At 73.2% G+C, this 55614-nt stretch carries 52 protein-coding genes and 1 riboswitch (2 of these 53 running past the window's edge); of the genes, 29 read left to right on the top strand and 23 right to left on the bottom strand.

The features are described 5' to 3' along the window. A protein-coding gene (locus tag ABZ840_RS15660) for a hypothetical protein (RefSeq protein ID WP_361559288.1) crosses the window boundary here: on the top strand, positions 1-22 show its final stretch. 236 nt of this gene lie to the left of the window's left edge; the window shows 22 of its 258 coding nt (coding positions 237-258); its start codon lies beyond the left edge, outside the window; it ends in the stop codon at positions 20-22. Between the two features lie 76 nt (positions 23-98). Here ABZ840_RS15660 and ABZ840_RS15655 read toward each other — a convergent pair whose 3' ends face one another. After that, positions 99-1499, bottom strand: a complete 1401-nt coding sequence (locus ABZ840_RS15655) for an MFS transporter (protein ID WP_361559285.1) — start codon at positions 1497-1499, stop codon at positions 99-101. 47 nt (positions 1500-1546) lie between these two features. Continuing rightward, positions 1547-1984, bottom strand: coding sequence for a MarR family transcriptional regulator (locus ABZ840_RS15650; RefSeq protein ID WP_361559282.1), 438 nt, complete (start codon positions 1982-1984; stop codon positions 1547-1549). 131 nt (positions 1985-2115) lie between these two features. On the opposite strand from ABZ840_RS15650, the gene ABZ840_RS15645 reads away from it, so the two are divergent. Continuing rightward, positions 2116-2304, top strand: a complete 189-nt coding sequence (locus ABZ840_RS15645) for a ribbon-helix-helix protein, CopG family (RefSeq protein ID WP_361559279.1) — start codon at positions 2116-2118, stop codon at positions 2302-2304. Between the two features lie 16 nt (positions 2305-2320). Here ABZ840_RS15645 and ABZ840_RS15640 read toward each other — a convergent pair whose 3' ends face one another. Next, positions 2321-3793: an NCS2 family permease gene (locus tag ABZ840_RS15640; RefSeq protein WP_361559276.1), complete on the bottom strand. Its 1473-nt coding sequence runs from the start codon at positions 3791-3793 to the stop codon at positions 2321-2323. Between the two features lie 256 nt (positions 3794-4049). On the opposite strand from ABZ840_RS15640, the gene ABZ840_RS15635 reads away from it, so the two are divergent. Further along, complete coding sequence (locus ABZ840_RS15635; protein ID WP_361559273.1) at positions 4050-4331, top strand: DUF2530 domain-containing protein; 282 nt, start codon at positions 4050-4052, stop codon at positions 4329-4331. A gap of 57 nt (positions 4332-4388) precedes the next feature. On the opposite strand, the gene ABZ840_RS15630 is transcribed toward ABZ840_RS15635, so the two are convergent. Together ABZ840_RS15630 and ABZ840_RS15625 are read right to left on the bottom strand one after the other, a co-directional pair. After that, positions 4389-7595 (bottom strand): molecular chaperone Hsp90, encoded by a 3207-nt coding sequence (locus ABZ840_RS15630; protein WP_361559903.1) that lies wholly within the window; start codon positions 7593-7595, stop codon positions 4389-4391. Positions 7596-7986: 391 nt separating this feature from the next. After that, positions 7987-9033, bottom strand: coding sequence for a DUF3027 domain-containing protein (locus ABZ840_RS15625; RefSeq protein WP_361559270.1), 1047 nt, complete (start codon positions 9031-9033; stop codon positions 7987-7989). A gap of 405 nt (positions 9034-9438) precedes the next feature. Here ABZ840_RS15625 and ABZ840_RS15620 point away from each other — a divergent pair, with 405 nt between their 5' ends. The 4 genes from ABZ840_RS15620 to ABZ840_RS15605 all read left to right on the top strand — a co-directional run bounded on the left by ABZ840_RS15620 (position 9439) and on the right by ABZ840_RS15605 (position 13057). After that, positions 9439-10824 carry an MFS transporter gene (locus ABZ840_RS15620; protein WP_361559900.1) on the top strand — a complete coding sequence of 462 codons (1386 nt, stop codon included), beginning with the start codon at positions 9439-9441 and terminating at the stop codon, positions 10822-10824. A 108-nt stretch (positions 10825-10932) separates the two neighbouring features. Beyond that, positions 10933-11448: a hypothetical protein gene (locus ABZ840_RS15615; RefSeq protein ID WP_361559267.1), complete on the top strand. Its 516-nt coding sequence runs from the start codon at positions 10933-10935 to the stop codon at positions 11446-11448. Between the two features lie 29 nt (positions 11449-11477). Next, the gene (locus ABZ840_RS15610; protein ID WP_361559264.1) at positions 11478-12209 is read left to right on the top strand and encodes a futalosine hydrolase; all 732 of its coding nucleotides are present in this window, start codon (positions 11478-11480) and stop codon (positions 12207-12209) included. Continuing rightward, positions 12206-13057, top strand: coding sequence for a 1,4-dihydroxy-6-naphthoate synthase (locus ABZ840_RS15605; RefSeq protein ID WP_361559261.1), 852 nt, complete (start codon positions 12206-12208; stop codon positions 13055-13057). The genes ABZ840_RS15610 and ABZ840_RS15605 overlap by 4 nt, the downstream gene beginning before the upstream one ends. Positions 13058-13115: 58 nt before the next feature. Here the strand turns inward: ABZ840_RS15605 and ABZ840_RS15600 are convergent, their stop codons facing one another. After that, the gene (locus ABZ840_RS15600; RefSeq protein ID WP_361559258.1) at positions 13116-13499 is read right to left on the bottom strand and encodes a cold-shock protein; all 384 of its coding nucleotides are present in this window, start codon (positions 13497-13499) and stop codon (positions 13116-13118) included. Positions 13500-13681: 182 nt separating this feature from the next. On the opposite strand from ABZ840_RS15600, the gene ABZ840_RS15595 reads away from it, so the two are divergent. Continuing rightward, entirely contained in the window at positions 13682-13960 is a 279-nt protein-coding gene (locus tag ABZ840_RS15595; RefSeq protein WP_361559255.1) for a hypothetical protein, read from the top strand. On the opposite strand, the gene ABZ840_RS15590 is transcribed toward ABZ840_RS15595, so the two are convergent. After that, positions 13933-14562 (bottom strand): HAD family hydrolase, encoded by a 630-nt coding sequence (locus tag ABZ840_RS15590; protein ID WP_361559252.1) that lies wholly within the window; start codon positions 14560-14562, stop codon positions 13933-13935. The genes ABZ840_RS15595 and ABZ840_RS15590 overlap by 28 nt on opposite strands. Before the next feature lie 141 nt (positions 14563-14703). Between ABZ840_RS15590 and ABZ840_RS15585 the strand changes: the two genes are divergently transcribed. The 4 genes from ABZ840_RS15585 (at position 14704) to ABZ840_RS15570 (ending at position 18790) form a co-directional block, all read left to right on the top strand. After that, on the top strand, positions 14704-15732 hold the full coding sequence (locus ABZ840_RS15585; RefSeq protein WP_361559897.1) for an iron ABC transporter permease: 1029 nt from the start codon (positions 14704-14706) through the stop codon (positions 15730-15732). After that, complete coding sequence (locus ABZ840_RS15580) at positions 15729-16823, top strand: iron chelate uptake ABC transporter family permease subunit (RefSeq protein ID WP_361559249.1); 1095 nt, start codon at positions 15729-15731, stop codon at positions 16821-16823. Before ABZ840_RS15585 ends, ABZ840_RS15580 begins: the two co-directional genes overlap by 4 nt. After that, positions 16820-17644: an ABC transporter ATP-binding protein gene (locus ABZ840_RS15575; protein WP_361559246.1), complete on the top strand. Its 825-nt coding sequence runs from the start codon at positions 16820-16822 to the stop codon at positions 17642-17644. The genes ABZ840_RS15580 and ABZ840_RS15575 overlap by 4 nt, the downstream gene beginning before the upstream one ends. A 111-nt stretch (positions 17645-17755) precedes the next feature. Further along, positions 17756-18790 (top strand): iron-siderophore ABC transporter substrate-binding protein, encoded by a 1035-nt coding sequence (locus ABZ840_RS15570; RefSeq protein ID WP_361559243.1) that lies wholly within the window; start codon positions 17756-17758, stop codon positions 18788-18790. Between the two features lie 128 nt (positions 18791-18918). On the opposite strand, the gene ABZ840_RS15565 is transcribed toward ABZ840_RS15570, so the two are convergent. Further along, entirely contained in the window at positions 18919-19995 is a 1077-nt protein-coding gene (locus ABZ840_RS15565; RefSeq protein WP_361559240.1) for a hypothetical protein, read from the bottom strand. Between the two features lie 231 nt (positions 19996-20226). Here ABZ840_RS15565 and ABZ840_RS15560 point away from each other — a divergent pair, with 231 nt between their 5' ends. Continuing rightward, entirely contained in the window at positions 20227-22776 is a 2550-nt protein-coding gene (locus ABZ840_RS15560; RefSeq protein WP_361559237.1) for a helicase C-terminal domain-containing protein, read from the top strand. Positions 22777-23036: 260 nt separating this feature from the next. Next, the gene (locus ABZ840_RS15555) at positions 23037-24686 is read left to right on the top strand and encodes a DNA repair helicase XPB (RefSeq protein WP_361559234.1); all 1650 of its coding nucleotides are present in this window, start codon (positions 23037-23039) and stop codon (positions 24684-24686) included. A gap of 137 nt (positions 24687-24823) precedes the next feature. On the opposite strand, the gene ABZ840_RS15550 is transcribed toward ABZ840_RS15555, so the two are convergent. Both ABZ840_RS15550 and ABZ840_RS15545 read right to left on the bottom strand, forming a co-directional pair. Further along, entirely contained in the window at positions 24824-26035 is a 1212-nt protein-coding gene (locus tag ABZ840_RS15550) for a glycosyltransferase 87 family protein (RefSeq protein WP_361559894.1), read from the bottom strand. 316 nt (positions 26036-26351) lie between these two features. Beyond that, positions 26352-26588: a hypothetical protein gene (locus ABZ840_RS15545; RefSeq protein WP_361559231.1), complete on the bottom strand. Its 237-nt coding sequence runs from the start codon at positions 26586-26588 to the stop codon at positions 26352-26354. A 262-nt stretch (positions 26589-26850) separates the two neighbouring features. Here ABZ840_RS15545 and ABZ840_RS15540 point away from each other — a divergent pair, with 262 nt between their 5' ends. Next, positions 26851-28938, top strand: coding sequence for an AAA family ATPase (locus ABZ840_RS15540; protein WP_361559228.1), 2088 nt, complete (start codon positions 26851-26853; stop codon positions 28936-28938). Between the two features lie 125 nt (positions 28939-29063). Here ABZ840_RS15540 and ABZ840_RS15535 read toward each other — a convergent pair whose 3' ends face one another. Then, positions 29064-29765, bottom strand: a complete 702-nt coding sequence (locus tag ABZ840_RS15535) for a copper homeostasis protein CutC (RefSeq protein ID WP_361559225.1) — start codon at positions 29763-29765, stop codon at positions 29064-29066. 150 nt (positions 29766-29915) lie between these two features. On the opposite strand from ABZ840_RS15535, the gene ABZ840_RS15530 reads away from it, so the two are divergent. Further along, positions 29916-30617 carry a hypothetical protein gene (locus ABZ840_RS15530; protein ID WP_361559222.1) on the top strand — a complete coding sequence of 234 codons (702 nt, stop codon included), beginning with the start codon at positions 29916-29918 and terminating at the stop codon, positions 30615-30617. An 80-nt stretch (positions 30618-30697) separates the two neighbouring features. Here the strand turns inward: ABZ840_RS15530 and ABZ840_RS15525 are convergent, their stop codons facing one another. Continuing rightward, on the bottom strand, positions 30698-30928 hold the full coding sequence (locus tag ABZ840_RS15525; protein WP_361559219.1) for a hypothetical protein: 231 nt from the start codon (positions 30926-30928) through the stop codon (positions 30698-30700). 158 nt (positions 30929-31086) lie between these two features. Between ABZ840_RS15525 and ABZ840_RS15520 the strand changes: the two genes are divergently transcribed. The 3 genes from ABZ840_RS15520 to ABZ840_RS15510 all read left to right on the top strand — a co-directional run bounded on the left by ABZ840_RS15520 (position 31087) and on the right by ABZ840_RS15510 (position 33660). Next, positions 31087-31923: a helix-turn-helix transcriptional regulator gene (locus ABZ840_RS15520; protein ID WP_361559216.1), complete on the top strand. Its 837-nt coding sequence runs from the start codon at positions 31087-31089 to the stop codon at positions 31921-31923. Beyond that, positions 31910-32227, top strand: coding sequence for a DUF397 domain-containing protein (locus tag ABZ840_RS15515; protein ID WP_361559213.1), 318 nt, complete (start codon positions 31910-31912; stop codon positions 32225-32227). The genes ABZ840_RS15520 and ABZ840_RS15515 overlap by 14 nt, the downstream gene beginning before the upstream one ends. Before the next feature lie 170 nt (positions 32228-32397). Continuing rightward, the gene (locus ABZ840_RS15510) at positions 32398-33660 is read left to right on the top strand and encodes a Cmx/CmrA family chloramphenicol efflux MFS transporter (RefSeq protein WP_361559891.1); all 1263 of its coding nucleotides are present in this window, start codon (positions 32398-32400) and stop codon (positions 33658-33660) included. Positions 33661-33790: 130 nt separating this feature from the next. Here the strand turns inward: ABZ840_RS15510 and ABZ840_RS15505 are convergent, their stop codons facing one another. Both ABZ840_RS15505 and ABZ840_RS15500 read right to left on the bottom strand, forming a co-directional pair. Next, complete coding sequence (locus tag ABZ840_RS15505; RefSeq protein ID WP_361559210.1) at positions 33791-34057, bottom strand: DUF4031 domain-containing protein; 267 nt, start codon at positions 34055-34057, stop codon at positions 33791-33793. A 10-nt stretch (positions 34058-34067) separates the two neighbouring features. After that, positions 34068-34427 (bottom strand): hypothetical protein, encoded by a 360-nt coding sequence (locus ABZ840_RS15500; protein WP_361559207.1) that lies wholly within the window; start codon positions 34425-34427, stop codon positions 34068-34070. A gap of 256 nt (positions 34428-34683) precedes the next feature. On the opposite strand from ABZ840_RS15500, the gene ABZ840_RS15495 reads away from it, so the two are divergent. The 5 genes from ABZ840_RS15495 to ABZ840_RS15475 all read left to right on the top strand — a co-directional run bounded on the left by ABZ840_RS15495 (position 34684) and on the right by ABZ840_RS15475 (position 40486). Further along, entirely contained in the window at positions 34684-35532 is an 849-nt protein-coding gene (locus tag ABZ840_RS15495) for a MurR/RpiR family transcriptional regulator (RefSeq protein ID WP_361559888.1), read from the top strand. Between the two features lie 42 nt (positions 35533-35574). Next, a complete protein-coding gene (murQ, locus tag ABZ840_RS15490; protein WP_361559204.1) occupies positions 35575-36516 on the top strand; it encodes an N-acetylmuramic acid 6-phosphate etherase in 942 nt (313 codons plus the stop codon). A 123-nt stretch (positions 36517-36639) separates the two neighbouring features. Further along, positions 36640-38295, top strand: coding sequence for a PTS transporter subunit EIIC (locus ABZ840_RS15485; protein ID WP_361559201.1), 1656 nt, complete (start codon positions 36640-36642; stop codon positions 38293-38295). A 143-nt stretch (positions 38296-38438) separates the two neighbouring features. Continuing rightward, positions 38439-39299 (top strand): hypothetical protein, encoded by an 861-nt coding sequence (locus tag ABZ840_RS15480; protein ID WP_361559198.1) that lies wholly within the window; start codon positions 38439-38441, stop codon positions 39297-39299. Further along, positions 39296-40486 (top strand): hypothetical protein, encoded by a 1191-nt coding sequence (locus ABZ840_RS15475; protein WP_361559196.1) that lies wholly within the window; start codon positions 39296-39298, stop codon positions 40484-40486. The genes ABZ840_RS15480 and ABZ840_RS15475 overlap by 4 nt, the downstream gene beginning before the upstream one ends. Before the next feature lie 87 nt (positions 40487-40573). Here ABZ840_RS15475 and groL read toward each other — a convergent pair whose 3' ends face one another. From groL to thrC, 4 genes are all read right to left on the bottom strand, one after another. Then, on the bottom strand, positions 40574-42199 hold the full coding sequence (groL, locus tag ABZ840_RS15470) for a chaperonin GroEL (protein WP_361559193.1): 1626 nt from the start codon (positions 42197-42199) through the stop codon (positions 40574-40576). Between the two features lie 302 nt (positions 42200-42501). Next, positions 42502-42705: a cold-shock protein gene (locus ABZ840_RS15465; protein ID WP_003986833.1), complete on the bottom strand. Its 204-nt coding sequence runs from the start codon at positions 42703-42705 to the stop codon at positions 42502-42504. A 457-nt stretch (positions 42706-43162) separates the two neighbouring features. Continuing rightward, a complete protein-coding gene (locus ABZ840_RS15460; protein WP_361559190.1) occupies positions 43163-43441 on the bottom strand; it encodes a MoaD/ThiS family protein in 279 nt (92 codons plus the stop codon). Positions 43442-43506: 65 nt separating this feature from the next. After that, positions 43507-44793, bottom strand: a complete 1287-nt coding sequence (thrC, locus tag ABZ840_RS15455) for a threonine synthase (protein WP_361559187.1) — start codon at positions 44791-44793, stop codon at positions 43507-43509. A 17-nt stretch (positions 44794-44810) separates the two neighbouring features. After that, a riboswitch (SAM riboswitch) is annotated at positions 44811-44969 on the bottom strand. 180 nt (positions 44970-45149) lie between these two features. Between thrC and ABZ840_RS15450 the strand changes: the two genes are divergently transcribed. Both ABZ840_RS15450 and ABZ840_RS15445 read left to right on the top strand, forming a co-directional pair. Next, a complete protein-coding gene (locus ABZ840_RS15450) occupies positions 45150-46115 on the top strand; it encodes a glucosyl-3-phosphoglycerate synthase (protein WP_361559185.1) in 966 nt (321 codons plus the stop codon). Positions 46116-46297: 182 nt separating this feature from the next. Continuing rightward, positions 46298-47779 carry a trehalose-6-phosphate synthase gene (locus ABZ840_RS15445; RefSeq protein WP_361559182.1) on the top strand — a complete coding sequence of 494 codons (1482 nt, stop codon included), beginning with the start codon at positions 46298-46300 and terminating at the stop codon, positions 47777-47779. A 110-nt stretch (positions 47780-47889) separates the two neighbouring features. Here ABZ840_RS15445 and otsB read toward each other — a convergent pair whose 3' ends face one another. The 3 genes from otsB to ABZ840_RS15430 form a co-directional block, all read right to left on the bottom strand. Further along, entirely contained in the window at positions 47890-48765 is an 876-nt protein-coding gene (otsB, locus tag ABZ840_RS15440; RefSeq protein ID WP_361559179.1) for a trehalose-phosphatase, read from the bottom strand. A gap of 125 nt (positions 48766-48890) precedes the next feature. Next, a complete protein-coding gene (locus tag ABZ840_RS15435; protein ID WP_361559177.1) occupies positions 48891-49136 on the bottom strand; it encodes a DUF3263 domain-containing protein in 246 nt (81 codons plus the stop codon). A 71-nt stretch (positions 49137-49207) separates the two neighbouring features. After that, positions 49208-50431: an extracellular solute-binding protein gene (locus ABZ840_RS15430; protein WP_361559174.1), complete on the bottom strand. Its 1224-nt coding sequence runs from the start codon at positions 50429-50431 to the stop codon at positions 49208-49210. A gap of 413 nt (positions 50432-50844) precedes the next feature. On the opposite strand from ABZ840_RS15430, the gene ABZ840_RS15425 reads away from it, so the two are divergent. The 3 genes from ABZ840_RS15425 to pfkB all read left to right on the top strand — a co-directional run bounded on the left by ABZ840_RS15425 (position 50845) and on the right by pfkB (position 54083). After that, positions 50845-51810 carry an ROK family protein gene (locus ABZ840_RS15425; RefSeq protein ID WP_361559171.1) on the top strand — a complete coding sequence of 322 codons (966 nt, stop codon included), beginning with the start codon at positions 50845-50847 and terminating at the stop codon, positions 51808-51810. Beyond that, positions 51810-52967, top strand: coding sequence for an N-acetylglucosamine-6-phosphate deacetylase (nagA, locus tag ABZ840_RS15420; protein WP_361559168.1), 1158 nt, complete (start codon positions 51810-51812; stop codon positions 52965-52967). The genes ABZ840_RS15425 and nagA overlap by 1 nt, the downstream gene beginning before the upstream one ends. 186 nt (positions 52968-53153) lie before the next feature. After that, on the top strand, positions 53154-54083 hold the full coding sequence (gene pfkB / locus ABZ840_RS15415) for a 1-phosphofructokinase (protein WP_361559165.1): 930 nt from the start codon (positions 53154-53156) through the stop codon (positions 54081-54083). A gap of 113 nt (positions 54084-54196) precedes the next feature. On the opposite strand, the gene ABZ840_RS15410 is transcribed toward pfkB, so the two are convergent. Together ABZ840_RS15410 and cdgB are read right to left on the bottom strand one after the other, a co-directional pair. Beyond that, positions 54197-55159, bottom strand: coding sequence for a carbohydrate-binding protein (locus tag ABZ840_RS15410; RefSeq protein WP_361559162.1), 963 nt, complete (start codon positions 55157-55159; stop codon positions 54197-54199). Positions 55160-55522: 363 nt separating this feature from the next. After that, positions 55523-55614, bottom strand: the end of a protein-coding gene (gene cdgB, locus ABZ840_RS15405) for a diguanylate cyclase CdgB (RefSeq protein WP_361559159.1). Its footprint extends 1573 nt past the window's final position; the window shows 92 of its 1665 coding nt (coding positions 1574-1665); the start codon falls outside the window, past its right edge; its stop codon occupies positions 55523-55525.

The raw sequence follows: 55614 nt of genomic DNA, 5'->3' as shown, positions 1-55614 counted from the left end.
GGTCACCTATCTCGGCTTCTGATCGACAGTTCCCCGCACCCCATCAGGGGCGCGGGGAACCGCGCGAGCAACCGCGGCGGGCCCGCAGGCGGTGGTCGTCACGCCGCCGCTGCCACCCGGTCCCGGGCGGTGGATTCGCGGGGGACGAGGGCGACGTGGCGGTGGCCTCGGCGGAGGTCCAGGCGGAGGCGGAGGCCGCCGATGCGGGCCAGGACCAGGCCGACGCCCACCGCGGCCAGTGCGGAGATCACGCCGCCGGTGAGGAAGCCGATCCGGGCGCCGTACGCGTCGGTGACCCAGCCGACGAGCGGCGCGCCCAGCGGCGTACCGCCCATGAAGACCATCATGAACAGGCTCATCACGCGGCCGCGCATGGCGGGGTCGGTGGCCAGCTGGACGCTGGAGTTGGCGGTGACGTTGATCGTCAGGCCGCACATGCCGATCGGGACGAGCAGGAGCGCGTACAGCCAGAAGTACGGGGAGAGGGACGCCGCGATCTCCAGGACGCCGAAGAGGAGCGCGGCGCCCACCAGGAGGCGGAGGCGGGAGGTGCCGCGCCGCGCCGCGAGCAGCGCGCCGGCCAGCGAACCGGCCGCCATGAGGGTGTTGAGCAGGCCGTACGTGCCGGCGCCCGAGTGGTAGACCTTGTCGACGAAGGCGGTCAGCCAGATCGGGAAGTTGAAGCCGAAGGTCCCGATGAAGCCGACCAGGACTATGGGCCAGATGAGGTCCGGGCGGCCGGCGACATAGCGCAGGCCTTCGCGGAGCTGGCCCTTGCCGCGGGGCACCTGCTTGCCCGGGTACAGCTCGGCGGGCCGCATCATCAGCAGGCCGACGATCGGCGCGATGAAGGACAGGCCGTTGAGCATGAAGGCCCAGCCGCTGCCGACGGCGGTGATCAGTACGCCGGCGACGGCCGGGCCGACCAGCCGCGCCGACTGGAAGTTCGCGGAGTTCAGGCTGACGGCGTTGCGCAGGTCGTCGGGGCCGACCATCTCGGAGACGAACGACTGCCGGGCGGGGTTGTCGACGACGGTCACCAGGCCGAGCAGGAAGGCGACGAGGTAGACGTGCCAGACCTGGACCTGGCCGGTCAGCGTCAGTACCGCGAGGGCGAGTCCCGTGCAGCCCATCGCGGCCTGGGTGAGCAGCAGCAGCTTGCGCTTGGGCAGCCGGTCGGCGATGACGCCGCCGTACAGGCCGAAGAGCAGCATGGGCAGGAACTGCAGGGCCGTGGTGATGCCGACGGCGGCCGAGGAGCCGGTGAGGCTCAGCACCAGCCAGTCCTGGGCGATGCGCTGCATCCAGGTGCCGGTGTTGGAGACGACCTGGCCGGTGGCGAAGAGACGGTAGTTACGGTTGCGCAGTGAGCTGAAGGTGCCCTTGCGCGGCTTGACGGCAGCCGCAGCGGGTTCCGCGGGGGCGTGGGCAGTGCCGGTCCCGCGGTCGTCGTCGGGGTTCGGTGCGGGGGCGGAATCTGTTCCGGATCCCGTACTCAAGTGGGTTCGCCTCCTCGGCGGTCGGTGGCATGACGGTCATCGGCGGCTTACATGTGCGCGAGCTTCTCCAGTACGGGGGCGGCGACGCGCAGCGCCTCCCACTCGTCCTCGTCCAGGCCCGAGGCCAGCTCGGCCAGCCAGACGTTGCGCTTGCGGCGGCTCTCTTCGAGCATCTCCTCCGCCTGCTCCGTCTGCATGACCACCTTCTGGCGCCGGTCGTCGGGGTGCGGCTCCAGCCGGACCAGCCCCTTGGCTTCGAGCATCGCCACGATGCGGGTCATCGACGGCGGCTGGACGTGCTCCTTGCGGGCCAGCTCACCGGGGGTGGCGGTACCGCAGCGCGCGAGGGTGCCCAGCACCGACATCTCGGTGGGGCTCAGCGATTCGTCGACCCGCTGGTGCTTGATCCGGCGGGACAGGCGCATGACGGCGGACCGCAGCGCGTTCACGGCGGCATCGTCGTCACCGAGGGACAGTTCCGGCATGTTTGTTAGCGTAACTCATTACTCTCGCTAAAGAAAGTCGAGGGACGCAGGACTACATGCATCACCCAAACGAGTGAGAGGGTGGCGGAAAGTGACGCGCCAGAACGGGCCGGACGTGGAACGTTGACCGCATGGGATCGAGAGTGCTCAGCCTTCGCGTCGAGAGTGAGCTGCTGGAGCGCATCGGACAGCACGCGGCCAAACGCGGCATGAGCGTCCAGGATTACGTGATCCGGACGCTCATGCGCGAGGACTTCGACGAACGCTTCAAGACGTCGGTCGAGGAAACGGAGCGGTTCTACGCCGCTCCGCCGATATAGCCGAGGGAGCCAGTGACTACTTCAGGCCGAGCGCCTGCTCGATCGGGTTGAGCAGGAAGTAGACCAGGAAGCAGAGGCCGACGACGTTCAGCAGCCACGGGACCTGCCGGAAGCGGCCGGTCGCGGCGCGCAGCAGGATGTAGGCCACGACACCGATACCGATACCGGTGGTGATGCTGTACGTGAACGGCATCGAGACGATCGTCAGGAACGCCGGGATGCCGACCGTGAAGTCGCTCCAGTCGATCTCGCGGACGTTGGACGCCATGATCAGGAATCCGACGACGAGCAGGGCGGGCGTGGCGGCCTGCGACGGCACGACCGTGGCGAGCGGGTTGAAGATCAGCGTGAGCAGGAAGAGTCCGCCGGTCACGACGTTCGCGAGGCCCGTACGGGCCCCCTCGCCGACGCCCGCGGTGGATTCAACAAAGCAGGTGTTGGCCGAGCAGGAGCCGAGGCCGCCGCCCGCGACGCCGATGCCGTCCAGCATCAGAATCCGGCCCATGCGCGGCAGCTGCCCGTTCTCGTCGGTCAGGCCGGACTCCTCGCCGACGCCGATGATCGTGCCCATCGCGTCGAAGAAGCCGGAGAGCAGCACGGTGAAGACGAAGAGGCAGCCGGTGAGGATGCCGACCTTCTGGAAGCCGCCGAAGAGGCTGATCTGACCGACCAGGCCGAAGTCGGGGGTGCCGACCAGCGCGTCCGGGATCTTCGGCACGGCCAGGCCCCAGGCGCTGTCCGGCAGCCCCGCGATGGTGTTGATGATGATCGCGACGACCGTCATGACGACGATCCCGATGAGGATCGCGCCCTTGGTCTTCCGCACGGTCAGCACGAACATCAGCGCCAGGCCGAGGACGAAGACCAGTACCGGCCAGCCCTGGAGCTGGCCGCCGGTGCCCAGGCCGAGCGGCACGGTGGTGTGCGCGGAGTCCGGATTGCGGGTGACGAAGCCGGAGTCGACCAGGCCGATCAGGCTGATGAAGAGGCCGATGCCGATGGCGATGGCGCGGCGCAGCCCGTTGGGGATCGCGTCCATGACGCGCTGCCGCAGGCCCGAGGCGACCAGGATCATCAGCACGATGCCGGCCCAGACGACCATGCCCATCGCGTCCGGCCAGGTCATCTGGGGCGCGAGCTGGAGCGAGACCAGCGCGTTGATGCCCAGCCCGGCGGCGAGCGCGATCGGGACGTTGCCGATGACGCCCATCAGGACGGTGGTCAGGCCCGCCATCAGCGCGGTGGCGGTGACCAGCTGGGCGTTGTCCAGGTGGTGCCCGTTCATGTCCTGCCCGCCGGCCAGGATGATCGGGTTCAGGATCACGATGTAGGCCATCGCGAAGAAGGTGGCCAGACCGCCGCGCACCTCACGGGCGACCGTGGAGCGGCGTTCGGAGATCTGGAAGAACCGGTCGAAACCGTTCTTGGGCTCGGGCGTGGCGCCGGACGGGGAATCGGCGTCGGCCTCGGTGGTGGCCGGGGTGGGCATCGGTGGGGACCTCAGTGGTACGGGCCTGGGGAGGCGCGGGCGGCCCGGTTCCCGGACCACACAGACGATCGGATCAGTTTTGTTCTATCAGACGAGAGAAACCGGTCAGATCCGGAAAGGTTCAGTATGAATAAACAAATCGATGATCGCTATCTCCGCGCGTAGACCCTTGGGCCGACCGGGTCGGGGCGGGTTCCGGCACGGTTCGCGAGTGCCGGGGACAACCGGCGGACCGGCCCGCCGTAAGCTTGGTGGTATGTGGAAGAAGTCCGAACTGCGCGAGGCCCCCGCCCCCCTGGAAGGGCCCGTGGTCGCCACCGTCACCGGCGGCACCGTCATCTGGTTCGTGCTCTTCCTCGCCCAGCTGCCCTTCTACGGCTGGTTCGACGACCGGGGCACCACCTGGTGGGTCTGGACCTGCCTGGCCGGCGGCGGCCTCGGACTGCTCGGCATCTGGTACGTCCGCAAGCGCGACGCCGCCATAAAGCGCGACGCGGCCGCGAAAAGCGACGGGGGCCAGGCCGTCTCCGACGCCTGACCCCCGGGTGAGCCGGGCCCCCGCGTCCTCGCGGAGGCCCCTCGAAGCACCTCTCCGTCAGTCGAACCAGCGCGCCCGCGCCAGCTCCTCCGTGCGCGTCGGGTCCTCCAGCAGCGCCGCCACCTCGAAGCGGCGCGGCCACTGCCCCGTCGCCCAGGCCAGCCCGGCCGCCACGCCCTCGAACGTGGCCGCGTGCACCGTGCCGTCGGCGGCGCGCAGCCAGTCCAGCTCGGTGTCCCCGCCGTCCGCGGCCACCAGCAGTTCGTCGTGCTCGACGTACGTACCGGGCGTGTCGGGGCCCAGCAGCACGCGTACCGCCTCCGGCACCTCGCGCACCGTGCCCTCGCTCCGCACCTCGGCGGCGCACTCCTCGCTCAGCCGCCGTACCTGGAGCAGCTCGGCCAGCGCGGCGGCGCGGCCCGGGCTGACCGGCAGCAGCGGCCGGTCACCGGCCAGCGGCAGCAGGTCGGGCGCGTCCGCGATGACCGCGTCGGCCGCGTCCACCACCCGCACCGCGTCCCCCACCACGGCCCGCAGCTCGTCCGGCAGCGTCACCTGCTCGGGGTCCATCCCCGCCAGCGCGCCGTACAGGGCGTGCAGCTGAGCGGCCGTCACCCGGGCGTCCTCGTCGGCCAGCCGCCCGAGCAGTTCGGCGGCGCCGCCCGGCTCGTCCAGCAGCGCCTCCACCGAGGTCCGTACGCCCAGGGCGCGCAGCACCTGCGGGTCGACCTCGCCGGCGTCCGCCGCCTCGTACAGGCCCGCCAGCAGCGGGTCGCCGCCCGCGGAGCGCAGGCCTGCCGGGCGCCGCCCGTCGAGCACGGGGTGGCCGCGCAGCCACCACGCCGTGTACGGGCGCACCGTCTCCGTCGTGCCGTCCGGGAGCAGGACCCGTACCGGTGCGGTCAGCGCGTCCCGCAGCGGCGGCTGCGACAGCATGGCCAGCACCTGCGGCCAGGCGTCGTCGTCGACCAGGTCCAGGTCCCGTACGGCGACGATCTCGGTGGCGACCGGCGGTACGGGCGTCTCGGGCAGTCCGTCGAGGACGTCCTCGCACCACACGTCCACCGCGTCCAGCAGCCCAATGTCGTCCGGCTCGGCGAAGTCGCCGTCCCGGGGCTCCAGCTCGTCCGGGTCCAGGACCACGTCCTGGGCGCGGACCAGCGCGAAGTCCGCCAGCACGCCCACCGCGGTCAGCGGCTGCTCGCCCCAGCGGGCCGCCAGCTCCTCGTCGACACAGGCCAGTTCGCCGTCCCGGATGACCCGCTCGAACGCGCTGCCCGGATAGACCAGCTCCCCGGCCGGGGCCGGCTCGCCGTCCTCGTCGGGAAGCGCCAGCGCGCCCAGCCACGGCTCGTCGCCCGGGGCCAGCCCCGCGTCGCGGACCAGCCCGAGCACGGCCTCGGCCAGCTCCTCGCCCGCCAGCGCGCCGCCGGGCCCGTCCGCCGTCTCCTCGGCGAAGACGTCGTACTCGTCCTCCGCGTCCTCCAGGGAGTGCGCGACGGCCGCGCGTACCTGGGGAGTCGTCAGGACGGCGCGCGGCGTGGCGGGCACCGCGCCCAGCTTCTCCAGCAGCGGGTGGACCGCGTCCGGGTGCGCGACCTTCAGCCCCAGCCGGGCCAGGGTCCGGTGCCGGGACGCCGTTTCCGTGCCCTCCTCCCGGAGCGGCAGCAGCACCTGGCGGGGGCCGATCGTCGTCCGGACTCCCCCGGTCTCCTCGGCCGGCCCGCCCGCGAGCGGTACGGGAAGCCCGCTCAGCCGGTCCGGGTCGGTGCCGGCGAGCGAGGCGTACAGCCGCCGCCACCAGGACGGCGCGCGCTCCACCCCGGCCAGCCGGTCGACGACCTCGCCCAGCGGCACCCGGGCCACGCCCAGCGCGCGCAGCTCGGGCCGCCGCTCCAGGCCTGCGGGGAGCAGGCTGGGGAACAGCTCGGCCAGGACGGCGACGGTCTCGGCGCCCGCGCCCTCGACCAGTTCGGCCTCGACGGGGCGCAGCACGTACGGCCCGTCGGCCTCGGTGCCGGCCGGTTCGTCGGCCTCCGGCCAGGTGCCGAGCGCGCGGTCGGCCTCGCGGCGCACCGCGGTGCCGGTGCCGGCGCCGGGCAGGAACGGCACCCTCGGCAGCCGCTCCAGCACCAGCCGCCGCAGCTCGCCGTCCAGGCCGCCCTTGCCCAGCGGCCCCGGCACCAGGTCGATGGTGCCGACGGAGGCCGGCTCCCAGTCCCGGAGCAGCGTGGCGTAGGCGTCGGCGGCGCGCTCGGTCACGAAGTCGGCGAGCGGGCCGGGCGCGACGTGCCGGCGGGTCGGCTCCAGCGGCAGCGACGCGATGAGCAGCGCGGGCAGGCCCAGCGGCTCGTCGGTGGGGGTCGGCGCGTGCACGACGGGCGCGGTGGCCGGGCGCACCGGCTCGCCCTCGGCGTTCACCGGCACCGCCCAGGTCACCGACCAGGCGGGCCGCAGCCGTTCCTCGACGGGGCGGTCACCCAGCAGTGCGGGCTCCAGGGCGCCGCCGTCGGAGGCGACGCGCCAGCGGACCGTGCCGCGCGCGCTGTCCTCGATCACGACGTACGGGCCGTCCGCGCCGCGCCGCAGCGTACGGGCGCCCTCGGCCGTCTCGATGACGATCTCGGCCAGGCCCGGCAGGGTCAGCAGCAGCGCGTCGTCGACGGCGGCCAGCAGACGGTGCGTCAGGTCCTCGGCGGCGCCGTCCCGCAGCGGCAGCACCACGGCGGTGTCGTACCCCTCGGGGGCCGTGCCCTCGGCGGGCAGCGGCAGCCGGAGCAGCGGTACGTGGCCGTCCCGGCGGCGCAGTTCGTTGCCCAGGCCCGGGCTGTGGGCCGCGACGTCCAGCGCCATGGAGCGCGCCTCGGCCAGCGACCAGCGCACGCCGCCGGTCCGCCCGACCACCGCCGGCTCGTCGGTCACGGCCAGCACGGCGGCGAAGCCGACGCCGAAGCGGCCGACCGCGCCCGCCGCCGCGTCGCTGTCCCGCTTGGCGGAGGCGCGCAGGGTGGACAGCGACTCGACGCCCGTGGCGTCCAGCGGCGCGCCGGTGTTGGAGGCCACCAGGACCGGGTGCGTGCCGTCCTCGCCCGGGTGCAGCGTCAGGCGGAGCCGGCCCGGCACCCCGGCGCGTGCGGCCGCGTCGGCGGCGTTCTGCGCCAGCTCGACCACGAGCCGGTCGCGGTACCCGCCGAGCGCGAGGTCCTCCTCGGCGTTGGCATCCTCGCGGAACCGGGCCGGGGAGCCGGCCCAGGCGTCCAGCACGCCCCGCCGCAACCGCGCGGCTCCGAAGGGGTCCGCACCATCGACGGGATTCCGGACGGTCGCCCTACGGCTCACGACTGCTCCCTCGCACACAGCTTCCCGCCCCGCGGCGGCTTCGCACGTCATTCTTCCGCCTCGGGTGCCCCGCGAACGGCCGGGGTACGACACGCCTCGCCAACGGGCTGAGAACGAGGGGGTCCGCGACCGGAGCGCGCGTCGAGCCGCACGTCGCACCGGCGTACGCCGCGTGCGGTGCCGGGCGGGCGTGCGCCGGGGTTCGGCCCTCGGCCGCGGCGGCCCGGCGTACGTCGGCCGACGCCGGCCTTCCGGGCACGCGGCGTCCCCGGCCCGGCGCCCGCGCGCGGCAGCGGCGGGCCGGCGTCCCGGTGGGTCAGCTGTGGCCGAGCTCCTCGGCGGGTTCGCCCTCCGAGACGGAGCCGCCGGTGCGGTCCGGGCGGAGCGGCATGGGCTCGACGACGGTCTCGTCGATGACCGGCGGGGCCGGGCGCGGCGGCTTGGGCATCACGGCGGCCTCGGAGTGGCCGCCGCAGCCGTACGCCAGCGAGACGACCCGGCCGTCCGCCGGGGAGAACTCGTTCGCGCAGACGCCGAAGGCCTGCCGGAGCGAACCGGCGAGCGGGACGAGGAAGCCGCAGCTCATGCATGCGGCGGGCGCGGCCTGCGCCATCGGGGTCTTGGCGCCGTACGCCTCCTCCCAGCGGTCGGCCGCCGTGTGCAGGCCGTACCGGGAGAGGACCCGGGCACGGCCCATGCCCAGCTCCTCGGCGACCGCGGCGATGCTGCCGCGGGCCGGCACGGTGGCCTGGTGCGCGGGGGTGCCGGCGACCACGTCGGCGTCCTCGGCCTCGGCCAGCTCGGCGAGCGGGCCGCGGCGCGCCTCGGCGTCCTCGTCGGCACTCGCGGCGGCCTCGGTACCGGCGCTCCGCGCGGCACGTGCCGCGTCGGCGCGGTCCGCCGCGGTCGGGCCGGCCGCGTCCGCGTCGGGCGAACCGGGGGCGACGGGCGGGACGCCCACGCCGCCGTTGTCGCCGAACGTCTCGTCGGCCGCGAAGCCGGGCTCCAGCCGCAGGTCCTCGGACTCGGTGGGCAGCAGGTCGCCCGGGCCCATGTCACCGGGGCGCAGCCGCTCGCTCCACGGCACCCACTCGGGTGCCAGCAGCGCGTCGGGGCCGGGCAGCAGCACCGACTCGTCGAGCGTGACGACCTTGGCGCGGGAGGCGCGGGCGACGGTGACGGCCCAGCGCCAGCCCCGGTACCCGGGCTCCTTGCATTCGAACAGATGGGTGACGACGCGGTCCCCGTCGGCCACTGCGTCGACGTGCTCACCGACCATGCCCGGCAGGGCGGCCTCCTCGGCCGCCCCGCGGGCGAGTTCGACGGCCTCGGCGCAGAGGCGGTCGGGCGTACGGCTTCGCATCGCAGCACTCACAAGAATCGATTCTCTCTTCCACGCCGTCTCACGAGCGCGCCGGCCGGAGCCGTCCTGAACCTGTCCGGACGACCGACGGGCCGGGGCGGGCGGAGCGGACCTGGGGACCGCGTCGACGTCCGCGCCCGATCAGCCCTCCAGAAGCAGCGCGCCTATACGAACCATTCTGCGGGATCGCGGCAAGGCGCGCGGCCAAGAGCGACCGCCGGTGGCGCGCTACACACGCTACCCCTTCAATCGTGTACGACCCCCCGGCGGGAGCGGCAAATGTCACCGGCAGCCGCCACGGGCCCCTCCGCCGCCCCCCGCACGCCCGGGAAGGAACCCGTGGAAACTCGTGGAAACTGGCATCACCTGGGCGAGTTGAGGGGCCGTTTCGGGCACTATGACGACGTGGCCGCCGCCAGGGCATCGACCGAGGGCAGCGGCCCGGTCCGTGGCGCGGGCCGGGCCGTCGGCCGCGCGAGCCGGGCCGCCGGGGCCGCGGTACGCCGTCCGTTCGCCGCTTCCGGGCGCGCCGTCCGCCGCGCGACACACGCGCACGGCGCGGGCGAGTCGGGCCTCGGAAAACTGATCGAACTGCACGCGGTGAACTCCGCGGGCGACATGCTGATCACCGTCGCGCTCGCCTCGACCGTCTTCTTCTCCGTCCCCACGGACCAGGCGCGCGGCCGGGTGGCCCTGTACCTGGCGGTCACCATGGCGCCGTTCGTGCTCCTCGCGCCCGTCGTCGGGCCACTGCTGGACCGGGTGCCGCACGGCCGGCGCGCCGCGATGGCCGGGGCGATGCTGGCCCGCGCGGTGCTGGCGCTCACGATGTCGGGCGCGGTGGCCACGGGCGGCCTGGAGCTGTATCCGGCCGCGCTCGGCGTGCTGGTGTCGTCCAAGGCGTACGGCGTGGTCCGTTCGGCCGTGGTGCCCCGGCTGCTGCCGCGCCGCTTCTCCCTGGTGAAGGCCAATTCGAGAGTCACCCTGGCCGGGCTGCTGGCCACCGGGCTGGCGGCGCCGCTGGGCGCCGGGCTGCATCTGCTCGGCCCGGCCTGGCCGCTGTACGGCGCGTGCGCGGTGTTCGTCGCAGGCACGTTTCTCTCCTTTTCGCTGCCGCACAAGGTCGACTCGGCGCGGGGCGAGGCACGGATTCCTCCGGCGCGGCGGACGCGCCGCCCGCGGCCCGGGCTGCGCACCGTCGGCGGGTCCGTCCTGCGCGGCCTCCGGGCGAACTCCGCGCTGCGCGCGCTCTCCGGCTTCCTCACCTTCTTCCTCGCGTTCCTGCTGCGCGAGCACCCGCTGGGCGGGCTGAGCCCGGCGGTGTCGCTGGGGGTGGTGGCGGTGGCGGCGGGGGCCGGGAACGCGCTGGGCACGGCGGTCGGGGCCTGGCTGCGGGCGCGCGGCCCGGAGGTGATCATCGCGGTGGTGCTGGCGCTGGCGCTCGGCGTGACGGTGGCCGCCGCAGCCCTGCACGCCGTACTGGCGAGCGTGATGATCACCGCCACCGCCGCCGCTGCCGGGCTCTGCCAGGCGCTGGGGAAGCTGTCGCTGGACGCGCTGATCCAGCGGGACGTCCCGGAGTCCTTCCGCAACTCGGCCTTCGCCCGCTCCGAGACGGTGCTCCAGCTGTCGTGGGTGGTGGGCGGCGGGCTGGGCATCGCGCTGCCGCTGCACGGAGTCCTGGGCCTCGCCGTGGCCGCCGGCGTACTGGCCCTGGCCGCCGCCACGACCGTACGGGGGCTCCTCGCCGCGGCCCACGGGCACGGCGCGGCGCGCCCCCGTGTGGCGTAATCCCCGGGGCGTGCGCGGCGCCCCCGCGTGGCGTAACCCGCTCCACACGGAGCAGCGCGCACCGTACCCCGGCGTCGTGCGGGCCCGGCGGCCAGATAGCCTGCCCGCATGACCGCGTTCTCCTCCTCGCTCCGGGGCAAGGGCCGCCGTGCCGCCGCCGCCGCGGGCGCCGTGTCCCTGGGACTGCTCGTCCTCTCCGCCTGTGACCAGCCCACGCCGCGGGCGACCGTGACCGCCGGCCAGGACTCCGTCACGGCCGAAGCCTCCTGCTACGAGGACGGCAAGACCATCGGCGACCTCACCTCCAAGAACAAGGCGGAGCAGGCCAAGTTCGAGAAGTGCATGACGGCGAAGCCGGACCAGACGATCACCATTCACCCCGGTGACAAGGTCCGCCTCGGCGTCGAGCCGGACATGGCCGAGCAGGGCTGGATCGCCATGGCGAACGGCATGCCGGTGACCAGCCTGAGCAAGCAGACCTACACGTCGGTCGAGGGCGACCGGGTCTTCTACAACCAGCAGACCCAGCAGATGGCCGACTCCGCGACGATCTCGATCATGACGTCCAAGGGTGGCAAGTACACCGGCGTCTGGAACATCAAGCTCGAGCGCGCCTCCTCCTGAGCGCCGCTCCTGAACCGCCCGGTCACCTGATGCGCATCCTGGTCGTCACCGCCGTCCCCGCCGAACGCGACGCGGTCACCGCCGCGACGGCGGGACGGCCCGAGCGCATCGCCGTGCCGGGCGGTTTCGCGTTGCACCGCACCGTGCGGTCCGACTCCCCCGGGGGCCCGTTCGCCCTCGACGCCCTCGCCGCCGGCGTGGGCCCGGCCGCGGCCGCCGCCGGCACCGCCACGGCCCTCACGGCCGCCGCGCTGTCCCCCTCGGCCTCGTACGACCTCGTCGTCTCGGCCGGCATCGGCGGCGGCTTCGCGCCCGGCGCGCCCGTCGGCTCGCTGGTCGTCGCGGAGGAGATCGCGGCAGCCGACCTCGGCGCCGAGACGCCCGACGGCTTCCTGCCGGTCACCGCGCTCGGCTTCGGCACCGACGCGCACCGCCCGCCCGAGGACCTGGTCGCGGCCGTTGCCGCGGCCACCGGCGCGCTGCCCGGCACCGTCCTGACCGGCTCCACCGTCACCGGCAGCACGGCCCGCGCCGAGGAGCTGCTGGCCCGCCACCCGCGCGCGCTCGCCGAGGCCATGGAGGGCTTCGGCGTCGCCGAGGCCGCCGCGGCGCACGGCCTGCCCGTGCTGGAACTCCGTACGATCTCCAACCCCGTCGGCCCGCGGGACCGCGCCGCCTGGCGGATCGGGGAGGCGCTCGCCGCCCTCACCGCCGCCTTCGCCGATCTGCCGCGAGCCCTGCACTCAAGGAGCACGCCATGAGCCAGGCGCTCAAGATCGCGTTTTCGCCCTGCCCGAACGACACCTTCGTCTTCCACGCCTGGGCGCACGGCAAGGTCCCCGGCGCCACCGCGCCCGAAGTCACCTTCGCGGACATCGACCTCACCAACGGCATGGCCGAGCGCGGCGAGCTGGACGTGCTGAAGGTGTCCTACGCCGAACTGCCCTGGGTCCTGGACGAGTACGCGCTGCTGCCCTGCGGCGGCGCGCTCGGCCGCGGCTGCGGGCCGCTGGTGCTCACCAAGGACGCGGCCACGCCGGCCGACCTCAAGGGCCGTACGGTCGCCGTGCCCAGCGAGCGCTCCACCGCGTACCTGCTGTTCCGGCTGTGGGCCGCCGACCAGGTGCCCGGCGGTGTGGGCGAGGTCCGGGTCATGCCGTTCGACGAGATCATGCCGGCGGTGCGGGACGGACTCGTCGACGCGGGGCTGGTCATCCACGAGGCCCGCTTCACGTACCAGAACTTCGGCCTGACCTGCCTGGCCGACATGGGCGAGCACTGGGAGACCACGACCGGGCTGCCGATCCCGCTCGGCGCGATCATCGCCAAGCGGTCGCTGGGCGAGGAGACGCTGCGCGAGCTGGCCCGGACGATCACGACGTCCGTACGGATGGCGTGGGAGGACCCCGAGGCCTCGCGCGCCTGGGTCCTGGAGCACGCGCAGGAGATGGACCCGGCCGTCGCGGACCAGCACATCGGGCTGTACGTGAACGAGTTCAGCGCGGACCTGGGCGAGGACGGCTACGCGGCGGTGCGCGGGCTGCTCACCCGTGCCGCGGCCGAAGGGCTCGTACCGCCCCTCGGCCCGGATGCGCTGAAGTTCGTATGACAGCCGGCCCCCGCGGGACCTCCCGCGGGGGTGCTTCGGGACGGCCGGTCCGCCGTCCTCAGACGTCCAGCTGGTCGGCGACGGCGCGCAGCATGCCGGCGATCTTGCCGCCGTGCGCCCTGTCGGGGTAGCGCCCGCGCTCCAGCTGCTGCGCGACGCCTTCCAGGAGCGTGGTGAGGTCCTGCACGATCGAGGCGAGCTCGTCGGGCTTGCGCCGCTGGGCCGCCGCGACGGAGGGGGCGGGGTCGAGGAGGGTCACCGAAAGCGCCTGGTCACCACGTTGGCCCGCCACTACGCCGAATTCGACGCGCTGGCCCGGCTTGAGTGCGTCCACGCCGGCGGGCAGCACCGAAGAGTGCACGAAGACGTCACCGCCGTCGTCGCGGGAGAGAAAGCCGAAGCCCTTCTCGCTGTTGAACCACTTGACCTTGCCGGTAGGCACGTCTGTCCTCGTCCTCGTACTCGTCGGGAAAAATGGGGGGTAGCTGCGCACACAACAGCTCTGGATAGCAATGCAGCGGGTCTGCGGACCCGCCGGCACCAAGGCTAATGGTCCGGGGCCTGGTGACAAGACGTCGCCGGGTGGTTCCTCAACGCTTCCGAGCGGGGACTTACCCTGGTCGTGTGTCTGACAATCCTCCCGTCCGGGGTGCGGCCCCGGCGGTCACCGAAGGTCCGCGCGCCGGGGACGCTCTCGTCCGGATCGGCGCGATCGTGTTCCTTATTGGCGCCTTCGCCACGCTCGCGACGATGACGCCCCTTTTCCTCGGCTCCGCCCCGTTGCCGCCCGTCTTCTACTGGGTCTGCATGCTCATGGGCGCGGGCTTCCTGATCGCCGCGGCCGGAGTGCTGCGCTCGATCGCGGCGCAGCGGCGTCAGGCCCGCGAAGCGTCCGCGAGGTAGCCCTCCAGCCAGGCCGGGAAGGCGGACAGGCCGGGCAGGACGACGTCCGCGCCGGCTTCCCGCAGCTCCTCCTCGGAGCACGGGCCGGTGGCCACCGCGACCGAGAGCGCGCCCGCCGCCCGGGCACCGCGCACGTCGCCGGTGTGGTCGCCGACGTAGACGCTCGCGCCGTACTCGCGCAGCGCCTCGGCCTTGCCCTCCGCCCACAGCGAGCCGACGACCGCGTCGGCGTTGATGTCCAGGTGCTTCAGGTGCAGCTTGGCGTTGGGCTCGTACTTGGCGGTGACGACGATGGCGCGCCCGCCCAGCCGCTGTACGCCCGCGATGGCCTCGCGCGCACCCTCCATGGCGAGCGTGCCGGTGATGGCGTGCTCGGGGTAGAGCGCGCGGTAGCGGTCGGCGATCTCCGCGACCTGCTCCTCGGGGTACCAGTTGCGGATCTCCTGCTCCAGCGGCGGCCCGAGCCGGCTGGTGACGAGGTCGGTGTCGATGTACGTCCCCGTGGCCGCGGAGAGCGCCGCGTAGGCGTCCTTGATGCCCGGCCGGGAGTCGATCAGGGTCATGTCGAGGTCGAAGCCGACCGTCAAGGTGTGCGTGGCCATGACACCCATTGTGCCTCTGGCACGCATGGCCACGGACCGTACACTTAGCGGAGCCTTACCTTCATCCTCCGTAGGCGTACGCCTCCCCCTCCGTACGCCTACGCGCTCCACCTGAACACTGCGCTCCGCGGAATGGAACCGATGTCAGTCGCCCTGGCCGGCAGCCCCAGAAGCTCTCTGGCGCGACGCCGCATCTGCTGGACTGCCGCAGCGTCGCTCGCACTGCTGCTCGCGGTGCTCCTCTCCCTCGCGGTGGGCAGCCGCGCGATCGCGCCCCGCGAGGTGCTCGACGCGCTCTTCTACGGGGGCGACAGCGAGGCGGCGCAGATCGTGCTGTTCCTGCGGCTGCCGCGCACCCTCGTCGGGGTACTGGTCGGCGCCGCGCTCGCGCTGGCCGGCACGGCGATGCAGGGCATCACCCGCAACCCGATCGCGGACCCCGGCGTCCTCGGCATCAGCCAGGGCGCCTCGGCCGCCGTGGTCCTGGCCATCGCCTTCGCGGGCGTGCACTCGCTCTCCGGGTACGTCGGCGTCGCCTTCGCCGGTGCCGCGCTCGCGGCCGTCTTCGTGTACGCCGTCGCCGCGCGCGGCCGCGGCGGTGCCACCCCCGTGAAGCTCGCGCTGGCCGGCGCCGCGATCAACGCGCTGCTGGTCGCGGTGACCATGGCGGTGCTGACGACCAGGTCGGCCGCGCTGGACGAGTTCCGGTTCTGGCAGGTCGGCTCGCTGACCGGCCGGGACGCCGCCGTGGCCGCCCAGATCTGGCCGTTCCTGCTGGTGGGCGCGGTGCTGGTGGTCGTCGTCGCGCGCGGCCTGGACGCCCTGGCGCTCGGCGAGGACGTCGCGAAGGGGCTGGGCCAGAAGGTCGCCACCGTACGGATCGTGGGCGGGCTCGGCGCCGCCGTGCTGACCGGCGCGGGCGTCGCGGCGGCCGGCCCGGTCGCCTTCGTCGGCCTCGCCGTGCCGCACCTGGCCCGCGCCCTCGTCGGCAGCGACCACCGCTGGGTGCTGCCGACCGCCGCGCTGATCGGCCCGGTGATGGTGCTGGTCGCCGACACCGTGGGCCGCGTCCTCTTCCCGCCCTCGGAGGTGCCGGCCGGGGTGATGACGGCCCTGATCGGCGTCCCGTTCCTGGTCACGCTGGTCCGCCGGAAGGCGGTGGCGGCATGACCTCCACCTCCGCCACTCAGGCCCCTCCGGCCCCGATACGCCCGGCCGGCTACGCACTGCTGCGCGCCGGCCGGACCGCCTTCCTTATCCACCGCAGGGCCGCGCTCGTCGCCGCCGTGCTCACCCTCGTACTGGCCGCCGGCTGCGTCGCGTACCTCTCCCTCGGCGAGCACGCCGTCGCGCCCGCCGAGGTGATCAAGGTCGTACTCGGCCACCCCTCGCCCGACGAGCTGGTGATCGGCACGCTGCGGCTGCCCCGGATGTGCGTCGGGCTGCTGGCCGGCGCCGCCTTCGGCGTGGCCGGCGCGCTCATCCAGACCGTCGCGCGCAACCCGCTCGCCAGCCCCGACATCATCGGCGTCACCCAGGGCGCGAGCGCGTTCACCGTCGGCGCGATGACCTTCGGCATCGGCTCGTACGCCGTCCTGCCGTACCTGTCCGTCGCGGGCGGCCTGCTCGCCGCCGCGCTGGTCTACGTCTTCGCCTGGCGCGGCGGGCTGCACGCCACCCGTTTCGTCCTCATCGGCATCGGCTTCGCCGTCGCCCTCCGCTCGGTCACCCAGCTGTTCCTGACCAAGGGCGACTACCTCGTGGCGCAGAAGGCGCAGGTCTGGATGGTCGGCTCGCTCAACGGCCGGGGCTGGGCCGAGGCCGTGCCGCTCGCCTGGGCGCTGCTCGTCCTGATCCCCTGCGTCCTGTGGGCGGCCCGCGCGCAGCGCACCGTCTCGATGGACGACGACACCGCGACCGCGCTCGGCGTACGGCTGGGCCGCACCCGGCTCGGCCTGGCCACGCTCGGGGTGCTGCTGGCCGCGCTGGCCACCGGCGCCGCAGGCCCTGTCGACTTCGTGGCGCTGCTGGCGCCGCAGATCGCCCGCCGGCTGACCCGTACCGCGCAGATACCGCTGCTCTGCTCGGCGCTGCTGGGCGCGTGCGTCGTGGTCCTCGGCGACCTGCCGGCCCGCACGCTGTTCGCGCCGACCGAGCTGCCGGTCGGCGTGCTGACCGCGGCCATCGGCGCCCCCTACCTGATCCATCTGCTCGTGAGAGGGCACAGCGCCCGGCGCCGTGCCGCGGGAGGAAGCGCGTGACCACCATCGACGACCGCACCGCGAGCAGGCTCACCGCCCGCGGGCTGACCCTCGCCTACGAGGACCGCACGGTCGTCGACGGGCTGGACCTGGACGTCCCGCACGGCGCCGTCACCGTCGTCGTCGGGCCTAACGCCTGCGGCAAGTCCACGCTGCTGCGGGCGCTGGGGCGGCTGCTGAAGCCGCGCGGGGGCGCGGTGCTGCTGGACGGTACGGACCTCGCCCGCATCCCCACCAAGAAGATCGCCCAGTCGGTCGGCCTGCTGCCGCAGACGCCCGTCGCACCCGAGGCGATCACCGTCGCCGACCTCGTCGCCCGCGGCCGCCAGCCGCACCAGCGCTGGTGGCAGCAGTGGTCGGAGGCGGACGAGCGGGCGGTCACCGAGGCGATGGACCGTACGGACGTCCTCGAGCTGGCAGACCGGCCCGTCGACGCGCTCTCCGGCGGCCAGCGGCAGCGCGTCTGGATCGCCATGGCCCTCGCCCAGGAGACCGACCTGCTCCTCCTGGACGAGCCCACCACCTACCTGGACATCTCCCATCAGGTCGAGGTGCTGGACCTGGTGCGCCAGCTGAACCACGAGCGCGGCCGCACCGTCGTCGCCGTCCTGCACGACCTCAACCAGGCCGCGCGCTACGCCGACCACCTGGTGGCGATGAGGGCCGGGCGGATCGTCGCCCAGGGCCCGCCCGCCGAGACGGTCACCGCCGAGCTGGTCCACGACGTCTTCGGCCTCGACTCGGTCGTCGTCCCCGACCCCGTGACCGGCTCCCCGCTGGTCGTCCCCGGCCGGCCCTGGCAGTCCCCCGCCGACGGCTGACCGTCCCTCCCGGTTTCCGTTGCCTGCCCTCGGCTTCGGGGCCTCCCGGTTCCGCAGCCTCCCCTCGGCTTCGGGGCCTCTTCCCTCCGCTCCCCTCCGAAAGGCCCGCTCATGGTCGCTGTCTCCGTCTCCGTACGCCGTCCCCTCCGCGCCGCCGCCGTCCTGGCCGCGGCCACCGTCGCCCTGTCCGCCTGCGGCGCCACCGGTGCCACCGGGTCCAAGAACGGCGGCGGCTCCTTCAAGGCCGCCGACTGTCCCGCCCAGCCGAAGACCACGTGGGCGAAGCCGGCCGACGGCGCGCACACCGTGCCGACCGCCATGGGCGACGTGAAGGTCCCCGCCGCCCCGAAGCGCGTCGTCGTCCTGGACACCGCCGAGCTCGACTCGGCCCTCACCCTCGGCGTGAAGCCGGTCGGCGCCACCCACGCCGACGTGGCCTCCGGCTTCCTGGCGTACCTGCCCAAGGACAAGGTCGCCGGGATCAAGGACCTGGGCACGATCGGCACGCCCGACATGGAGGCGATCGCGGCCCTGAAGCCGGACCTCATCCTCACCAGCAAGGTCCGCGACGGGCAGCGCTACGAGCAGCTGAAGAAGATCGCCCCCACGGTGATGACCGAGACCACCGGCTACCCGTGGAAGCAGAACTTCGCCACGCACGCCGACGCGCTCGGCAAGGTCGAGGAGGGCAGGAAGACGGCCACCGCGTACGAGAAGCACGCGGCGGAGGTCACCGAAGCGCTCGGCGGCACCGACGTGGCCGCGAAGAAGACCACCAACGTCGTCCGCTTCGTCGAGGGCGCCGACACCCGCATCTACGGCTGCCAGAGCTACATCGGCACCCTCCTGGACGACATCGGCACCGCCCCCACCGACGTGGTCAAGGACGCCAAGGACGGCCTGATGACCGAGATCGGCCCCGAGCAGATCACCCGCGCCGACGCGGACGCGGTCTTCTACTCGGCGTACGGCAGCCCCGAGAAGTCCAAGGAGAGCCAGGTCACCGGCGGGGCGCTGTGGAAGAACATGAAGGCCGTGAAGGACGGCCGCGCCTTCCGCGTCTCCGACCAGCTCTGGCTCCAGGGCATCGGCTACACCGCGGCCGACCGCATCCTCGACGAACTGAAGCGGGATCTGACGAAGTAGACCGGGGCCGAGGGAGTGGGCCGGGGCCCTGATCCTGCGGCGAGCCGCGGCGCGCGAGGCGTGGCGGAGTGGGCCGGGGCCTGGCGGCCCTCGCCTCAGGCCCTCGCCTCACCGCGGCCGTCGGCCCCTCATCGCGGCCCTCGCCGTATGCGCCACAGCAGGAAGAGCGCGGAGGCGACGGCCGCGACGCGGACCACGACCGGCAGCGCGTCGGTCAGCACCGGCCCCAACCGGTCCTGGCCGAGCGGGTCGCCCCACTTGCCGGCGAACCGGCCCCACAGCCAGACCAGCGCCGCCGCGCACACCAGCCCCGGCACGCCCAGCGCCGCGAACTTGGCCTCGGCACGCGACAGCTTGCGCGAGGAGTACGCCACGACCCAGCCGAGCGCGGCCGCGAGCCAGCTGCCGACCGCGGCGCCCGCGGCCAGCAGCAGCACCGCCAGCACCAGGACCGGGCTCGGCTTCGGCCGCGGCGCCACCGCCACCGCCTCGCCGGCCCCCTCGGCAGCGGGCGCCGCGGCCGGCGCGGCGGGGGTGTCCCGCCGCCAGGGCAGCGCCTTGCCCGTGGCCTTCCGCAGCACGCCGGGCAGCCCGCCCCGGCCCGTGTCCGCCGCCTCCGTGCCGGCCGCCGTCTCCTCGGACTCCTCCTCGTCGGTCTCCGGCGGGCGCCGTATCTCCTCGATCTCGATACCGCCGACGAAGCCGGGCACGGTCTCACCGGGGCCGTACGGCTCGGCCGTGCCGAACGGCTCGGCCGACACCCGCCACCAGTCCGGCTCCTCCTCGGCCGTCGCGTCCCGGCCGCCGAGCTGGTCCAGGTCCGCCAGATGCGGCGGCGGGGCGCCCTGCTGAGGGACCATCGGCTGCGCACTTCCGCGGGGCGCGGGCACCTGGCCTCCCTGCTTCGACTGCCGCTTGAGCAGCGAGGGCAGCGCGCCCGGCCGCCGCTCCGCCGGCCCCCCGGCCGGCTCCTCCGGCACCGGCTCCTCGCCGCTGACCGCCGCCGCGACCACCGACTCGGGCGTGCCCAGCCTCGCGAGGAGGCGCTTGACGTCGCCGCCGCCCCGGCCCCGGTCCGCGTCTATCCGCGACCGCAGCCGGGCGACCAGCTCCATACGCTGCCGGGCCGTCAGGCCCCGTCCCTGCGCCAGGTCGCCCACCCGGCTCAGGTAGTCGAAGACCAGCTGATCACTCTCGATCCCCACCGAAACACCTCTGCGCCAGGCCGATTCCCGCCGCTCCGACGGTACCCCTCAGGCCGCCCCCTCCCACGCTTTTCCACAGGGGGCGGGCAGCGGCTTTTCCACAGGCGCGCGGACGAGGCTTTCCCCACCCGCGCGGACAGGGGGCGGGCAGCGGTTCCCACGGGCGCGCGGGCACCGGCGCCCCACCCGCAACCATCGGCCCACCGGCCGCCAGACGGTAACGTGGGGCGAATGAGCGGCAGCAATCCGTCCCCCCGCACGCTGGCTGAGGAGTTGCGCAACCGGCCGGACGTCGACCTGTCCGCTCTGCTGCGGTCCCGGCCCGACCTGCTCAACCCCGTACCCGGCGACCTGACCCAGCTGGCCACCCGGGCCGGCACGCGGGCCTCCGTGGTCCGCGCCGTGGAGCGCCTGGACGCCTTCGCGCTGCAGACCGCCGAGGCGCTCGCCGTCGCCCCCGACCCCTGCCCGTACGCCACGCTCGCCGGGCTGATGACGGGCGACGAGGACGCCGCCGACACCGACCCGCAGCTGCGCGCCGCCGTCGCCGACCGGCTCCCCGAAGCGCTGGCCACCCTCCGCGCCCAGGCGCTGGTCTGGGGGCCCGACGACCGGCTCCGGCTCGTCCGCACCGCCCGCGAACTCCTCACCCCGAGCGCCACCCACCCCTCCCCCACCGGCCTCGGCCCCACCGTCGCCGAGGCCGCCGCGGGCATGTCCCCCGGCCGCCTCCAGGAGATCCTGGCCACCGCCGGGCTGCCCGCCACCCCCGACCCGGTGACCGCCGTCGCCGCGCTGACCTCGCTCTTCGAGGACCGCGCCGCCATGGCGACGCTGCTGGACGACGCCCCCGCCGAGTCACTGGCCGTCCTGGACCGGCTGGTCTGGGGCCCGCCGTACGGCTCCGTGACCGCGCAGCCCGCGCCGCACCTGCGCTGGCTGCTGGACCGCGGCGTGCTGCTCCCGGTGGGCGCGCGGAACGTCGTGCTTCCCCGCGAGGCGGCCCTGCATCTGCGCGCCGGGCGCGCGCACCGGGCGCCGGAGCCGCAGCCGCCCGCCCTCGCGCCTGCCACCGCGCGCGATCCGGAGATGGTGGACCGCACCGCCGCAGGCCAGGCGTTCACCGCACTGGACACGATCGAGGAGCTGCTCAAGGAGTGGGACCTCGGCGGCCCGCCCGTACTGCGCGCCGGTGGCCTGAGCGTCCGCGACCTCAAGCGGACCGCGACAGCGCTGGACACCGGAGTGCACACCGCCGCCTTCTGGCTGGAACTGGCCTACGCGGCCGGGCTGGTGGCCTCGGACGGCGAGGCCGACGAGCAGTACGCACCCACGCCCGCCGCCGAGGACTGGCGGCAGCTCCCCGCCGAGGAGCGCTGGGTCCGGCTGGCCACCGCCTGGCTGGCCGCGACCCGCACGGCCGGTCTCGTCGGCACCGCCGACACCAAGGGCCGCACCCTCGCCGCGCTCGGCCCGCACCTGGACCGCTCCCCCGCGCCCGAGGTGCGGCACCGCGTCCTCGCCCTGCTCGGCAGCGTCCCGCCCGGCACCGCCGTCCCGCAGGACGCGGTCCTGGCCCGCCTGCGCTGGGAGCGGCCGCTCCGCGCCGCCGACCGGGCCGCCGCCCCCGGCAGCGCGCCGGAGAACGGCCGGGCCGCCGACCACAACGCCGCCGGGAACGCGGCGCACACCGCCCCGCAGGACCTCCGCTCCCGGATCGCCCTGTGGTCCCTCCACGAAGCCGAACTCCTCGGCCTCACCGGCCGCGGCGCCCTGGCGGGCCACACCCGCGCCCTCCTGGAGGCCGGCCCGGACAGCGACGACGAGAAGGCCCGCCGGGCCGCCGCCGCTGCCCTCGCCCCGCTGCTGCCCGCCCCCCTGGACCACGTCCTCCTCCAGGCCGACCTGACCGCCGTCGCGCCCGGCCCCCTGGAGCGCCCGCTCGCCGACGCCCTCGATGTACTGGCCGACGTGGAGTCCAAGGGCGGCGCCACGGTCTACCGCTTCACGCCCGGCTCCGTACGCCGCGCCCTGGACGCCGGCCGGTCCGCCACCGACATCCAGGCGTTCCTCACCGCCCACTCCCGTACGCCGGTGCCGCAGCCGCTCGCGTACCTGATCGACGACGTGGCACGCCGGCACGGACAGCTCCGGGTGGGCGCCGCCTCCGCCTACGTACGCTGCGACGACGACGCGCTGCTGAACGAGATCCTGGCCGACCGGCGCGCCGACGGGCTGCGGCTGCGCCGCCTCGCCCCGACCGTACTGGCCGCCCAGGCAGCGCCGGACGCCCTCCTCGAGGGGCTGCGCACGATGGGATACGCGCCCGCCGCCGAGTCCGCCGAGGGGGACGTGGTGATCACCCGCGCGGACGCCCACCGCACCCCGCCGCGCACCGCGCCGGCGCCGGTCCCCGACGGCCCGCCGCCCCCGGACGCCACGCTGCTGGAGGCCGCCGTACGGGCCATCCGCGCGGGCGACCTCGCGGCCACCGCCGAACGCAAGCCGGGCCCGGCGGCCGCGGCGCCCGCGCCCGGCCGGCTGCCGCGCACGACGTCGGCCGAGACGCTGGCCACGGTGCAGGCCGCGGCCCTGACCAACTCGGCGCTGTGGATCGGGTACGTCAACGCCGACGGCGCGGCCAGCCAGCGCGTCATCGCGCCCGTACGGGTCGAGGGCGGCTTCGTGACCGCGTACGACCACACCGCCGACGAGGTCCGCACGTACGCGCTGCACCGCATCACGGGCGTCGCAGAGCTCGCCGACGACGCCGCTTCCTGACGCCGCGGAACGCGCGCTGCGGAGGCGCGGGAGCGCGCGTACCTGAGCTGCGCATCGCGCGTTCCCGAGGCGCGGCGGCACGCGGCTCCGAAGTGCGGGGCGTGCGTGCCCGGCCGCGGGGCGCGCGGCTGCGGGGCCGCACTCCGGCCCGGCCCCCGCTTGGGCACGGATGCGGCACACTGGACGTTTGGCCGTACGTACGGGCGGCCGGGCCTCCCGGTGACGGCGGGCGGGCGCAGGCGAAGCGAAAGGCGAGGCGCGTGAACGGACCCCTCATCGTCCAGAGCGACAAGACGCTGCTGCTGGAGGTGGACCACGAGCAGGCGGACGCCTGCCGGCAGGCCATCGCCCCCTTCGCGGAGCTGGAGCGCGCCCCGGAGCACATCCACACCTACCGGGTGACGCCGCTCGGCCTGTGGAACGCGCGGGCCGCGGGGCACGACGCGGAGCAGGTCGTGGACGCGCTGGTGGCGTTCTCCCGCTACCCGGTCCCGCACGCGCTGCTCGTCGACATCGCCGAGACGATGTCCCGGTACGGCCGCCTCACGCTCAGCAAGGACCCGGCGCACGGCCTCGTGCTCACCACCACCGACCGCCCGGTGCTGGAGGAGATCCTGCGGTCGAAGAAGGTGCAGCCGCTGGTCGGCGCCCGGATCGACCCGGACACGGTCGCGGTGCACCCCTCCGAGCGCGGCCAGATCAAGCAGACGCTGCTGAAGCTGGGCTGGCCGGCCGAGGACCTGGCCGGTTACGTCGACGGCGAGGCGCATCCGATCGAGCTGGCCGAGGACGGCTGGTCGCTGCGGCCGTACCAGCAGCAGGCCGTGGAGAACTTCTGGCACGGCGGCTCCGGCGTCGTCGTACTCCCCTGTGGCGCGGGCAAGACGCTGGTCGGCGCGGGCGCGATGGCCGAGGCCAAGGCGACCACGCTGATCCTCGTGACGAACACGGTCTCCGCGCGCCAGTGGAAGCACGAGCTGGTGAAGCGCACGTCGCTGACCGAGGAGGAGATCGGCGAGTACAGCGGTACGAAGAAGGAGATCCGGCCGGTCACCATCGCGACGTACCAGGTGCTGACGACCAAGCGGAAGGGCGTCTACCCGCATCTGGAGCTGTTCGACTCGCGCGACTGGGGCCTGGTCGTCTACGACGAGGTGCACCTGCTGCCCGCCCCGGTCTTCAAGTTCACCGCCGATCTCCAGGCGCGGCGACGGCTGGGCCTGACGGCCACGCTGGTCCGCGAGGACGGCCGCGAGTCCGACGTCTTCTCGCTCATCGGCCCGAAGCGGTTCGACGCGCCGTGGAAGGAGATCGAGGCGCAGGGCTACATCGCGCCCGCCGACTGCGTCGAGGTCCGTGTCAATCTGACCGACTCGGAGCGGCTGGCGTACGCCACGGCGGAGAGCGACGAGAAGTACCGCTTCTGCGCGACGACCGGCTCCAAGCAGCAGGTGACCGAGGCGCTGGTGCGCCGGCACGCGGGCGAACAGACCCTGGTGATCGGGCAGTACATCGACCAGCTGGACGAGCTGGGCGAGCATCTGGACGCGCCGGTCATCAAGGGCGACACGAGCAACGCGCAGCGCGAGAAGCTCTTCAACGCGTTCCGCGAGGGCGAGCTGTCCGTGCTGGTCGTCTCCAAGGTCGCGAACTTCTCGATCGACCTGCCGGAGGCGACGGTCGCGATCCAGGTGTCCGGCACGTTCGGCTCACGCCAGGAGGAGGCGCAGCGCCTCGGCCGGGTGCTCCGCCCGAAGGCGGACGGCCACGAGGCGCGCTTCTACTCGGTCGTCGCGCGCGACACCATCGACCAGGACTTCGCGGCCCACCGCCAGCGCTTCCTCGCCGAACAGGGCTACGCGTACCGCATCGTGGACGCACACGAACTCTTGGCGGACGAGGGGGCGTGAGGGCGCTCGGTCGCGCTGTGGAGGGGCGGTTGCGCCGCCTGTGGACGGAGGGCCGCAGTGTCGGTGCCCCTCGGTACTGTGTTGAGAAGGGGACCTCGTCGCCCCCCATGGGGGAGAGGCGGGGCGAAACGGTGCTGCTAACGCGGTGACCGAGGCGCCGGCACCCCGTCCCGGCCCGGTCCCACGTCCCGGCCCCCCACCGCTCCCCCGCGCCCTGCCGCTCCCCGGCCCCCTGCCGTCTCCCCGCCCGGTACCGCCGGGCGGGCCAGTGCTCCCGCCGCCACGTCGGTCAGTGCGCCGCCTCGCCAGAAGACCGCGGCCAGGAGCAGGGCCAGGCCGATCAATGGGTACGGCGCCGCCAGTGGCTGCTGCCACCACGGGAGGGCGAGATCCAGGTCGCCCTTGTGCGGCGTCAGCCACATCGTGCGGGCGGTGAACAGCACGGTCAGCGCCCACCAGGCCGTACGCCGCCACGCGTCCCCCCGTACGTGCGTGGCCAGTACCGCCAGCAGCGGGACGCACCACACCCAGTGGTGGGACCAGCTGATCGGCGAGACGAGCAGCGCGGTGAGCGCCGTGCACAGCACGCCCCACGCCTCGCGGCCCGCGACCAGGCCCGTCCGGCGGGCCGCCGCCATCCCCACCACGGCCGTGAGCACGGCGGCGGCCGCCCAGACGGTGCCGGGGTGCGGGGTGTGCAGCAGGCGCGCGACGAGGCCCTGGAGCGACTGGTTGTCGACGATCCAGGCCTCGCCGACCCGGCCCGTCTCGTAGAGCCGCGCGGTCCAGAACTCCACGCTGGCGCCGGGCAGCGCGACGACGCCGAGCAGGACCGTGCCCGCGAAGCCGGCGAGCGAGACCAGTGCGGCCCGTACGCGGCCGGTGAGCAGCAGGTACACCGCGAAGAGCGCGGGGGTGAGCTTGATGCCGGCCGCGATGCCGATGGCCAGGCCCTTGCCGCGGGCGCCGTCGGGGCGCGTGAGGTCCCACAGCACGAGGCAGGTCAGCGCGAGGTTGATCTGCCCGAAGACCAGCGTCTGGTACACCGGCTCCAGCCAGAGGGCGAGCGCGGTGGCGGCGAGCAGCGACGGGACGCGGTGCGTGGCGCGCAGGCCGGCGAGGCGCGCGGAGAGGTGGATCAGCAGGGCGAGCAGCGCGACGTTGACGAGTACCGAGGCGACCTTCAGGACGCCGGCCGGGAACCACGCCAGCGGTACGAACAGCAGGGCGGCGAACGGCGGGTAGGTGGCGGGGAGGTGCCACTCGGTGACGCGGAAGCCGTAGAGGTCGCCGCCGGTGAGGACGGAGTCGCCCATCGCCCGGTAGACGAGGATGTCGGAGTTCGGCATGGGCACGATCAGGTGCACCAGGCCGAGCGCGGTCAGGGACACCGCGAGCAGCGCTGCCGCGGGGACCGTGTGGCGCGGGAGGGTGCGGGGCGGTCGAGGGGCCCGGGTGGGGACCGTACGGCCCGCCGGCGGGTCCGGCGTTTCCCGGGTGGTGCGTGGCCTGCCCGCGAGGGGCGTTGTCCGCTGGATCGGCTTCCCGTCGGCGGCAGACACGCGGGTGACCCCTCCTTGTCGCCATATGCTGATTGCACCCTGTTTACAGCGACGTTAATCGATCACACACGAACTTTCGTGACGCTTTCCGGACGTCCGGATGTCAATCCTTGGGCCGTGAGGTGCCGGGCTCCGAGGACCGTGACGTATCGGGGGACCGGTCGTCGGCGTACTCGCCGAGTACGACGACGCTGAGGGCGGTACCTGCGAAGACCTTCACGGCCCGCAGGGCACTGCCCACGGGGTGCCGGTGCCCGGTGTCGTGGGCGACGGCGCGGGCGCCGTGTCTGGCACGGCCGGCCGCCTTGGGATCGGGTGGCGTGTTCAGGTAGTCGGTCATGTCTCCATGATGGGATTCACCCGGTCGCCGCACATCCGACCAAGGACTGATTGGCGTGTCGCGCTGCGTACGGCCCCGGAAGCACCGCGCGACGGCTCTCCCCTAGGGGGTGCGGGGCCGTTTTAATTCGGTCGCGCGTCCATTGGGTGCTGGCTACAATCGCGCGTCTGCCCGCTTCCCGACGGCTCTCGCCGAGGAGCGCCGCCGCCCGGACGGAAACCGGCCGGCCCCCAGACCACCGCAGTTGCCCGGAGGCGAAGCCGTGCCCTCGCACGCCCAGGACCAGAAAGCCGAGACGACCGAGCACCACGAGAACGACCCCCTGGAGCGCGAACGACGGCACCTCGCCGCTTCCCGTTCCGCGCTCCGTGCCATGCGCGCGGACGCCGAAGCGCTGAACATCAAGGACGTCGCGGCGAACTGGGTCAACGCCCAGGTGCTCCAGGGCGAGATCGACGCCCGCATCAAGGCGCTCGCCGACCTCTCCCACACGCCGCTCTTCTTCGGACGGCTGGACTACCTCCACGCGCCGGGGGTGGACGTGGCCGAGGGCGCGGAGGGCGAGGACTTCTACATCGGGCGGCGGCACGTCCACGACGCCGACGGCGACCCGATGGTGATCGACTGGCGCGCGCCGGTCTCCCAGCCGTTCTACCGGGCCTCCAAGAAGGATCCGATGGACCTGCGGCTGCGTCGCCGCTTCGGGTACACCGGCGGCGAGCTGACCGCGTACGAGGACGAGCACCTCACCGACCCGGCGGAGGCCGAGCAGACCTCCAAGCTGCTCCAGACGGAGATCGAGCGGCCGCGCGTGGGTCCGATGCGGGACATCGTGGCCACCATCCAGCCCGAGCAGGACGAGATCGTCCGGGCCGGGATCGGCGGCACGGTCTGCGTCCAGGGGGCGCCCGGTACGGGGAAGACCGCCGTCGGCCTGCACCGGGTCGCGTACCTCCTCTACGCGCACCGCGAGCGGCTGGCGCGCGCGGGCACCCTCGTCATCGGGCCCAACAAGTCCTTCCTGCACTACATCGAGCAGGTGCTGCCCGCGCTGGGTGAGCTGGAGGTCAAGCAGGCCACGGTCGACGACCTCGTCGCGCACGTGGAGGTGCGCGACGCGGACGACGCCGCGGCCGCCATGGTGAAGGGCGACGCGCGGATGGCGGAGGTGCTGCGCCGCGCCGTGCGCGCGCACGTCACGATGCCCACCGAGGGGTGTGTGGTGGTCCGCGGTTCCCGTCGCTGGCGTGTGCCCGTGTACGAACTGGAGGAGATCGTCACGCAGTTGCTGGACCGCGGCATCCGGTACGGCGCGGGCCGGGAAGCGCTGCCGCACCGTATCGCGCACGCCGTGCTCGTCCAGATGGAGCGGGCCGGCGAGGCGCCCGACGACCGGGTGCAGGACGCGGTCGCGCGGAACGCCGCGGTGAAGGCGACGGTCAAGGAGATCTGGCCGCCGGTGGATCCGGCAAAGCTGGTGCTGCGGCTGCTGAGCGACGCGGACTTCCTCGCCGAGCACGCCGACGGTGTCCTCACCGACGAGGAACAGAAGACGGTCCTGTGGACCAAGCCGGCTCGCAGCGTCCGCAGCGCCAAGTGGTCACCGGCCGATGCCGTCCTCATCGACGAGGCGCGCGACCTGGTGGAGCGCACGCACTCGCTCGGGCACGTGGTCCTGGACGAGGCGCAGGACCTCTCCCCCATGCAGTACCGGGCGGTGGGCCGGCGCTGTTCGACGGGTTCGGCGACCGTGCTGGGTGACATCGCCCAGGGGACGACGCCGTGGTCGACGGACACCTGGGAGGAGGCGCTGGCGCACCTGGGCAAGCCGGGCGCCGAGGTCGAGGAGCTGACGCAGGGCTTCCGTGTGCCGCGTGAGGTGATCGCGTACGCCTCGCGGCTGCTCCCGGCGATCGCGCCGGACCTCTCCGAGGCGACCTCCATCCGTGAGTCGCCGGGCGACTTCGGGATCCGTCCGACGACGGCGGAGGCGCTGGACGCGGCGGTGGTCGGGGCCTGTCGCGACGCGCTGGCGCGGGAGGGCTCCATCGGTCTGATCGCCGCCGAGCCGCGCATCCCGGCCCTGCGCGCGGCGCTGGCCGACGCGGGCCTGGCCACGCTGGAACCGGGCGAGGAGACCTCGACGGACGCCCGGCTGACGCTCGTGCCCGCCACGCTCGCGAAGGGTCTGGAGTACGACTACGTGGTGCTGGACGAGCCGGCGGCGCTGGTGGACGCCGAGCCCGACCACCGGACCGGGCTGCGCCGCCTGTACGTCTGCCTCACCCGTGCCGTCTCGGGGCTGACGATCGTGCACGCGGCGCCGCTGCCGGAGGAACTGGCGGACTGACCCGCCCGTCGGCCCCGGCCTCGACCGGGGGCCCGGCCCCCGGCGGGCGCGGGCCCCGGTAGCTCCGGCAGCCCTGGCAACCCTGGCAACCCCGGCAGGCACGATCCCCGGCGGGCGCCGCCCGCTCAGCCGTCGAGTGCCGTGCGCCAGGTCTCGACGGCGGCCGGGGCGACCGGCGCGGACCAGCCGTTCGGGCGGGCCGCACCGCCGATGTGGAAGGCGGTGACGCCGGCGGCCCGGAGGCGGGGCACATGACCGAGGGCGAGGCCGCCGCCCGCCATGATCTGCGGGTCGTACCCCGGTTCGCCGGAGGCGGCGCGGGCCGCCTCGGCCAGGAGCACCGACAGCCCGTCGTCGACGCCGGCGGCCGAGCCCGCGGTGAGGTAGGTGTCCAGCCCCGGCCGGCCGTCGAGGCGCTTGCGCAGGCCGTCGCGGTCGGCGGCGTGGTCGATGGCGCGGTGGAAGGTCCAGCGGCAGCCGTCGATCACGTCGGCCAGCTGATCCAGCGCCGCGAGGTCGGGCCCGCCGTCCTCGGCCAGGAAGCCGAGCACGAACTCCTCGGCGCCCTCGGCCCGGAGGGCGGCGGCTTCGGCGCACAGCGCGTCGAACGTGCGGGCGTCGCCGGCCGCGAAGCCGTCCGCCGCGCGCAGCATGACGCGCAGCGGGATGCCGACGGCGGCCCGTACGGCGGCGACGGTCTCGCGCGGCGGGGTCAGTCCGTCGGCGGCCATGTCCGTGACCAGTTCGAGGCGGTCCGCCCCTCCGGCCTCGGCCGCGGCGGCGTCCACGGCATCGAGCGCGATCACCTCGAGGATTGGTCTAGACATGTGCTCAAGAGTGCCACAACCGGCAGGCCACCGCTACGGAGCGACACCGATACGGCGCGAAAGCGATCCGGAGGAGTCGGCCCGGACACGCCACCGATCGGCGCGGATCACTGTGGTGGGGCCCCAGGTCCGGATGCGCACAATGGGCGTATGGCTTCCTCTCCGACGGACACCGCAGACCGCACGGACGCGGGCGACCTCCTGCGCCGCCGCTGGCACGACGCCGTTCTGGCGCTACGGGACGCCGGTGCGGCCGCGCCCGGCACCGTATCCGCCATGCCGGACCCCGCTCCGTACGCCGACAACCTGCTCGCGCGCTGGGCCGAGCCGCAGCGCCGGTACCACACGACCGCCCATCTGACCGCGGTGCTGGACCGGATCGACGAACTCGCCGGGCACGCGGCCGAGCCGGATGTCGTACGGCTCGCCGCGTGGTTCCACGACGCCGTCTACCGGCCCGACCGCTCCGAGAACGAGGAACGCAGCGCGGCGCTGGCCGAACGGGCGCTGCCGGAGCTGGGGATCGACGCCGCACGCACGGCGGAGGTCGCGCGGCTGGTGCGGCTCACGGTCACGCACGATCCCGCGGAGGACGACAGCAACGGCGAGGTGCTGTGCGACGCGGACCTGGCGGTGCTGGCCGGGGCACCCGAGCAGTACGCCGCGTACGCCGCCGCGGTGCGGGAGGAGTTCGGGTTCGTGCCGGACGAGGCCTTCCGCGCGGGGCGGGCCGACGTCCTGCGGCAGTTGCTGGCGCTGCCGCGGCTGTTCCGCACACCGGTGGGACACGACAGATGGGAGCGGCTGGCCCGGCGGAACCTCAGCACGGAGCTCGACCTTCTGACGTCATGAGGACGACGACCGGGGCGGGGCGGGGGCGCCAGGGTCCGGGGCGCACCGCACGCACGTTCATCTCTCCTCGCGCAGCCGGCTCAGCGGCGCTCGCCCCGGCTGCGCGCGTTCGCCAGCGCCGTACGGGCGGCGAGCCGTTCGCGCGGAGTGGCCTCCCGGGCATCGGCCGGCGGGCAGTCCCATTCGCGGCCGCCCCCCGGCGGGCGCAGCTGCACGTACGGCCCTTCGTGCCCCATCACTTCTCCGATCCTGCCGAACCGGGTGTCGACCACGTACGACCCCTTCGCCGGGAGCGTCACCGGGTACCTCATCTCTCCGGTCGCTGACCTCACTGCGCCTCACCGCGCCTCACTGCGCCTAATCGCGCTCCGTCGCGCCTCACTGGTTGTGTCTATATGGTGACGGTCCGGGGTTAAGCTTGACAGAGGGTGACATCCAACAACACCAGGTGCACGACAGGGAGTGGGCCATGCCGAAGCCGAAGCAACTGGACGCATCGGAATCACCGAGGGCGCTCTACGGCGCTGAGCTGCGATTCAAGCGGGAGAGGGCGGGGCTTACGCAGGCCGAGCTCGGAGCACCCATGTTCGTCAGCGGGTCGTTCATCGGCCAGCTCGAATCGGGCGCACGACGTATGCAGACGGAGTACGCACGACGGATCGACGAGATCCTGGACACCGACGGGTTCTTCGCACGGAATGCCGAGGCCGCCCAGCGCTCGCGCTATCCGGAACACTTCGCGGACGCCGCGGAGGTCGAGTCATTAGCCATGTCGATCAGGGAGTACGCACCCCTGCTCGTCCCGGGGCTGCTGCAAACGGAGGAGTACGCGCGAGCCGTGTTCCGCGCGGTGCATCCGGTGGCTCCCGAGGAGGTCATCGACGATCTGCTGTCGGCGCGGCTGGACCGCGCCCGCATCCTCGACAATCCAACAACCCCCTTGTTCTGGGCGGTGCTCGACGAGAACGTGCTGCGCCGCCCGGTGGGCGGCCCGGCCGCGATGCACGCCCAACTCGCCCATATCGCCGCGCTCATGCGTCGAAATCGCGTCATCGTGCAGCTGCTGCCGTACTCGGAGGGCGCCCACGCCGGTCTCGAAGGTTCGCTGAAGCTGATGACATTCGCAGATGCACCGCCCGTCGCGTACCTACAAGGCCTTGAAACAGGTCAGATGTTGGATGAGCCTTTGCGTGTGGAACGGTACGGCCTGGCTTACGATCTCGTCCGGGCCGCTGCACTGTCACCCGAAGCGTCCCTCGTTCAGATCGAGTTGGCGGCGAAGGAATTCCAGGATGATCACGGATAACGACACGTTCCACCCGGCGCGGTACCGCGCCGTTCCCGGCGCGGGCCACGGTGCGCACAGCACCGCGGCCCGCCGCCCGTCGGGCCACGCACTCGACCTCTCCGCCGTCCGCTGGCGCAAGAGCAGCTACAGCGGCGGCAGCGGCGGCGACTGCGTGGAGATGGGCTACGGCGCCCCCGGCGCCGTCCCGGTGCGCGACAGCAAGAACCCCTGGGGCCCGGCGATCGTCGTGCCGCCGGCCGCCTGGTCGGCGTTTGTCACGGCGGTGCGGGACGGCGCGCTGGACGGGGCCGCCGGCGCCTGACGGCCGCATGGGCGGGGCGCGGCGGGTAACGGCCGCGTCACCTGCTGATGAAGACGGCCGTACGGGCCGATGACGGTCACTTCGGCGCGGACCCGCCGGGAATGCCATGCCTGTTCACACTGTTCATGCGTGTCATGCCTGTCCCTTCCACTCGCGCCGAACGCGCCCGAATGCCCATCGCCGTCTACATCCTCGGCCTGTCCGTCTTCGCTCTCGGCACGAGCGAGTTCATGCTCTCCGGAATCCTCCAGCCACTGGCCCGGGACATGGACGTCTCCATCCCGCAAGCCGGACTGCTCGTCTCGGCTTTCGCGATCGGCATGGTGGTCGGCGCACCGACGCTGGCCGCCGCCACCCTCCGCCTGCCGCGCCGTACGACGCTGATCGCGCTCCTCACGGTCTTCGGTCTCGGCCAGGTCGCGGGCGCCCTCGCGCCTTCGTACCCCGTGCTGTTCGTCTCCCGTGTGGTCAGCGCGCTGGCCTGCGCGGGCTTCTGGGCGGTCGGCGCGGCGGTGGCCGTCTCGCTCGTGCCCTTCACGGCGCGCGCCCGCGCGATGGCCGTGATGGTCGGCGGTCTCAGCATCGCCAACATCGCGGGGGTGCCGGCCGGTGCGCTGCTCGGGCAGACCGCCGGCTGGCGCGCCGCGTTCTGGGGTGTGGCGGCCCTCTCCGCGATCGGCCTCGTGGGCGTGATCGCCCTCGTGCCGCGCACGGAGGTGCCCACGGGTGAGGACCGCCCGCAGCTCCGCCGCGAGCTGGCGATCTACCGGGACAAGCAGGTCTGGCTGTCGCTCAGCGCCACCGCGCTGAACGCCGCCGCGGTCTTCGCCCTGTTCTCCTACCTCTCCCCGCTGCTCACCGACGCCGCGGGGCTCGCCGAGAGCTGGGTGCCCACGGTCCTGGCGCTCTTCGGTGTCGGCGCGCTCATCGGTACGTACATAGGCGGCCGGGTCGCCGACGCGCACCTCTTCCCGACCCTCTTCGGCGGCATCGCCGCCTCCACCGTCGTCCTGGCGGCGCTCGCGCTGACCGCGCACAACTCCGTGGCCGCCATCGCGCTTTCGCTGATGCTGGGCGTCACGGCGTTCGCCACGGCGCCGGCCCTGAACGCCCGGATGTTCAACGTGGCCAACGCGGCGCCCACGCTGGCCGGCGCCACCACGACGGCCGCCTTCAACATCGGCAACACCCTCGGCCCGTGGCTCGGCGGCCTGGTCATCAGCGCGCACTGGGGCTACCCGGCCGTGGCGTGGACCGGCGCGGCACTGGCGGCCGCCGCGGTCGTCGCGACCGCCCTCTCCTACCGGGCGCAGCGCTCGGCGAGCCCCTCCCGCCTCGTCGCCTCCTCGGACGAACCGGGTGCCCACGAGCCTGCTGCCTACGAAGCGGCGACGGACGAGCGGAGCGCGGCGACGGGCGCGAAGCACCTCTGAGGGCGAGCGCCCGCTCCGTACGTAGGGCGGGCGCCTGCTTCGTATCCGTAGGGCCGGCGCCCGCTCCGTCTGTAGAGCGGGCGCCTGCTTCGTATCCGTACGCAGGCGCTCCGGCGCGCGGGAGCGGGAGTCAGTCCCGCCGGTGTTTCGGCCGGCGCAGCCCCGCCGCCGTGAGCCGGCGCACCAGCTCCTTGCTGCCGATCTCGACCGCGCCGGCCCGTACGGCGTCGGCGTACCGTTCCGCCGGCAGGTCGTAGTGATCGCGCTCGAAGGCGCGGCGCGGCGCGCCGAGGCCGGCGGCGAAGGCGTGCAGCTCCTCGAACGACACGTCGCTCACCAGATGCGACCACAGCCGGCCGTGCCCCGGCCAGGTCGGCGGATCGATGTAGACCGTCACCCCGGGCCCCTCAGCGCCCCGCGGTGCCGAGCGAGCCGACACGGGCCACCGAGACCGCCGTCTTCGCGCAGACCCAGTGCGGGTCGGGCCCCAGCTCCGGCTCCACGTCCAGCGCGTGCGGGTCGCCGCCGTCGGTGCACACCGGGCACAGCGGCCAGCGGCCGTACCGCTCCAGCAGCGAGTCCTGGACGTCCTGGGCGACGAGCCCGGCGACGAATTCGATCCCCTCCGGCCACTGCTCCACCCACCACCGCCGGTGCGCGACCGCGTCCTCCACCATCGAGACGATGTCCGCGTCGGCGACCTCGTCCGCCATCAGATCCGCGATCACCAGGGCCCGTGCCGCGTGCAGCGCCTGTTCCAACTCCATACGCCCATTGTCGCGCGTACGCGCCGGAGCCCCACACGCGTTCCCGTCCACCGACCGGCCCCAAGTTGTCCACAGGCCACGGAAAGGTATTGACGCCGCGCACAGCTGAAATTACTTTTCAGAGGTGAGCACACGGTTGAAGGAAACTTTCAGCGGCCCTCCCGGCGACCGCCCCACTCCCCGGACCGGTCCCGGCGCCGCCCGCCGCCCCCAGCCGGACGGGGCCCCGCCCGCCCCCGCGGCCCTCGCCGCCAAGGTGCGCACGCTGGCGCCGTCCATGACCCGCTCCATGCAGCGGGTCGCGGAGGCCGTCGCCGCCGACCCGGCCGGCTGCGCCGCGCTCACCGTCACCGGCCTCGCCGAACGCACCGGCACCAGCGAGGCCACCGTCGTCCGCACCTCCCGGCTGCTGGGCTACCCCGGCTACCGCGACCTGCGGCTGGCGCTCGCGGCCCTGGCCGCGCAGCAGGCCACCGGCCGGGCGCCCGCGGTCACGGCCGACATAGCGGTCGACGACTCCCTCACCGACGTGGTCACCAAGCTCGCGCAGGAAGAGCAGCAGTGTCTCGCCGACACCGCGGCCGCGCTGGACACCACCCAGCTGGAGGCGGCCGTGGCCGCGCTCGCCGGCGCCCGCCGCATCGACGTCTACGGCATCGGCGCCTCCAGCCTCGTCGGCCAGGACCTGGCACAGAAGCTGCTGCGCATCGGCCTGATCGCGCACGCCCATGCCGATCCGCACCTCGCCGTGACCAACGCCGTCCAGATGCGGACCGGCGACGTCGCCATCGCGATCACCCACTCCGGGCGCACCACCGACGTCATAGAGCCACTGCGGGTCGCCTTCGACCACGGCGCGACGACGATCGCCATCACCGGCCGCCCGGACGGCGAGATCGCCTCCTACGCCGATCACATACTCACCACCTCCACGGCCCGGGAGAGCGAGCTGCGCCCGGCGGCCATGTCGTCCCGTACGAGCCAGCTGCTCGTCGTCGACTGCCTCTTCGTCGGCGTCGCCCAGCGCACGTACGAGACGGCGGCGCCCGCCCTCTCCGCCTCCTACGAGGCCCTGGCGCACCGCCACTCCCCCCGCCCCCGCTGACCGCCCGCCCCACCCCCAGCCGTACCGGGAGACCCCCACACCATGACTTCCACCGCTGACCACGCCGAGCTGCGGGCCCAGTTGGAGACCCTCACCACTGAGGCGTTCCGACCGGAGCTCGCCGAGATCGACCGGATGCCCACCCTGGACATCGCCCGCACGATGAACGGCGAGGACGCCACCGTCCCGGCCGCCGTCGCCGAGCAGCTGCCGCGGATCGCCGCCGCCATCGACGGCACGGCGGCCCGCATGGCCCGCGGCGGCCGGCTGATCTACGCCGGGGCCGGCACGGCGGGCCGGCTGGGCATCCTCGACGCCAGCGAGTGCCCGCCCACCTTCAACACCGACCCCGAAGAGGTCATCGGGCTGATCGCGGGCGGCCCGCCCGCCATGGTCACCGCCGTGGAGGGCGCCGAGGACAGCAAGGACCTGGCCGCCGCCGAGCTGGACGCGCTCGCCCTGACCGCCGACGACACCGTGGTCGGCATCTCCGCCTCGGGCCGTACGCCGTACGCCATCGGCGCCGTCGAGCACGCCCGCGCCCAGGGCGCGCTGACCATCGGCCTGTCGTGCAACGCCGGCTCCGCGCTCGCGGCCGCCGCCGACCACGGCATCGAGGTCGTCGTCGGCCCCGAGCTGCTGACCGGCTCGACCCGTCTGAAAGCCGGCACGGCCCAGAAGCTGGTGCTGAACATGCTCTCGACCATCACCATGATCCGGCTGGGCAAGACCTACGGAAACCTGATGGTCGACGTCCGGGCGTCCAACGACAAGCTGCGGGCCCGGTCCCGGCGCATCGTCGCGCTGGCCACCGGCGCGTCCGACGCGGAGATCGAGGACGCGCTCACCGCCACCGACGGGGAGGTGAAGAACGCCATCCTGACCATCCTCGGCTCCGTGGACGGCCCGACCGCGGCCCGCCTGCTCGCCGCCTCGCAAGGACACCTGCGCGCCGCCCTCCAGGCCGCAGCCCGGGAAGCCTGACCCGGGGCCCCGCCCAGAACAGCCGCCCACCCGCCCGCGCACTCCCCTTGGGACTTTGGGAGCGGCGCCCTCTCTCCCCCCCCGCGCGACGACGCGCCCCCTCCGACAGAACAGCGCCTGCACATGACCTCTGCATCTCCCCAGGGGAACTCCGGCTCCCCGGACAAGAACCGCGCCACCGCCGCCGCGCTCCTGCCCCTCGTGGGCGGCGCTGCCAACATCACGTCCGTCGCGCACTGCATGACCCGGCTCCGCCTCGGCATCAAGGACCGCTCGCTGGTCCAGGACGACGCCCTGAAGGCGCTGCCGGCCGTCATGGGGGTGGTCGAGGACGACACGTACCAGATCGTGCTGGGCCCCGGCACGGTCGCCCGCGTCACGCCCGTCTTCGAGGAACTGGTCGAGGAGGAGCGGGCGGCCACCCCCGACCCGCAGGCGACCGACCCCACACCGACCGCCGGCGCCGCCGCCCCGTACACCACAACCGACTCATCCAGCTCATCCGGCTCGTCCGACGGGGCGGGCGCACCCGGCGACCCCACCCCCCTCACCCCTCTCACCGCCGACGAGCTCGCCGCTCAGGGCGCCGCGATCAAGGCCCGCCGGAAGGCGGCGAACGCCACCCCCTTCAAGCTGTTCCTCCGCCGGATCGCCAACATCTTCGTCCCGCTGATCCCGGCCCTCATCGGCTGCGGCATCATCGCCGGCATCAACGGCCTGCTGACCAACCTCGGCTGGCTGCCGGCCCTGGCCCCCGCGCTGACCGCCATCGCCTCCGGCTTCATGGCGCTGATCGCGGTGTTCGTCGGCTTCAACACGGCGAAGGAGTTCGGCGGTACGCCGATCCTCGGCGGCGCGGTCGCGGCGATCATCGTCTTCCCCGGCGTCGCGAACATCACCGCGTTCGGCCAGAAGCTCTCCCCCGGCCAGGGCGGCGTCCTCGGCGCGCTGGGCGCCGCCGTACTGGCGGTGTACATCGAGAAGTGGTGCCGCAAATGGGTACCGGAATCGCTGGACGTCCTGGTCACCCCGACCCTCACCGTCCTGCTCACCGGACTGGTGACGATCTTCGGCCTGATGTACGCAGCGGGTGAGGTCTCCACCGCGATCGGTACGGCCGCCAACTGGCTCCTCGCCCACGGCGGCGCGCTTGCCGGCTTCGTCCTCGGCGGTCTCTTCCTGCCGCTGGTGATGCTCGGCCTGCACCAGGCCCTCATCCCCATCCACACCACCCTCATCGAGCAGCAGAGCTATACGGTCCTGCTGCCGATCCTGGCCATGGCCGGCGCGGGCCAGGTCGGCGCGGCCGTCGCCGTCTACCTCCGCCTCCCCCGCAACGGCTCGATCCGTACGACGATCAAGTCCGCCCTCCCCGCCGGCTTCCTCGGCGTCGGCGAACCGCTGATCTACGGCGTCTCGCTCCCGCTCGGGCGGCCGTTCATCACCGCCTGCGTCGGCGGCGCGTTCGGCGGCGCCTTCGTCGGCCTCTTCAACCAGCTCGGCACGGCCGTCGGCTCCACCGCCATCGGCCCCTCCGGCTGGGCCCTCTTCCCCCTCCTCAAGGGCAACCACGACCTGGGCACGACAGCAGTCATCTACGCCGTGGGCCTCCTCGCCGGCTACCTCGTCGGCTTCCTGGCCACCTACTTCTTCGGCTTCAGCAAACAAATGCTCACCGACCTGAACACCGACACCGAAGCGCCCGCCCCGGCGACGGCCCCGGCCAAGCCCACTCCGGCAACGGCCCCCGCCCCGGCCAAGAAAACGGCGAACGTCTGAGAAGCGGGCCGGCCGCCCGGCGGCGGCCGGCCCGCGCCCCGCCTCGCCCCGCGCGTCCCGCGCGTCCCGCCCCCTGCTGCTCCGGGTACGTGGCATGTACCTTCATCAGACAACAGGCGGTTCAACAGGGGGAGTTGAGGCGTGTGACGAGCGATGCGACGAGAGCCCCGCGGCCGGACGGAGCGGCGGAGCCCGCTCCCGGCCCGGCCGCGCAGCCCGAGCCCACCCCGCCGCCGGCCGGCGGCGGGCGGTTCAGCCGCCTCCGACGGCGATTCGCGGCGTTGGGGGCGGCCAACAAGATCGCGACGGTGGGGCTGGTCATCGCCGCCGTGCCGGTGCTCACGCCCCTGGTCACCGCGGGGTACGACGCGCTGTTCGGCGAGGAAGCCGTCGCCATGGACGTGAGCCAGGCCGATGATTCCTGCTCGGCGCGGTACGTCGTCCCGCCGGATCAGGAAAGACTCCGAAGCAGCGTCCCCGCGGCCCCGGTACGGACCCTCACCCGCTGGGAACGGGAAAAGAAGATCACCCATCTGTCGGAGGTCGAAGCGGCCATCAGCATCCGCGGCAACCTCGACAAAGCCGTACAGATCCGCGACCTGACCCTCACCATCACCCGCCGGGCCGAGCCCACGGCCGGCCGCGTCGCCCCGCACGTCGTCTGCGGCGGCAACGGCATCCAGGAAGTGTTCGCCGTCGATCTCGACACGCTGCCGGTAGGCCGGCCGGTCTCCAGCGGCTATCTGCTGACCAGTCCCCACCAGGAAGCGGCCCGGCAGACGGAGAAGCAGGCGGACCGGCACGGCCTGCGCCTCCCCAAGTCCATCGGCACGAGCGACGTGTACGACCTGCTGATCACCGGCCGCACCCGCAGCCACTACACCGAATGGCGCGCCACCCTCACCTGGTGGGACGGCGAAACCCTGCACCGGACGACCATCGACAACGACGGCCGCCCCTTCCGGGTGACGGCCGCTCCCCGGCCCGTCGCGGAGGGCCGGTGAACGCCCTCCGCGCCGCGCGCCGCTCTCCCGTGGCCGCCGCCGTCCTCACCGTCCTGCTGCTCCATCTGCTCGGCACACTGCCGCAGCAGGTCGACTGGGCGGACCGGAGCACCGGCGACCGGCCGCTGTCCGCGCTGCGGCTGCTCACCGTCTCGCCGACGCTGCGGTTCACCGAGGCGACCGGCGCGCCGGCCGTGCTCCAGGAAGCGCTGTGGACAGTGCTCTTCCTCGTGCTGCTGGCGGCGGCCGCCGCGGGATTCGCCGCCCGAGCGACGGGCCGCGCCAAGATCATGGCCGTCGCCGTCGTGTTCCCCGTGTTCGCGCCGCTCGCCCACCTGCTCGCGCTCGCCTGCCTGCGGCTGCCCGAGCTGTCCTTCGACCCGGCACTGCGCGGCCAAGCGACCCTCCAGCTGCTCATGGACGCCCAGGCCGGCACCGGCCATGCAGTACTCATCGGGCTGCTCGGCGGCCAGGTCGCCCAACTGACCGGCGTGCTCGGTGCCGATACGGAGGAGTCCGGCCTCCCCCTCCGCGAGCGACTCCACGCCGTCACCCGCCGGTTCCGCGCCCGCCTGGACACCCTCTGGCCGCAGATCGGCTCCACGCTGCTCGCGACCGCGGGCGGCGCGCTGGTGCTGTCCGTGCTGCTCTCGGACGCGCCCGGCCGGGTGCTGGAGCCGCTCGTACGACTGTGGTGCGCGCCGGACGAACTGCCCAAGGAGTGCGGCATCTGGCTGCGCGAGCAGGTCGGCAACACCGACGGGACGGCGTTACTGGCCGGCGAGAAGCCCCGGACACGCCAGTTCATGCTCTTCTACGCCTGGCAGACGTTCCTGGCCCTGTACCTGGTCACGCACCTCTGCGTGAGCGTGACGACGGCCGGCCTGGCCCGCGTCCCACGCGTGTTGCTCAGCACCTGGGCCGCGTACACCCTGGGCGCGATCGGCTTCGTCGGCGGGCTGGAGGCGGCGGGCATCCCGGAGGGGGCGGCCGCCGCGGCGGATCCGCTCGCCAGGCAGCTGCTGATGCTTCTGCCGCCGCACGGTCTGGAGCACGCCCTGTACGGGGCGCCGGTGGCCGCCGCGGTCTGCGCGGGCACGGTGTGGGCGGGCAGCCGGCTCATCCGCCGCGGCACCCGCCCGGACCCGGCCCCGACCCCGGCTCCGGACACCCGGCCCGTCTACTGAAACGCCCGAGGGCGGCACCCCCGTGATGGGGTGCCGCCCTCGGTTCGTACAGCTGTGAACAGCTGATCCGGTCCCGGGAGGGGTGGATCAGAAGTCCATGTCACCGCCCGGCATGCCGCCCGGGGCGCCGCCCGCGGCGGCCTTCTCCGGCTTGTCGGCGATGACGGCCTCGGTGGTGAGGAAGAGCGCCGCGATGGAGGCGGCGTTCTGCAGCGCGGAGCGGGTGACCTTGGCGGGGTCGATGATGCCCTCGGCGATCATGTCGACGTACTCGCCGGTCGCGGCGTTGAGGCCGTGACCCACGGTCAGGTTGCGCACCTTCTCCACCACGACGCCGCCCTCGAGGCCGCCGTTGACGGAGATCTGCTTCAGCGGGGCCTCCAGGGCCAGCTTCACAGCGGCGGCACCGGTGGCCTCGTCACCCTCGAGCTCGAGCTTCTCGAAGACCGAGGAAGCCTGCAGCAGGGCGACGCCACCGCCGGCGACGATGCCCTCCTCGACGGCCGCCTTCGCGTTGCGAACGGCGTCCTCGATGCGGTGCTTGCGCTCCTTGAGCTCCACCTCGGTCGCGGCACCGGCCTTGATGACCGCAACACCGCCGGCGAGCTTCGCCAGGCGCTCCTGCAGCTTCTCGCGGTCGTAGTCGCTGTCCGAGTTCTCGATCTCGGCGCGGATCTGGTTGACGCGGCCCTGGACCTGGTCGCTGTCGCCGGCACCGTCGACGATGGTGGTCTCGTCCTTGGTGATGACGACCTTGCGGGCGCGGCCGAGCAGGTCGAGACCGGCGTTCTCCAGCTTGAGGCCGACCTCCTCGGAGATGACGGTGCCACCGGTGAGGATGGCGATGTCGCCGAGCATGGCCTTGCGGCGGTCACCGAAGCCCGGGGCCTTCACGGCGACGGACTTGAAGGTGCCACGGATCTTGTTGACGACCAGGGTCGACAGGGCCTCGCCCTCGACGTCCTCCGCGATGATCAGCAGCGGCTTGCCCGACTGCATGACCTTCTCCAGCAGCGGAAGGAGGTCCTTCACGTTGGAGATCTTGGAGTTGACGATCAGGATGTACGGGTCGTCGAGCGACGCCTCCATACGCTCCATGTCGGTGGCGAAGTACGCCGAGATGTAGCCCTTGTCGAAGCGCATACCCTCGGTGAGCTCCAGCTCCAGACCGAAGGTCTGGGACTCCTCGACGGTGATGACGCCTTCCTTGCCGACCTTGTCCATGGCCTCGGCGATGAGCTCGCCGATCTGGGTGTCGGCCGCGGAGATGGAGGCGGTGGAGGCGATCTGCTCCTTGGTCTCCACGTCCTTCGCCTGCTCCAGCAGGGCGGCGGAGACGGCCTCGACGGCGCGCTCGATGCCGCGCTTCAGGGCCATCGGGTTGGCGCCGGCCGCGACGTTGCGCAGGCCCTCGCGGACCAGGGCCTGGGCCAGGACGGTCGCGGTCGTCGTGCCGTCACCGGCGACGTCGTCCGTCTTCTTCGCGACCTCCTTGACCAGCTCGGCGCCGATCTTCTCGTACGGGTCCTCGAGCTCGATCTCCTTGGCGATGGACACACCATCGTTGGTGATCGTGGGGGCACCCCACTTCTTCTCAAGGACGACGTTGCGGCCCTTGGGGCCAAGGGTGACCTTGACGGCGTCGGCGAGCTGGTTCATCCCGCGCTCGAGACCGCGCCGTGCCTCCTCGTCGAACGCGATGATCTTGGCCATGTGAAGTGGTCCTCCCGGACAGGGGTGGATTGCTCCGGACCGCGTGGCGCCCGCGACGGACGGCCTGCGCCTGATGGTTCCTTCCCCACCCGGCGACGGGCCTCACCGACCCGGTCCTTCTGTCACTCTCACCTTCAGAGTGCTAACGCAATGATTAGCACTCGACCCCCTCGAGTGCAAGCGTCCAAGCCAGGCTGCGGCCTCCCCACAGCCACACGCAAGGTCCCCGCGCACGCACAACAAGAGGTCCGCACCCCCCATCAGGGAGCACGGACCTCCGTACGCTGCAGTCGGTCGGCGCTTCAGCCGGCCACGCGGACCATGTCCGCCTGCGGCCCCTTCTGACCCTGCGAGATCTCGAACTCGACCCGCTGGCCTTCCTCAAGGGTGCGGTAACCGTCCATCTGGATCGCGCTGTAGTGGACGAAAACATCCGCACCACCGTCGACCGCGATGAAGCCGTACCCCTTCTCCGCGTTGAACCACTTGACGGTGCCCTGAGCCATTCCTAACTCCCCTATTGCTGGCCCTTGCGCAGGACCGCACTCCGCGGACCCGGGTCAGACCTCACCCCCAAGGAGGGTGTGCGCCGGAACGCGTCGACCGCCGCTGAATGTATCTGGACCGATGCCCAGCGCAACAGGTCAATCGGACGAGAATTCTGCCCACGACCATTCGCCGATATCCGGCGAAGTCTCAACAATTCTGGGCAAGCCGGGCCGGGCATAGCTCATCAACACGACAAATTGCGCACACACTTTGGGCACATCTTGTCGCGTTCTCATATGCGTCGGGCACGCGCGTGAAGAGGATTCACCTCAACTGTATCGCCTTTAACGACATGGAATCGCCCCGTCCGCTTCTGATGCGGACGGGGCGATTCCGGAGTGCGCATCCCGTCATTCACGAGACGGTGCACAAGGGGCGCGCACAGGGCGCACAAAGGGGCGTACAGCCGCTTTTTCAGCAGCCGCCGGCCACCGCGGGAATGATCGAGACGCTGGCGCCGTCCGGCGTCGCGGTCTCCAGACCACCCTCGAAGCGCACGTCGTCGTCGTTGACGTAGACGTTCACGAAGCGGCGCAGCTTGCCCTGGTCGTCCAGGACGCGCGCCGCGATGCCGTTGTGGTTCTTCTCCAGGTCCTGGATGACCTCGGAGAGCTTCGCGCCCTCGGCGGGGACCTCGGCCTGGCCGCCGGTGTAGGTGCGGAGGATGGTGGGGATGCGGACGTTGACGCTCATGTTCTTCTGCCTTCCGGGTTCAGTGGCTACGGGTGCGAGGCGGCTCTCCGGCCGGGGGCCAGGGCTCAGCCGAGGCCGGCCTCGCGGAAGGAGTCCAGGCTCGGACGGATGGTCGCGGTCGGGCCGGTGGTCGGCGCGACGGCGTCCAGCGTCTTCAGGCCGTCGCCGGTGTTCAGGACGACGAGGGACTTGGCCGGGTCGATCTGACCGTTCTCGATGAGCTTCTTGGTGACGCCGACGGTCACGCCGCCCGCGGTCTCCGCGAAGATGCCCTCGGTGCGGGCCAGCAGCTTGATCGCGTCCACGACCTGCTCGTCGTTGACGTCCTCGACGGCGCCGCCGGTGCGGCGGGCGATGTCGAGCACGTACGGGCCGTCCGCCGGGTTGCCGATGGCCAGCGACTTGGCGATGGTGTTCGGCTTCTGCGGGCGGACCACGTCGTGGCCGGCCTTGAAGGCGGTGGACACCGGCGAGCAGCCCTCGGCCTGGGCGCCGAAGATCTTGTACGGCTTGTCCTCGACCAGGCCGAGCTTGATCAGCTCCTTGAGCCCCTTGTCGATCTTCGTGAGCTGCGAGCCCGAGGCGATCGGGATGACCAGCTGGTCCGGCAGCTCCCAGCCGAGCTGCTCGCAGATCTCGTACGCGAGCGTCTTGGAGCCCTCGCCGTAGTACGGGCGGAGGTTGACGTTCACGAAGCCCCAGCCCTCGCCCAGCGGGTCGCCGATGAGCTCGGAGCAGAAGCGGTTGACGTCGTCGTAGTTGCCCTCGATGCCGACGAGGTCACCGCCGTACACCGCGGCCATGACGACCTTGCCCGCCTCCAGGTCGTGCGGGATGAACACGCAGGAGCGGAAGCCGGCCCGGCGCGCCGCGGCGCCGACGGCGCCGGCCAGGTTGCCGGTGGAGGAGCAGGACAGGGTGGTGAAGCCGAAGGCGCGGGCCGCCTCGACGGCGATGGCCACGACGCGGTCCTTGAAGGAGTGCGTCGGGTTGCCGGAGTCGTCCTTCACGTACAGGCCGCCGGTGACGCCCAGCTCGGCGGCGAGGCGGTCGGCCTTGACCAGCTTGGTGAAGCCCGGGTTGAGGTTGGGCTTGTCGGCCACGTCGGCGGGGACGGGCAGCAGCGGCGCGTACCGCCAGATGTTGTCGGGACCGGCCTCGATCTGCTTCTTCAGGCCCTCGGGGTCGCCGCTCGGCAGGTCGTAGGCCACTTCGAGCGGCCCGAAACATTCCTGACAGGCGAAGATCGGGCCCAGATCGAAGCGGGTGCCGCACTCGCGGCAGGACAGCGCAGCGGCGGGGCCGAGGGAGACGGCGGAAGTGGTGGTGCTTTCAGAAGCTTGCACAGCCATGGAGGCGAGGCCCTTTCTCCTCATCTTCCTCACGACGCATCTCGCCGTGAGACGGATTTGGCACCTTCCCTAGCCGGGAGCCTCGCGCGCGGGACTTCAGTGTCCTGACGGCAAGACCGGCTGGAGGGTTGCCGGGGCTTCAACGGGCCGTATCCCTCTGCCCCTCTGGATGAGCGGTATGGCCTGCATACGAAACACAGGCGTTTGTTCAGCGGTGACCCCGGCATGCGGTGGTCATCCGCGTTGTTCAAGACTGTAACCGAAGGGGTGGATGGTTGAGATAGCCGTCCGAACCGCGAGATGGCTCACACCGCGTAGCAAGATGGCCCACACGCGTAGCAAAAGGAGACGGATACGTGCTGGAAGAGGTGGAGCGCTGGCTGGCCGGCCGCTCCTGGTCCGCCGCCGACCGACCGCTCGACCAGCTGTTGGCAGCGAAAGGGCGCACGGGGCAGACGGTCAGCGTAGTGCTGCCCGCGCTCGACGAGGAAGCCACGGTCGGCACGATCGTGGAGATCATCCGTCGTGACCTGATGTCCGACGCGATGCCGCTGGTCGATGAGCTGATCGTGGTGGATTCCGGCTCCACCGACCGCACCTCCGAGGTCGCGGCCGCGGCCGGCGCCCGGGTCGTGCACCGCGACGCGATCCTGCCCCGGCTGGCGACGGTGCCCGGCAAGGGCGAGGTGCTGTGGCGCTCGCTGCTGGCCACCAGCGGCGACATCGTCTGCTTCGTCGACGCCGACCTGCGCGAGTTCTCCGCCGACTTCGTGTCCGGGATCGTCGGGCCACTGCTGACCGATCCGCAGGTGCAGTTCGTGAAGGCGATGTACGACCGGCCGCTGGGCGAGGAGGCCGGCGGCGCGAAGGCGGGCCAGGGAGGACGGGTGACCGAGCTGGTGGCCCGCCCGCTGCTCAATCTGCACTGGCCGCAGCTGGCCGGTTTCGTCCAGCCGCTCGGCGGCGAGTACGCGGCCCGGCGCTCGCTCCTGGAGCGGCTGCCCTTCCCCGTGGGGTACGGCGTCGAGCTGGGCCTGCTGGTCGACGCGCTGCACACGGTCGGCCTGGACGCGCTGGCGCAGGTGGACGTGGGGGTGCGCAGGCACCGGCACCAGGACGGGCAGGCCCTGGGCCGGATGGCCGCGGCGATCTACCGCACCGCCCAGCTGCGGCTGGCGCGCGGCCATCTCGTACGACCCCGGCTCACCCAGTTCGACCGCGGCGAGGAGGGCGGCTTCGTGCCGCGTACGACCGCGGTGGACACCGAGGAGCGGCCGCCGATGCGCGGCATACCGGAGTACGCGGAGCGGCGGGCGGCCTGAGGCCGGGGCGCGGCGGGCGGTCGCGGCGGGCCGTACCGGCCCTGCGGGGCCGCGGAGGTCCGGCGGACCGGGAGCGTCCGGGAGCTCGTGGCGGTCGCGCGCGGCGCCCGACGTGCGGCTGCACCCATGATGTGCTGCGGGCCGTACGTTTGAGCGGATCTGTGGCGGGTTAGTTCATCGGCATGGTCTCCTCCAGCTCAGGTGCCCAGGTTCTCGTCGCGTCCAACCGTGGCCCGGTCTCCTACGCCCTGGGCGCGGACGGCACGCTGACTTCCCGGCGCGGCGGCGGCGGACTGGTCTCGGGCCTGTCCGCGATCGGCTCGGACGCCGGAGCCGTCTGGGTGTGTGCGGCGCTCGGCGACGGCGACCGCGAGGCGGCCCGGCGGGCCGCCTCCGGTGCCGGACTGCTGGATCCGGCCGACACCGGCGGACAACAGGTCCGGATGTTGGACATCCCGCCCGAGGTGTTCTCCGACGCGTACAACGGCATCGCCAACTCCGTGCTGTGGTTCGTCCACCACCTGCTGTACCAGACGCCGCTGGAGCCGTCGTTCGACGCGGATTTCCGCGGCCAGTGGGCGGCGTACGAGGCGTACAACACCGCTTTCGCCGACGCGCTCGCCGAGGCCGCGGCGCCGGGCGCCGCCGTCCTCGTGCAGGACTACCACCTCACGCTGGTCCCGGGGCTGCTCCGCGAGCGCCGCCCCGACCTGCGCATCGGCCACTTCTCGCACACCCCGTGGGCGCCGCCGGACTACTTCCGCCTGCTGCCGGACGACGTGGCGGCCCAGGTGCTGCGCGGCGTCCTGGGCGGCGACCGGGCGGCGTTCCTGACCCGCCGCTGGGCCGAGGCGTTCGCCGAGTGCTGCGCGGCCGTGCTGGGCGCCGAGGTGGCGCGGGACGGGGAGGCGGGGCTGCGTGTCACGCACGAGGGCCGGACCACCCGGCTCGGCGTGCACGGCCTGGGCGCCGACGCGGACTTCCTGCGCGACCGGTCCCGGCAGCCGGACGTCGACGACCGGCTGGCGGACCTGCGCGAGCAGATCGGCACCGGCGAGGACGGCGCGCCGCGGAAGACGATCGTGCGGGTGGACCGTACGGAGCTGTCCAAGAACATCGTGCGCGGGCTGCGGGCGTACCGGCGGCTGCTGGCCGACCGGCCCGAGTGGCGCGGCCGGGTCGTCCACATAGCGTTCGCCTACCCGTCGCGGCAGGACCTGGCGGTGTACCGGGAGTACACCGAGGAGGTCGCGCGGCTGGCCGGGGAGATCAACGACGAGTTCGGCACGGCCGGCTGGCTGCCGGTCGTGCTGCATGTGAAGGACGACTTCGCGCGTTCCCTGGCCGCCTACCGGCTCGCCGACGTCGCGCTGGTCAACCCCATCCGCGACGGCATGAACCTGGTCGCCAAGGAGGTGCCGGTGGTGTCGGAGGCGGGCTGCGCGCTGGTGCTCTCCCGGGAGGCCGGGGCCTGCGCGGAGCTGGCGGACGACGCGCTGGTGGTCAATCCGTACGACATCGAGGCCACGGCCGGCGCGCTGCACGAGGCGCTGACGATGCCCCAGGACGAGCGCGCGGAACGTTCGAAGCGGCTGGCGATGGCGGCGACGGCGTTGCCGCCTGCGCAGTGGTTCTTGGACCAGTTGCGGGCGCTGCGGGACTGAGGCCGGGCGGTTCCGGGCTGCCCCGGACGGTACGTTGCCGGCTGCCCCGCCGTCGTGGTCGCTCGCGCAGTTCCCCGCGCCCCTGGGGCCGCCCCTTGCGGGGCGAGCCCTCAGGTGCGCGTCATCGCCTCCGCCAGCCCCGTCAGCAGCTGCACCACCCCGGGCGGGCCCGGTACGACCAGGTCGGCGCGGTCGGCCAGTTCCTCGGCGCCCTCGCCGACCGTCGCCGAGCTGCACACCAGCACCCCGGCCTCTCCCTGGTCGCGGAGTGCGTCGACGGCGGCGTACGCGGCCAGGTCGCCGAGATCGTCCCCGGCGTAGAGGACCGCGCCCGCGGCCACCTCCCGCAGGTACGACGTGAGCGCCACGCCCTTGTCGACGCCGGGCGGGCGCAGCTCCAGGACGAAGCGGCCCGGCTCGACGATCAGGCCGTGCCGCCCGGCGAGGTCGGCCAGCGGCGCGCGCAGCGCTTCGAAGGTGCCCTGCGGGTCGGCGGTGCGGCGGGTGTGCACGGCGACGGCCCGGCCGCCCTTGGTCTCGATGGCGTCCTCGACGGACGCGTCCGGCCAGGCGCCGGTGCCGGCCAGCAGTTCGGGCAGCTCGGCGGCCGCGGCGGCGACGCCGGGCGGCGGCGCGGGCGCGTCGATCCGGCCGGTGGCGGCGTCCCAGCGCTCCGCGCCGTAGTGCCCGAGGACGACGAGGTGGTCCAGGCCGTCCGCTTCGGCGAAGCCGCCGAGCCGTACGGCGGTCTCCGCCGGCCGGCCGGTGATCACCACGACGGCGCGCAGCAGCGGCGCGAGGCGGGCGAGGGCCGGGACGACGCCGGGGTGCGCGCGGGCCTGTTCGGGGTCGGGGACGATGTCGGCGAGGGTGCCGTCGAAGTCGAGCGCGACGACGGCTTCGGCGGGCCGGGCGAGGAGGGTGGCCAGGCCCGCGCGGCCCGCTTCGGACACCGGCTGCGCGAGGAGGTTCTCGGGGCTGCCCATGGGGCCGAGCCTAGCGGTGGGCCGGGGCGCGCGGAGGGCGTACGGAGATCTTGCGCGCCGGACGCGCACGGGCTCGGCGACGGGCGGCAGGCCTTCGCAGTCCTCTCGGGTGCGGCCCGCCGACGTCAGCGACGCGCCCGCCGCTCCTCCCTGACCCGGCGCAGCCGATTCACCGTCACCGGGTCGTGGGCGAGCGCGCGCGGGTCGTCCAGGAGGGCGTTGAGCAGCTGGTAGTAGCGGGTCGGCGAGATGCCGAGCCGCTCGCGCACGGCGCGCTCCTTGGCGCCGGGACCGGGCCAGGAGCGGCGCTCCACGGCGAGCACGGCCTCGTCGCGCGCTGACAGCTGCTCGGACGGCGATTCGGACACCACACGACCACGATAGCCCCGCGGTACGACATCCCTACTGATCACCCGGGCGGGCGGCGTGGGGCCGAACGGCGTCAGCGGGTCGCGCTGTCCGCCTCGTTCGCGGTGTTCTCGATGTCGGTGAGGACCTGCTGCGGGTCGCCGTCGCTGCCGACCGCGCTGCCCATTTTGGCCTTGACGGTCTTGCTGACGAGGGGCCAGGAGGTCTTGTCGGCGGGGTAGAACTCCGCGTCCGGCAGCTGCGTGAGGAAGCCGTGCAGCTTCTTGTACTTGTCCTCGGCGAGCATGTCCTGGGAGGCGGAGACGGTGACCGGGAGGAGACCGTAGTCGCCGGAGAACTTCAGGACGTTGTCCTTGTCGTAGACGAAGTCGAGGAACTTCCCGATCTCGGCGCGGTGCCCGTTCTGCTTGAAGCCCATCATCCAGTCGGCGACGCCCATGGTGGACTTGGCGGGGCCGTTGATGCCGGGGAGCGCGACGGTGCCGTAGTCGACGCCCTTGGCCTTGGCCTGCTGCATGAGGGTGGGGTGGCCGTTGAGCATGCCCACCTTGCCGTCGGCGAAGGCGTCGAAGCCGGCCTGGCGGTTGAGCTTCGCGGGGTCGCCGCCGGTCAGGCCGGGGGTGACGAGGTTGTCCTTGACCCACTTGAACGTCCGGACGTTCTGGCGCGAGTCGATCGTGTACTTGCCTATGGAGTCGGTGTAGCCGCCGCCTCCGCTCAGCATCCAGATCATCGTCTCGGCCTGGGTCTCCTCGGGGCCGAGCGGCAGCGCGAACGGCGTCTTCACGCCCGCGTCCTTCAGGAGCTGCGCGTCCTGCTTGATGTCGGACCAGGTCTTGGGCGGGTTGGCGATGCCGGCCTGGGCGAAGAGCTTCTTGTTGTAGAAGAGGCGGCGGGTGCTGGCTCCGAAGGGCAGGCCGTACTGGACGCGGTGGTACTCGCCCGCGTCGGCGAGGCCGGGCGTGAAGTCCGCCTGGGTGCTGATGGAGAGCAGGTCGTCGGCGCTGTAGAGCTTGCCCTCGGCGGCGTAGTCGGCGTACGCGCCGATCTGGGCCATGTCGGGGGCGTCGCCGGCCTCGACCCGCTTCGCGACCTCCTTGTCGACGTCCTCCCAGCTGTAGACGTCGACGTCCACCTTGATGTTCGGATGCTTCGCCTCGAAGGCCTGCGTGACGCCGTCCCAGTAGTGCTTGCTGGAGTTGGACGCGTTGTCGCCGTAGTCGGCGGCGACCAGCTTCAGGGTGACGTCGTCGCTGCCGCCGGGTCCGCCGGAGCAGGACGCCAGGGTCAGCGTCATGGCCGTCGCGATACCCGCCGCCGCGAGGCTCCTGTAGCGTCGCTGTACTGCCATTACGTGCCCTTTTCCGCCTTCGTGTGCCGTCTGGGTGTGCCGTACGTCCGGGTCGCGCCGCGGCGGCGGGGATCACCCCCGCCGGGCGCATGAGCTGCGAGTCTGCCCCGCACACCGTCACAAGGTCTACACCAAATGAGGTCTCCGTTTCGCATCAGCGAACCGGAACGCGGGCCTCCCTCCGGCCCCGCGCGACCGCCCGGCGCACGCGGCGCGGACGGAGCGCACGGTGACGCGCGGACGACCCGGCACCCAACTCCCCGTGCACCACGCCCGAACATCACCCCCACAGGGTAGCTACGCGCGAAGACCGCAAGTGGACTAGACCTTTCGACACTTCTCGCGGGAGACTGGCCCGCGTGAGACATGTCATCGCGCTCGATGTGGGCGGCACCGGGATCAAGGCCGCACTCGTCGGTACGGAGGCGGCGTCCTCCGGAGGCGCGCCCGCCCGGCCGCCCGTCCTGCTGCACGAGGCCCGCCGCCCCACCGGACGCGAGCGCGGCCCCGAAGCGGTGATCGGCACGATCCTCGATTTCGCCGCCGAGCTGCGCGAGCTGGGCGCCCGGCGGTACGGCACCCCCGCCGCGTCCGTCGGCGTCGCGGTCCCCGGCATCGTCGACGAGACCACCGGTACCGCCGTGTACGCCTCCAACCTCGGCTGGCGCGACGTCCCGCTGCGCCGCCTGCTCTCGGAGCGGCTCGACGGCGTACCCGTGGCGCTCGGCCACGACGTACGCACCGGCGGCCTCGCCGAGGGCCGCATCGGAGCGGGCAAGGACGCCGACCGGTTCCTCTTTCTTCCCCTGGGTACCGGCATCGCGGCCGCCATCGGCATCGGCGGCCGCATCGAGGCCGGGGCGCACGGCAGCGCGGGCGAGATCGGGCACATCGTCGTACGCCCGCAGGGCCCGCAGTGCGGCTGCGGCCGGCGCGGCTGCCTGGAGACGCTGGCCTCGGCCTCCGCCGTCGGCCGCGCCTGGGCCGCCGCCTGCGGTGACCCGGACGCCACCGCGGCGGACGCCGCCAAGGCCGTCGAGTCCGGCGACCGGACAGCGGTCACCGTCTGGCACGAGGCCGTCGACGCGCTCGCCGACGGCCTGGTCACCTGCCTCACGCTGCTCGACCCGCAGACCCTGATCATCGGCGGCGGGCTCGCCGAGGCGGGCGACACGCTGTTCGCGCCTCTGCGGGAGGCGGTCCGGCAGCGGGTTACGTTCCAGCCGCTCCCCTCGATCGTTCCGGCGGCGCTCGGGGACGCGGCCGGCTGCCTGGGCGCAGGACTGCTCGCCCGGGATCTACTCTCCACGGAGGTAACTGCCTGATGGCGGACCGAACCATCCTCAGCGGCGCCCGGGTGGCGCTGCCCGCGGGCGTCGTCGACGAACTCGCGCTCACCATCGACGGGCCGCACCTCGCCGTGGGCCCCGCGGCCGGCGGCACCACCGTCGACCTGTCGGGACATCTGATCGTCCCCGGCTTCGTGGACATGCACGTGCACGGCGGGGGCGGCGGTTCGTTCTCCTCCGCCGACCCCGAGGAGTGCCTGAAGGCCGCCGACACCCACCGCCGCCACGGCACCACCTCCATGGTCGCCTCGACCGTCACCGGCGACCTGGCGGACCTGGCCCGGCAGGCGGCCGTCCTGTCCGAGCTGGTCGAGCAGGGCGAGCTGGCCGGCATCCACTTCGAGGGCCCGTTCATCTCGGCCCACCGCTGCGGCGCCCACCAGCCCGAACTGCTGCGCGACCCGGACCCGGCGGACGTCCGCAAGCTGATCGACGCGGCCCGCGGCACGGCGAAGATGCTGACCCTCGCCCCCGAGCTGCCCGGCGGCCTGGACTCCGTACGCCTGCTGGCCGACTCCGGCGTCATCGCGGCCATCGGCCACACCGACTCCACGTACGAGGCGGCCCACGAGGCCATCGAGGCGGGCGCCACCGTCGCCACGCACCTCTTCAACGCCATGCCGACCCTGAACCACCGCACCCCCGGGCCGATCGCGGCGCTCCTGGAGGACGAGCGGATCACCGTCGAGCTGATCAACGACGGCACCCATCTGCACCCCGCCGTCCTGGAACTGGCGTTCCGTCACGCGGGCGCCGACCGCGTCGCGTTCATCACCGACGCGATGGGCGCGGCCGGCATGAGCGACGGCATGTACCCGCTCGGCCCGATGGAGGTCGAGGTCAAGGACGGTGTCGCACGCATCCACGGCGGCCCCACCGCCGGCTCGATCGCGGGCTCCACGCTCACCCTGGACCTGGCCTTCAAGCGCGCCGTCACGATCGACGGCATCGGCATCGAGCAGGCCGTACAGGCACTGTCGGCGAACCCGGCCCGGCTGCTGGGCATCGACGACCGCACCGGCTCCATCGAGCCGGGCAAGGACGCCGACCTGGTCGTACTGAACGCGGCGTACGACCTGGTGGGTGTGATGCGGCGGGGTGAGTGGGTGGTACGGCCGCCGCAGGCCGGGTAAAGACCCGGTGCGGACGTCGGTCCGGGCGGGCACCCCGTCCGGGCTGGGCCGATTGATCCGGATCCGCGCCCCCGGCGGTCAACGCGCTCTGTGCCAACTGCCGTCGGCGATGGCATGATCGCTCGCGCACTCGTCCGTACCCGGCCGTTCACACGGCCACCCGACCACTGCGCGGGAGGGGGAACCATGATCCTCACGGTCACGCTGAACGCCGCACTCGACATCACCTACCGGGTACCGCGGCTCCGCCCGCGCGGCACCAACCGGGTGACGGAGGTGTCCGAACGCCCCGGCGGCAAGGGCCTGAACGTCGCCCGGGTGCTCGCCGCACTGGGACATGACACCGTTGCCACCGGTTTCGCCGGCGGCGGCACCGGCGACGCGCTGCGCGCCATGCTCGCCCAGGAGTCCGGCGTCACCGACGCGCTGGTGCCGATCGGCGCCGCCACCCGGCGCACGGTCGCCGTCGTGGACACCGCGGGCGGCGACACCACCCAGCTCAACGAACCCGGCCCCACTGTCTCCCCCGCCGAGTGGGACGCCTTCCTCACCCGGTACCGCGAACTCCTCGACGGCGCGGAGGCAGTGGCCCTGTGCGGCAGCCTGCCGCCCGGCGTGCCCGTTGACGTGTACGCGCGCCTCACCCGTACGGCCCGCGCGGCCGGCGTCCCGGTCCTCCTCGACACCAGCGGCGAACCGCTGCGCCGCGGCCTCGCCGCCCGGCCCGACCTCGCCAAGCCCAACGCCGACGAGCTGGCCGCGCTGACCGGCCACAACGAACCGCTGCGGGCCGCGCGGGACGCGCGCCGCCGGGGCGCGCACACGGTCGCGGCCTCGCTCGGCGCCGACGGCATGCTCGCCGTGACCGCGGACGGCTCCTGGCAGGCCGCGCCGCCGCGGCGGATCGCCGGCAACCCCACGGGCGCGGGCGACTCGGCGGTGGCCGGCCTGCTGACCGGCCTGGTCGAAGGCCTCTCCTGGCCGGACCGCCTGGTCCGCGCGGTGGCCCTGTCCGCCGCCACGGTCCGCGCCGAGGGCGCCGGCGAATTCGACCGCGCCACGTACGAGGAACTGCTGGGCGAGGTCACCGTGACGGACGGGCCGGCGGCGGCCTAGAGGTGAGCCCCGGCCGGCGGCCGGGGCTTCGGGGCGGCGCCGGCCGGGAGCCCGAGGCTCAGGGGCGGCACCGGTGGCCGGGGCTCAGGGGCGGCCCCGGCCGGCGGTACCGGCTACGGCTTGGTGACCTGGCCCGCCTTGAGCCACACCTGGTCGAGGTTGAAGTCGCACTTGTTCCCCTGCTCACAGGAGATCTTGACCTCGTTGGTGCCCTTGTTCAGCTGCACCCAGGCGTAGGTACGGGTCCAGCCCTTTTCCCAGTCGCCTTCCTGCGCCCCGGCGAAATTCTTCATGTTCAGCCCCGAGTCGCGGGCCTTGCCGTTGATCGACAGGGTCGCGTCGGCGTCCTTGCCGGGCACGCCGTACCCGACGAAGACGGTGTACTGGCCGTCCTTGGGCACGTCCATCTTCCACGTCGCCGCGGAGCCCGGCGTGTTCATGCCGGTGACGTACAGGCCGCCGGACGAACGGGCGCCCGGTATGTCCTTGGCGGTGGTCGCCGAGCCGTCCAGTCGCAGGCTGCCCGCGTCGGCCTTGGGCAGGTCGACCTCGGCCGGCTTGTCGGACGGCTTGGTGCTCGGCCCGGCGCTCTCGCTCGCGGACGAGCCGGCACCGCCGGCCTCCTCGCCCTTCCCGTCGTCGCTGTTGGAGATCATCGCGACGCCGATGCCGACGCAGACGACGGCGACGACCGCGATGGCGCCGATGAGCAGGCCGTTGCGGTTGCGGCGCGGCCCCTGGCCGGAGCCGCCGGCACCGTGCCCGCCGTGGCCGTTGCGCGCCCCGCCGCCCGGCAGCGTCTCGGGCGCCGCGTAGTGCGCGTTCTGCCCGTACGCCTGCTGCTGCGGCGCCTGCGCCTGCTGGCCGTACTGCTGCCCGTACTGCTGCTGCCCGTACTGCCGCTCACCGACGGCGCGCACCTGGTTGTAGGACCTTCTGGGGACGCCCGGCTGCCGCACCGCCGCGCCGGCGCCCGACTGACCCTGCGCGCCCGCCTCGCCGCCTTCCGAGCGGTAGAGGTAGCCGAACGGATCGTCGTTCTCCGGCGTGTCCGTGCCGTTACTACCGGCCGTCATTCCGCGTCACTCCCCAGCGGTCTTGCAAACGAATGTCTACGTACTGATGTCTACATGCTTGTGAGGCCCCCGGCGGCCAGCGCCGCATCGGCGCAGCCTACCCGGTGCGGAGCGGCGTACGCCGGTTCCGTACGGCCACAAGATCACTACAGGACGGTGAACAACAGGCACTCACCGGGGTAGGCAGCGGTCAGCGCGGTACGGACGCCCTCCGCCGGGCGGGAGGTGTCTTCCGCCACATGACCGGGGTACGGGGCGGGTGGGACGGGCGGGCCCGATGCGGCGGGTGGGTCCATGCGGCCGCGGAGGTCGGCTGCGGCCCCAGGGGCAGGACTGCAAGGCCCCGGTCCCGGGCGCCGGCCGTCAGCCCACTCGCCGGTTCGCCTTCGAGCGGGACCGCTTCTCGACGTACATCCGCTGGTCAGCGGATTGCAGGACCTCCTCGGCCGACATGC

This window comes from Streptomyces sp. NPDC047117, assembly GCF_040643545.1.
Classification (GTDB): Bacteria; Actinomycetota; Actinomycetes; order Streptomycetales; family Streptomycetaceae; genus Streptomyces.
This window is presented reverse-complemented; position numbering and strand designations above follow the sequence as displayed.

Excerpts from the sequence above, each read along its gene's own strand:
- ABZ840_RS15650 (WP_361559282.1), bottom strand. The coding sequence starts at position 1,984 with ATGCCGGAACTGTCCCTCGGTGACGACGATGCCGCCGTGAACGCGCTG.
- ABZ840_RS15645 (WP_361559279.1), top strand. The coding sequence starts at position 2,116 with ATGGGATCGAGAGTGCTCAGCCTTCGCGTCGAGAGTGAGCTGCTGGAG.
- ABZ840_RS15640 (WP_361559276.1), bottom strand. The coding sequence starts at position 3,793 with ATGCCCACCCCGGCCACCACCGAGGCCGACGCCGATTCCCCGTCCGGC.
- ABZ840_RS15635 (WP_361559273.1), top strand. The coding sequence starts at position 4,050 with ATGTGGAAGAAGTCCGAACTGCGCGAGGCCCCCGCCCCCCTGGAAGGG.
- ABZ840_RS15625 (WP_361559270.1), bottom strand. The coding sequence starts at position 9,033 with ATGCGAAGCCGTACGCCCGACCGCCTCTGCGCCGAGGCCGTCGAACTC.
- ABZ840_RS15615 (WP_361559267.1), top strand. The coding sequence starts at position 10,933 with ATGACCGCGTTCTCCTCCTCGCTCCGGGGCAAGGGCCGCCGTGCCGCC.
- ABZ840_RS15610 (WP_361559264.1), top strand. The coding sequence starts at position 11,478 with ATGCGCATCCTGGTCGTCACCGCCGTCCCCGCCGAACGCGACGCGGTC.
- ABZ840_RS15605 (WP_361559261.1), top strand. The coding sequence starts at position 12,206 with ATGAGCCAGGCGCTCAAGATCGCGTTTTCGCCCTGCCCGAACGACACC.
- ABZ840_RS15590 (WP_361559252.1), bottom strand. The coding sequence starts at position 14,562 with ATGGCCACGCACACCTTGACGGTCGGCTTCGACCTCGACATGACCCTG.
- ABZ840_RS15585 (WP_361559897.1), top strand. The coding sequence starts at position 14,704 with ATGTCAGTCGCCCTGGCCGGCAGCCCCAGAAGCTCTCTGGCGCGACGC.
- ABZ840_RS15580 (WP_361559249.1), top strand. The coding sequence starts at position 15,729 with ATGACCTCCACCTCCGCCACTCAGGCCCCTCCGGCCCCGATACGCCCG.
- ABZ840_RS15570 (WP_361559243.1), top strand. The coding sequence starts at position 17,756 with ATGGTCGCTGTCTCCGTCTCCGTACGCCGTCCCCTCCGCGCCGCCGCC.
- ABZ840_RS15560 (WP_361559237.1), top strand. The coding sequence starts at position 20,227 with ATGAGCGGCAGCAATCCGTCCCCCCGCACGCTGGCTGAGGAGTTGCGC.
- ABZ840_RS15550 (WP_361559894.1), bottom strand. The coding sequence starts at position 26,035 with ATGCCGAACTCCGACATCCTCGTCTACCGGGCGATGGGCGACTCCGTC.
- ABZ840_RS15545 (WP_361559231.1), bottom strand. The coding sequence starts at position 26,588 with ATGACCGACTACCTGAACACGCCACCCGATCCCAAGGCGGCCGGCCGT.
- ABZ840_RS15535 (WP_361559225.1), bottom strand. The coding sequence starts at position 29,765 with ATGTCTAGACCAATCCTCGAGGTGATCGCGCTCGATGCCGTGGACGCC.
- ABZ840_RS15530 (WP_361559222.1), top strand. The coding sequence starts at position 29,916 with ATGGCTTCCTCTCCGACGGACACCGCAGACCGCACGGACGCGGGCGAC.
- ABZ840_RS15525 (WP_361559219.1), bottom strand. The coding sequence starts at position 30,928 with ATGAGGTACCCGGTGACGCTCCCGGCGAAGGGGTCGTACGTGGTCGAC.
- ABZ840_RS15520 (WP_361559216.1), top strand. The coding sequence starts at position 31,087 with ATGCCGAAGCCGAAGCAACTGGACGCATCGGAATCACCGAGGGCGCTC.
- ABZ840_RS15515 (WP_361559213.1), top strand. The coding sequence starts at position 31,910 with ATGATCACGGATAACGACACGTTCCACCCGGCGCGGTACCGCGCCGTT.
- ABZ840_RS15510 (WP_361559891.1), top strand. The coding sequence starts at position 32,398 with ATGCCCATCGCCGTCTACATCCTCGGCCTGTCCGTCTTCGCTCTCGGC.
- ABZ840_RS15500 (WP_361559207.1), bottom strand. The coding sequence starts at position 34,427 with ATGGAGTTGGAACAGGCGCTGCACGCGGCACGGGCCCTGGTGATCGCG.
- murQ (WP_361559204.1), top strand. The coding sequence starts at position 35,575 with ATGACTTCCACCGCTGACCACGCCGAGCTGCGGGCCCAGTTGGAGACC.
- ABZ840_RS15485 (WP_361559201.1), top strand. The coding sequence starts at position 36,640 with ATGACCTCTGCATCTCCCCAGGGGAACTCCGGCTCCCCGGACAAGAAC.
- groL (WP_361559193.1), bottom strand. The coding sequence starts at position 42,199 with ATGGCCAAGATCATCGCGTTCGACGAGGAGGCACGGCGCGGTCTCGAG.
- ABZ840_RS15465 (WP_003986833.1), bottom strand. The coding sequence starts at position 42,705 with ATGGCTCAGGGCACCGTCAAGTGGTTCAACGCGGAGAAGGGGTACGGC.
- ABZ840_RS15460 (WP_361559190.1), bottom strand. The coding sequence starts at position 43,441 with ATGAGCGTCAACGTCCGCATCCCCACCATCCTCCGCACCTACACCGGC.
- thrC (WP_361559187.1), bottom strand. The coding sequence starts at position 44,793 with ATGGCTGTGCAAGCTTCTGAAAGCACCACCACTTCCGCCGTCTCCCTC.
- ABZ840_RS15445 (WP_361559182.1), top strand. The coding sequence starts at position 46,298 with ATGGTCTCCTCCAGCTCAGGTGCCCAGGTTCTCGTCGCGTCCAACCGT.
- otsB (WP_361559179.1), bottom strand. The coding sequence starts at position 48,765 with ATGGGCAGCCCCGAGAACCTCCTCGCGCAGCCGGTGTCCGAAGCGGGC.
- ABZ840_RS15430 (WP_361559174.1), bottom strand. The coding sequence starts at position 50,431 with ATGACGCTGACCCTGGCGTCCTGCTCCGGCGGACCCGGCGGCAGCGAC.
- nagA (WP_361559168.1), top strand. The coding sequence starts at position 51,810 with ATGGCGGACCGAACCATCCTCAGCGGCGCCCGGGTGGCGCTGCCCGCG.
- pfkB (WP_361559165.1), top strand. The coding sequence starts at position 53,154 with ATGATCCTCACGGTCACGCTGAACGCCGCACTCGACATCACCTACCGG.
- ABZ840_RS15410 (WP_361559162.1), bottom strand. The coding sequence starts at position 55,159 with ATGACGGCCGGTAGTAACGGCACGGACACGCCGGAGAACGACGATCCG.